Source organism: Vibrio penaeicida (assembly GCF_002933855.1).
GTDB lineage: Bacteria > Pseudomonadota > Gammaproteobacteria > Enterobacterales > Vibrionaceae > Vibrio > Vibrio penaeicida_A.
On the sequence record NZ_BFAQ01000011.1, the window covers coordinates 1 to 57,671 of the forward strand.

Sequence of the window (57,671 nt, forward strand, 5' to 3'; positions counted from 1 at the left end):
ACTTTATGGGGTCAGTTCACAATGCTGGTCTTTCCTAATTAAGTCTAAACAAACGCAGACTTTCAGCTAAACATTTAGTTGTTGCTGTGAAGCTCGCTGTTCAGTTCAACAGCGGTTTTGTTTGTTAGGCACTCAATTTGGCCTGTTACCGAGTTACGACGGAACAATAGGTCCGATTTACCTGCTAAGTCACGAGCTTTCACAACTTCGACTTCTTTTCCGTCGGAATCAAGCATACGTACTTTAGAACCAGCCGTTACATACAAGCCTGATTCAACCGTACAACGATCGCCCAGTGGGAAACCAAGACCTGCATTTGCGCCAAGCAGAGAGTTCTCACCGATAGAGACAACCACAGTGCCACCACCAGAAAGCGTACCCATAATGGATGCACCACCACCGATGTCTGAGCCATTACCGACAACTACACCAGCAGAAATACGTCCTTCAACCATGCTTACGCCAGCGGTACCAGCATTGAAGTTGATGAAACCTTCGTGCATAACAGTTGTGCCTTCACCCACGTGTGCGCCAAGACGAACACGTGAAGTATCCGCAATACGGACGCCAGTAGGTACAACGTAATCCACCATTTTCGGGAATTTATCTACACAGTCAACAGACAGGTTGCGACCTGCTAGGCGAGCTTCGATTTGACGATCAGCAAGCTCAGGAAGATCGATAGGTCCTTCGTTTGTCCATGCAATGTTGTGAAGCAAACCAAAGATACCATCAAGGACAGTTCCGTGAGGCAACACTAGGCGGTTAGAGATAAGCTGAAGCTTCAAGAAACCTTCTGCAACAGAGGCTGGCTTCTCGTCAGTCGCTAAAACAACAAGAACCAGTGGCTGTGCCGACTCAGCGGCTTTTGCTGCAAAAGAAGCGTTAGCAGCGTCGCCGTTTGCTTCAAATGCTTTAGCCAATTCTGCACTTTGAGCCACAGAGATTTCAATCGCTTGGTTGCCTTCTTGATAACCAGCCACTTCTGCTACCGCTTTCACCAAAGCATCGCTTGGGTTTAGAGCTGGGTTAGGGAAGAAAGCTTCAATGATTTTGCCATCGTGGTTCTTGGTAGCTGTACCAAATGCCAGAGAAAATGTTGCCATGAGTGAAATCTCCTTGGTTGAATTTTTTTGTTTACTTAGGAAGGGGGATGACCGCCCAAGCAAATCGTCAATCTTGAATCTTGTTGACAAGCATCCTACTCACCCCGCTTACGAGATGAAAGAGGGAAAAGCCGGATAGTCTGCCAAACGATATACGCTGTCTGATTAGAGATATAATATCTCTAAAAAGAAAATAGCCAGCAATATAGGCTGGCTATTCTGATAAGTTGTTGGGATGCTGCGCGGCTTAAGGTTAGGCTGCGTCTTCTTCTGACTCGTTAGAGTCGTCCGCTTTATCTTCAACAGCCTTAGGCTTTTTAGGTGTCGCGGCTTTGCGTTTTTTAGCGCCAAGAGCGTACAACACTTCATCTTTATTCTTCGCCAGATAGAGAGACAATTCTTCTTGCTTCCCTTCATCTTCAATGAGCTTGCTTTCTGAGATAAGGCCGAAAAGCTCATCTGCCATATTTAACATTTTGTCATAAGCGTCGGCTTCAGCCTTAGAGGTAAAAGTCATCTTTTCTTCTCCGTTGCGCTCCACCACGTACTTGACGATTACAGCCATGGTTATCCTCTTTTGAACTTAGATTTGATCTACTGGTTGTTTATACAGATTGTTTGCCTGAGTGTCCAGTCCACAAGCGTATTGTGAGAGGTCAACACGCTACACTTGCCAGCGTGAACAAAACTCCAAAAACGTTTTTAGAAGTGGGCTTTGGTACTTTTCTTTGTGTAGAAGTATCCAGAACTTACGTTGAAAATCTATTGGTAAATCTAAAACGATAACTCGTCCATCATCAATTGCATGTTGCGCTGATCGTCGTGACAAACAGGCTAACCCCAAATTGGCAGTTGTCCCGTTGATGATGGCCTCGGTTGTATTTAGCTGGAAAGATTCTTGCCAATACTCGATACGCGGTGCAATTCGTTGAGTGAAAAACTCTCGGCTACCCGATCCAGACTCCCGCAAAAGCCAATCCGTGTATTCTAGATCCCGTACCCCTAAGTTTGTCTGTTTGGCGAGCTCATGTTTTGGGCTCGCAATGACGCACATTTCATCTAAACACCAAGGCTGGGTGATGAGCTGCGGGTGTTGTGTCTTTCCCTCTATTAATCCTACGTCTAACTCGTAGTCTGCCAACTTTTCGCAAATGAGGGCGGTATTGGCAATAAAAAGCGATTGATGATGGTGCTGGGTAACAGAGCGAAAATTGCTGAGCATAAACGGGGCAACTTGATTACCAATGGTGTCACTGGCACCAATATTGAGTTCGCCATGCAAGGCTTGGTCACTTTGAAAGAGCTGATCGATGTCATTGGCTCTGTGTAATAGTTCGTCGGCGATGGGTAGTAGCCTTTTCCCTTCGCGGTTCAAAATTAAGCGATTGTTCACGCGATCAAACAGAGCATGCTTAACCTGCTTTTCTAGTTCACTCAATGACATACTGACCGCAGCCTTCGAGAGGTAAAGTTGATCCGCGGCGGCAGTGATGGTTTTTTCCTGTGTTATAGCAACAAAAACTCGGAGCTGTTTCAGCGAAATATTCATTACGTTCAGTTTTTCTTAACCTTGGTTTAAATATATTCAGATATAATTAAATGCTTGGCAAGTTTATTATGTTGCTATTGAGTTAATTGGAGATAAGCAGCCATGATCAAGAAAATGACCACCAGAAGTGCTCTGGCGCCTACTCCAATGGCAGGGTTAGCACTTGGTATTGCAAGTTTAGGGTGGAGTTGGGAAAACGCCGCCAACCTAAACGGAATGGGGCAATTGGTAGGTGCTGGTATTGCCGGTATTCTCTTGCTTATCTTAACGGTTAAGTTTATGTCTCATCGGCATTTACTTAAAGAAGACATGGCACACCCTGTCGTTGGCAGTGTATTGCCCACCTTTGCCATGGCTTTAATGGTGATTTCTCACAGTTTCGGTCAGTGGAACCAAGGGTTTGGTGATGCCGTTTGGATGGCGGCAGTCTTGATGCATGTATCATTCTTGGTCAGCTTTATCTATCACCGCAGCATTAATTTCCAACTCAGCCATATGGTACCAAGTTGGTTTGTGCCACCTGTTGGTTTGATTGTTGCCGACGTCTCTTTCTCTGGAACACCAGCGCTTGCTTATATTGCCGAAGGTGTACTTAATTTTGGTTTGGTAACTTACGCTATTTTATTGCCAACCATGATTTATCGTCTTGTTTTCTGCGAAAGTGTTCCAGATGCTGCAAAACCAACTATCGCGATTCTGGCCGCCCCTGCAAGCCTCTCTTTGGCTGGCTATTTAACAGTAACCCAAGAGCCGTCGCCCGTTTTGGTTGCATTGTTATTTGGTATCGCAATTTTGATGACTGTGGTTATTTATGCAGCTTTCTTCCATCTGCTCCGGCTACCTTTTAGCCCTGCGTATGCAGCCTTTACCTTCCCAATGGTGATTGGCGCGACTGCGTTATATAAAATGGCTAATTGGTTAGAAAGCATCGCTGTCGCACCGCAGTATGTAGAACAGGTTCGTTTTCTCGCGAATGTCGAGTTATTTATAGCCAGTGCGGTGGTCGGTTATGTGTGTTGGTGTTATGTGCGACACGTATTACCAACCGTAATCATGAGCGGAAAAGTAGCGAGCTAGTCAGTTATACCCAAGTAACCTCAAGATGCTTGGTTCAGCGACCTCTCTACCAAAGAATAGGGAACTGGCTTTCAGGCAAGGCACCGATATGAAAATCTCGTTCTTAAAGCGGGATCTTTATGATTTCTTTGGAAGGTAAAGTATCAGTGATAAGTGCAATGCCAATCTCATTCAAGTCAATAGACAGGGCGACTCTTTCGTCCTCTTCAATTTTCTGCCAAGCGTTACGCATTCCTTCAGACCAATTAATGTCATCGATAATCATCACTGTACTTTTCGCAAGGTAAGGTAAAGCTGCATTGAAATATTGGAGAACGGCATCGTGATCATGGTGCCCATCATTGAAAAGGTAGTCGATTGGGTGATGGGTACTGAGAGTGTCTTGAAGTGTCGAGTGAAAGGGACCCGTTATGATGGAGGTATTGTTCAGTTCCATGAAATCTAAGCTTTCTTGAGCCACTTTAGCCACCTCTGGAGAGCCTTCAAGCGTGAGCATCTGTCCGTTGTTGTTCATCTGAAGAGCTGAAGCTTGGTAAGATGCGGATATTCCCACGCATGATCCTAATTCTAGGCAGGTGCTAGGTTGTAAATAGCGAATGAGTTTAAAGAGAAATACCCCCCAAAACGCAGGCTTGCTAGAGCGGCACACAGCGCTGATGGTTGAATGGAATTCCACACCCTTAGCCATCTCTTCTTGAGTTCTTATTGTATTCGGGCTACCAGCGCCATAATCCATTACTGAAATTTCAGCATTCGACCCCAGTAAAGTTGCGCGGCGCTGCTCAATTTTTTCGAACATCATTCTTTCATCCAGCGAGTTAGCACTATTGAGTACATCATACAGAGCCGAACCGACCGCATTCACGGCGGATGATTGGTGTTTCATTAAGCTTTCGAGTTCGGGCTTCGCCCTAAAACCGTTTACTTTATGCACCGACGTTTTTAGCCAGCTTTTTACTGCCCTTGCAACAACATTTGGCATATATAACCTTTCTTACTACAACTCATTCAACGGTGTCATTGCTATTACCCATGCGTGGAACGTTTTTAGCGCAAGGGAAAGTTAGCGCACGAGACACAAATTGAATGAAAGAAATACAACATATCCTCTTTTAGCCCGACATTGTCTATCTAGACCGAAAGAAGCACCAACGTAAGTTCTTACCTTTACTTCAGCATGGTGGGTTCAGAAGTCAAACTGAGCTATGTTATAAAACTGCAAATTCTCAACCATCAGAATACATCGTTGTTATTGCGATAATAACTGTGTAAATGGTCGCGAAAATGAGCCACTAACAATATTCATCAAATTTAACTACAAGTATTATCATACTTCCGTATCAGCTCAAGTAAACGGAAATGTCGACGTGAATATCTGGGTAACTGACTATTTAACTAAGTGTGCTGATTATTTAACTAACGTACTGATTGATCGCTCTTTCACTCGTATTCGAATGCATATTTCAGTTCAGCGGATTCGATGCTCTATGCTAATCTAAGCAGTAACCGTCCAACCATGTAGCCGGATGCTTTGTGTTTACTGTCTATCACTCGAATCAAATAGAGTTGCTGAAATCTCTACTTGTTGAACTCATCAAACTTTCCCCATTAGAAAACCCGTTTGAAGCAGAGCAGATACTGGTTCAAAGCCCAGGTATGTCGCAGTGGCTAAAAATGGAATTGGCGAAAGAATTTGGTGTCGCCGCAAACATTGATTTTCCTCTTCCTGCGACGTTTATCTGGGATAGGTTTACGCAAGTACTCCCCGATGTACCAACTCGAAGCGCTTTCAACAAAGAAGCCATGACTTGGAAGCTCATGGACATACTGCCATCGCAATTATCTCAGCCTGAGTTTTCTCCCTTACTGCGCTACTTAGAAAACGACGAAGATCATTCCAAGCTCTTTCAATTGTCAGAGAAGATAGCGGATATCTTTGATGGATACTTAGTGTATAGACCGGAATGGATCGCCGCATGGGAAGCGGGGGAAACAGTACAGGAAATCGGTGAAGAACACCCTTGGCAGCCCATTCTTTGGCAAGCGCTTTACGATCGCACGGTAGTGCTCGATCAATCGCCTTACCATCGCGCCAATTTATACGAACACTTCATCGATGCGTTAAGCCAAGCATCTTCGGGGCTTTCTGACTTGCCCAAGCGATTGTTTGTATTTGGTATTTCTTCCTTGCCACCTCGTTACATGGATGCCTTAAAAGCATTGGGTGAGCACATTGATGTCCACCTTATGTTTACCAACCCGTGTCGTTATTATTGGGGAGAAGTTCGAGATAGAAAATACCTCGCTAAGCTAGCGGCTCGTCATCGAAAACACATTGAGTGGAAACAAGACCATTCTGAAGAGCACGGTGTGACAGAGCAGCTAAAAGGCGAACTTGAAGATAACGTGATTGATGAACTTCATACCGATGTCGTTGGAAACAGTTTGCTGGCATCCATGGGGAAATTAGGGCGCGATAATATGTATCTGCTCTCCCAGTTAGAAGCTCATGAGGTGGAAGCCTTTGTAGAGGTGGATCGCGATAGCGTATTGCACCAATTACAAGCGGATATTTTGAATTTAGAAGAGCACCAAAAAGATGAAGTGCTTGAAACCAGCCAACACAAACAGTTGGTTTCAGAAGGGGATACATCGCTTTCGATTCATGCTTGTCATAGCCCAATGCGTGAAGTTGAAGTACTGCATGATCAGCTTTTAAGTATGTTTGATAGAGACTCTGGCTTAAAACCTCGTGACGTTATCGTCATGGTAGCGGACATTAATGCTTACAGCCCCGCGATACAGTCTGTTTTTGGTAATGCACCTGGTGAGCGTTTTATCCCTTACTCCATTTCAGACAGAACGGCGCAAGAAGAGAGCCCTGTTTTGTCTGCATTTATGCAATTAATGCTGCTACCCGATAGCCGTTTCCAAGCCTCCGAGATGCTCGAACTTCTTGAAGTGCCAGCCATTATGGCTCGGTTTGGTCTGGATGAAGATCAATTTGAGCGAGCAAAGATCTGGATTGAAGAAATTGGTGTACGCTGGGGGCTAGATGAACAAACCGCTGGGCAATTTGAGCTTCCAGAGCTAACGCAAAATACATGGCTTTTTGGTATTCAAAGAATGCTATTGGGCTACGCTATGCCAGAAAGTGCTGGGTTGTTTGAGGGGCAAAGAACCATTGCTTCCTACAATGAAGTACAAGGAATGGATGCGGAATTAGCGGGTAAATTGGCGCACTACGTCGATACGCTCAACCGATTCCAAAAGCAGTTGAACGCCACCCAAAGCGCGGTAGATTGGACTCGCATCATTAATGACATGCTGGATGCCTTTTTTAGCGTAGAGCTTGAAGGTGAAATGGCGCTTAAATCCATTCGAGACACCTTATCTCAGTTGCTTGAACAGGTTCATGATGCCGGATTTGAAGAAGACATTTCGCATACGGTATTGCAGCAATATTTGCAGAACAAACTGTCTGGAACCCGTGTCAGTCAGCGCTTTTTAGCAGGGCAAGTGAACTTTTGTACGTTGATGCCCATGCGTTCCATTCCATTTAAATTGGTCTGCTTGCTTGGCATGAATGACGGGGCTTACCCACGCTCAATGCCGCCTGAAGGCTTCGATTTAATGAACAATCGCGCAAGAGCAGGGGATCGCTCACGACGAGATGACGATCGTTACTTATTTCTCGAAGCCTTGTTGTCAGCACAGCAATCCTTATACATCAGTTATGTCGGACGATCCATTCAAGACAATACAGACAAAGTACCATCGGTTTTAGTATCGGAGTTGTTGGAGTACTGCCACCAAAACTATTGTTTGGAAGGGGACGAAATGTTGGGCGTGGATGCGTCTGGCGACAAGCTTCTGGCTGCCCTTTCTCACACTCACCCCATGGTGCCATTTAGCCCTCTTGCGTTTTCTGGCATCGAAAAAAGCTACGCCAAAGAGTGGCTACCGAGCGTTAACCGTTTAGGAGCGCGCGCTGGCGCATTTGAGCAACCTTTGGATGACTACTTAGCCGAGCTAAGCGCCCCTTACCAGCTTGATTTGGTGGAACTTCAACGTTTCTGGCGGTTACCCGTTCAATATTTCTTTAACCGACGCCTCAAAGTGTTTTTTGAGCCACCTATGGCGACGCTGGAAAATGATGAACCGTTTGTTCTGGGGGGCTTACAAAGTTATAAAATGCGCGACGAATTGGTGGATACATTACTTCAATGCAGAGTGAACGGTGAGGCAGAAGAACCTGTTTTAGCCCGATACATGGAAAAGCAGCGAGCCAAAGGCTTACTGCCTATCGGTGCTTTTGGTGAACTGGAATTTGCTGCCAACCGAGAACAGACGGATTCACTCGTGAATGTGCTTCATCCTTTGGCTGGAAAACCGCTTGACGACAGTGAAGTGAAGATCAGCCTAACAATAGACGGGAAACCGTGCCAATTAACGGGTTGGTTAACACATCGATACCAATCTGGGCTGCTTCGATATCGTAGTGGAAAAATCCGCGCGCAAGATTGGTTATCTGCATGGATTGATCACCTCTGTCTCGCTGCCATGGGAGGCGTGAGCCGCACCCACATCGTTGGTTACGACAAAAAAGAGGGAGCGGTGCATTGGGTCATTTCTCCTTTAGATAACCGCGATCAAGCCATCGGCATGTTACAAGAGCTGGTTCGCTTGTTTTATCAAGGCATGAATCAGCCATTACCCTATTTCCCTAAGACAGCGCTAGCGGGCGTTCAAGCCTGTATTAACAAAGCAGGAGAGTGGGTAGATGATGAAGAAACGGCACTTAAAAAGATGGGAGATGCTTTTAACGATGGCTATATGTTCCCCGGTGAAGGCTCAGATAACTACATCGAAAGGATCTGGTCTCACTGGAATGAAGAGCTCGGTAGAGAAGTAAGATTAAACGCAAGTTTGGTTTTACAAGCCGCAGTTATGGCAACGCAAAACAGTGAAGAGATAGAGTAAGTTTCATTTGAAAGGGTGTAGGGTGGTCGCCAGCAAATCATTGTTATTTGTAGGGCGTTCGCTGTGCGACCACAGGGTCAGAGGTGACCACAATTCTGTGGCAGGGATACTAACCACAGCAGGTAGCCTGAACCGTGAAGCAAGTCTCAACCTGATCTATTTTGATCTTTAAAGTTAATTATAAATTGCAAAATAAGTGTTTGATCACAAATTATTAGGCGGAATCGACGACATATGACTAGCCAATCTGATTCAAAACCTCAACAAGCGAGTGTTTTGTCACCAATGGATTTCCCCTTGCACGGTGCCCGTTTAATAGAGGCCTCTGCGGGAACAGGGAAAACGTTCACCATTGCGGGGCTGTATCTACGTCTACTTCTTGGTCATGGTGAGAGTGGCACTTCACACCCCTACCAATTGACCGTTGATCAAATATTGGTCGTGACCTTTACAGAAGCAGCCACAGCAGAGCTGAGAGATCGTATCCGCGCAAAAATTCACAACGCGCGATTAGCGTTTTCTCGTGGTGGGGCTTCTTCAAATGACAAAAAAATAGATCCCGTTATCCAGCCCTTGTTAAACGCCATTTCGGATCACAAAGAAGCCGCAAAAATATTGCTGCAGGCTGAACGCCAGATGGACGAAGCCGCCATCTATACCATTCACGGCTTTTGCCAGCGTATGTTGACTCAAAATGCCTTTGAATCGGGCAGCCGATTTAACAACGAATTTGTTACCGACGAAACTCAGCTCAAAGCTCAAGTCGTTGCCGATTATTGGCGTAGGCAGTTTTATCCATTACCGATGAACCTTGCCGCCGAGATCGGGAAGATCTGGGGGGCACCTTCAGCTCTGCTTAAGGATGTATCCCGACACCTAACGGGGGCAGACATTGAACTGACGGTCGCGCCTCTTTCAACAAATATTGCGGATCTGCATCAACAGAATTTAAGTAAAATCGATGAACTCAAAGCGCAATGGCGAGCGGCGCAAGACGATCTACAAGACCTGATATCAAACTCAGATGTAAACAAGCGTAGCTACACCAAAAAATCGCTGCCTACTTGGTTAGAACAAGTCACTATTTGGGCAGCAAGCCCAACAGTGGATTACGTTTTTCCCGATAAGCTGGAAAAATTCAGCCAGACGACGCTGAATGAAAAGACCCCCAAAGGCGAACCACCCACTCACCCAGTTTTTGATTTGATAGACGAGTTTATCTCGCAGTCCGTTTCGTTGCGTGATCCCATTTTGGCGCACGCGATCGCTGAGTGCCGTGTTCTATTAGCGAAAGCCAAGCAAAGAAAGAACTGGTTATCGTTCGATGATTTGCTGACCCAACTTTCTGCCGCCTTAGATGCCGATGAAGATGATTTGTTGGCTGAGCGTATTCGCACTCTTTACCCGGTGGCTATGATCGATGAATTCCAAGATACGGACCCGCTTCAGTACCAGATATTCAGCCAAATTTACGTAGGTCAGCCTCAAACAGGCTTATTTATGATCGGCGATCCTAAACAGGCGATCTATGGGTTCCGTGGCGCAGATATTTTTACCTACATTAAAGCCCGTAATGAAGTGCAAGATCACTACACGCTTGGTACCAACTGGCGCTCCAGTGCCGATATGGTTATGGCAGTAAACCGAATTTTCGACTTCAGTAATGCCCCTTTTATTTATGATGAAGACATTCCGTTCAGACCCGTCAATTTCAGCCCGAAAGCCAATTCTAGCCATTGGTTTTTGGATGGCGTTAAACAGCCAGCTCTAAGATTTTGGCTGCATGAAGAAGAAGACGGTAAGCCCGTAACGAAAGGGGATTACCTTTCAGTCATGGCGTCAGCCACAGCCAGCCAAATTCAAACGGTGTTAACTGTATCAGACAAGCAACAAGCTTGGTTTGAAAATGAGGGAGAGCGCCACAACGTGCAAGCCGGTGATATAGCGGTGTTGGTTCGAACCGGTACGGAAGGGAGAAAAATTAAGGAAGCTTTGGCCGACCAAGGCATTGCGAGTGTGTATTTATCTAACCGAGACAGCGTGTTCGACAGTACAGTTGCGCACGATATGCAACGCCTGCTCCAAGCCGTCCTAACGCCGGAACAAGACAAAACGCTTCGTGCTTGTTTGGCATCGTCTTTGTTCGCTTTGAACGCTCGTGAATTGGATGCCCTAAATAACGAAGAAACACTGTGGGAAAACACGGTGAATGAGTTTCGGGAGTACCGGAAACTTTGGCAGCAACGAGGCGTAATGCCAATGATTCGTTCCGTTATGTCAAAGCGAACGATGGCAGAGCGCTTACTGGAAGAAGATAACGGAGAGCGCACCATTACCGATTTGCTGCACATTGGCGAGTTATTGCAGCAAGCCAGTTTGTCGCTGGAAAGCGATCACGGTTTGCTGCGTTGGCTATCTGAAACCATCAGCGATATTCAGTCCGGCATAACGGGTGGGAGCGATGAGCAAATCCAACGTTTGGAGTCTGAGCGTAATCTGGTTCAAATTGTCACTATCCATAAATCGAAAGGCTTGGAATACGATTTGGTCTTTCTTCCTTTTGTTAGCAGTTACCGCGAAGCCAGTGAAGGCAAGTATTACGATGCAAAGAAAGACAAAACCGTATTGGACATAACTAAGAACAGTGAAGCCCTCGAACTGGCCGATAAAGAGAGATTAGCGGAAGATTTACGTTTGACTTACGTGGCGCTTACCCGTGCGGTTTATGGCTGCTTCATTGGTATGACGCCGATACGAAAAGGGCGAGCCACGAAAGGTCCTTCAGGGCTCCATTTAAGCGCGATTGGGTATTTAGTGCAAAACGGCGAGCCAAAATCGCCAGAAGAATTAGCGGGGTGCCTCGCTCAAGTGACCACAAATCATGATTTCATGACCATTGATACACCACCTGAGCAGCAAGGACTGCCATATACACCCGTAAAAGAAGCGGCAGAAGTTCTTACGGCAAGCGAGTTACAGCAAGATATCGATCGCTCATGGAGAATCAGCAGTTATTCGGGGCTAGTCAAGCAATCAGGGCACGGTGCACATGATGCGTCTTTTGAAATCGCAGGGTTTGATATTGACTCATTTTCCGAAGAGGAAGAGCACCTGATAGAAGCGCCCGGGCGTTCTATATTTACCTTTCCAAGAGGCGCGAGACCGGGAACGTTTCTTCACACTTTATTTGAAGAGGTGATTTTCAACGAACCTGCACACAGTGAAGCCAACAGTGCAACCATTGCCCATTTGATGGAAGTAGAACAGCTCGAACCAGAATGGCAGCCCGTATTGGAATTACTGGTAGATACGGTGCTTAACACGCCTTTGGATGGGGAAGGGCTCCAACTTTCGAACAAAATGCCAAGTCAGCTATTGGTGGAGATGGAATTCTTATTGCCCATAGATGTACTTCTCGCTCCAACGTTTAATCAGTTGGCCCACCAACATGACCCGCTTTCTAAGCAGGCTGGCGATCTAGGTTTCCATCGCTTAAAAGGCATGTTGAAGGGTTTTATCGATTTAGTGTTTGAGCACAATGGAAAGTATTATGTCCTTGACTGGAAATCGAACCACTTAGGCGATTCAGTTGCCGACTACCATGGCGAGAATTTAGCACGTGCGATGGTGGATCACCGATACGATTTACAATATCAAATTTACGCGTTGGCGCTGCACCGCTTCTTAAAAAGTCGGCTGGCACGTTATGACTATGAACAGCATTTTGGTGGTGTGTATTATCTTTTTTTACGAGGTGTGGATGGGCAATCGAATAACGGGATCTTTTCAGCGAAACCTTCCCAAGCCTTTTTGGAACAGTTCGATAAGCTCATTGATGGAGAAGCATTAGATGTCTGATTCTCAGCCAGTAAACTCCGACATGCCTACAACCGATTTACTCAATGTCATGCAGCAACTTGCTGTTCAAGGAGCAGTTCGACAGCTGGATTACCAATTTGCTCGATTTATTGCCTCTCAACAGCCCGATTCGAATCTTTCCGTGCCTTTTATTGCAGGTTTAGCCAGTTCTGAATTAGGAAAAGGGCATATCTGTGTGCCCATGGACGGAGTAGATATTGCAGCTAGCCTTGGTCTTTATGGCGAGCAAGCACAATTACTACAAGAAAAACTCACGGGCATTGATTGGAAAAAAGAGTTGGAGAGCTCTCCTGTCGTCGGGCGAAACGGTGAAGCTAAACCTTTAATTCTGGATGGTGCGAAATTGTATCTGCACCGCTATTGGCATTACGAGGTGGTGCTCAGTCAGACGCTGCGCGATTTGATGTCGCCCATTGTTTTAGAGCCTGCTCAAGCGGCTCGATTAAAAACAACGCTAGATCATTTGTTTGCTCGCAGCTACCAATACTTGTTTTCAGCAATTGCGCATTCAGAACAAAGCCATCAAGTCATACGACAGCAATGGGTATGCGATCACTTAGATGTCGTAGCGCCGGAAACATTGGACTGGAACGCGATTGACAATGTTTTGGTGAGTGCGAAAAAAGTGACGGATTTAAGCAGTTTGGATGCCTTAGTACCACAGTCTGCCTGCTTAAATTGGCAAAAGGTGGCGGCTGCTGTCGCGCTTACCAGACGCTTTGCTGTGATTTCTGGTGGACCAGGAACAGGAAAAACCACAACAGTCGCTAAATTGTTGGCGGCATTGGTTCAGCAGGGGAGTGACCTAGGTGTGGTGCCTGACATTAAACTGGTTGCTCCAACGGGGAAAGCCGCAGCTCGTTTAACCGAATCCATTGGTAAAGCCGTGGATGTTTTGCCGGTAGATCCGAGTATCCGTGACCAAATCCCAACCGATTCGAGTACGATTCACCGTTTACTCGGTGCGATCCCCGGGCGAGCTGAGTTCCGACATCATAAAGACAACCCATTGCATCTCGACATTTTGGTTGTCGATGAAGCTTCAATGGTTGACCTGTCTATGATGTATAAGCTGGTGGATGCAATGCCACCGAATGCGAGACTGATTTTACTTGGCGATAAAGATCAGCTTGCTTCTGTGGAGGCAGGCGCAGTGCTAGGCGATATCTGTGATTTTAGTGATCAGTTCATGAGCCCAGCGCAAAGCCAACAAATCGCTACGTTAACTGGTTACGATGCAGTGAGCCACCAACACTCTACGTCAGCCCCACCCATCGTGGACTGTTTGTGCATGTTGCAGAAAAGCTACCGATTTGATGCTCGTTCTGGTATTGGGCAGTTGGCTAAAGCGATCAATTCAGGTCATCCCATTCGAGTCGAAAAAGTTTGGGAGCAAGGGTTCGATGATATTGCCCATCATGACTTGGACAAAGACACTTATCAGCAGATGCTAAAGATGGTTACGACAGGTTATGCCCCTTATTTGCAAGAAGCCAACCGCGCAGTTTCATTGGATGAACTGCCCAGCGCGAAAGCAAAGCAGGTGTTGAAACTGTTTTCAGAATGCCGATTATTATGTGCTATTCGTGAAGGTGATTTTGGGCTTGTCGGGTTGAATCATCGAATAGAGCAGAGCCTTAGAAAACAGAATAAGTTGCCTAGCACCGATGATGTTTGGTATCCGGGCAGACCGGTCATGGTCACGCGTAATGATCATGCATTGGGGCTTTACAATGGTGATATTGGAATTTGTATGCTGGATGAGTCTGAAGAAGTGCCAAGACTTAGGGTGTACTTTGAATTACCCGATGGCACGGTGAAAGGTGTTCTTCCAAGCCGAGTGCCCGAGCACGAAACGGCGTATGCCATGACCATTCATAAATCTCAAGGGAGTGAGTTTGAACATACGATCATGGTATTACCGCCAAGCTTTAGCCCTATTTTAACGCGAGAGTTGATCTATACCGGCATTACGCGAGCTAAGAAAAAACTGGATCTGTTTGGTGAGCGAAACGTGATGAATCGAGGGGTAAAAGTGAAAACATTACGTGCAAGTGGGTTAGCTGGGCGATTGGATTGGTAGGGGCGATAAATACAGTTTAAAAGTGCGATTGAATTTTTGGTTCCACCGTCCTTGGTGGGCCATCAAATTACTTGAGGTTTGCAAATCCTAGGCTTCGGTAAGTGCTAGGAATTTGAAAACGTCTTTGACGCTGCTGTCTTCATCTATTTTCGTACTGAATACTTCCGAAAATGAGATGTTTCTTATGTTACAGCGATTTTGATAAGACATTATGTAACGTTTCATGCTGTCGTTTACTGGAAAAACGCAGTGTACTTCTCTGCCATCCAAAAACTGATTGTCAGCCATATCCCAAAAGCTTTGGGCCGAGTTGCAAATAATGGTTCTCATTGAGTTTATGCTCGCAAGTTGTGGACTCTCGCTTCCTAGCATTTGACTCCGTACTAGAGTGAACCTCCATGTGGCAGTGAACATTCTTGACGTTGATGTTTAAACACTTTTGATATGCGATAAAGCAAAATCAGAGGTGAAACAGAATGGTTCAACTGAATTTGGCACTGGAAAGCACGGCTTTCCAGTGGCGGCGATTGTACCAGCAGAATGTGATATGAAAAGTCAATTTTTAACCGATCTGCGGTTTTTTTTAGCAATTAATTATAAATCAGTTGCTTATGAATGAAATTAATTGGAACGAGATCCCATTAAATTACTTGGAGTTGTAAAATCTTAGAACGTCTCTGGTAGTTATATAAATCTTGCTTCTCTCCAGGTAACGCCCCTATTCCGACTTCAGTGAATCCTTGTTCTCTAAACCAGTGGATGCTTCGCGTGGTGAGCACAAATAAATTCTCTAGCCCCATCGTTTTCGCTTGATTGTATATGTGTTTAAGTAAGTGAACACCGCGGTTACCATCGCGATAATCGTGGTGAATTGCTACACAGGCCATTTCACCCGTTTGGTCTTCAAGAAACGGATACAGAGCTGCACAGCCAATGATCATGCCGTCTTTTTCGATGATCGTAAATTGGTGGATTTCTTGTTCCAGTTGCTCACGTGACCGGCGAACCAATATACCTTGCTCTTCTAGAGGGCGAATTAAGTCTAGGATACCGCCAATATCATCGATATCAGCACTACGGACTTGTTCTGCGCTGGCCATGACGATCTGGGTTCCGATACCATCGAGTGAAAATAGCTCTTGCAGAATGGCACCATCAAGTTTGTAACTGACTAAGTGGCTTCTTGGAACGCCAGCTCGGCATGCGGCAATAGCAGCTTTAAGGAAGCGAATCGATCCTCTTTGCCCTTCGTCCGAATCGGAAACTCGTTGTTGAAGTATTTCTTGAGCACCCGCAGGGAAGAGTTCGGCAATGACGTTGCCTTCGTCGTCTGTAATGCCTTGCTCAGAACTAAAACCAATCAGCTTATCTGCATTGAGTTTGATGGCGACTTGTGTAGCCACTTCTTCTGAAAGTAAGTTAAAGCTTTCACCTGTAACGGACGACCCAATAGGACCCAGAAGAACAATAGAGCCCTGTTGAAGTGTTCTGTAAATGCCTTCGGTATCGATACGGCGAATACGACCACTGTGGCAATAGTCGATACCATCGTCGACACCAATAGGTTGTGCGACGATAAAGTTTCCGCTAGCAACGTTCAACTGAGTGCCAGCCATAGGGGTATTATTCAAGCTCATTGAAAGCCGAGCGGTAATGGCGAGCTGTAACTGACCGGCTGCTTGCATAACAACGCTTAAGGCGTTTTCATCGGTAACACGAATACCTTTGTGATAAGGAGTATGATGTTCTTGCTTGTCGAGCAACTGGTTAATTTGAGGACGAGCACCGTGCACTAACACGATTTTTACCCCTAAGCTGTGTAGCAGTGCGATATCGTTAATTATGTTGCCAAAATTCTGATCTTCGAATGCTTCTCCACCCAGCATTATCACCATGATTTTTCCGCGGTGTGCGTTAACATAAGGGGCGGATTGTCTAAACCCTTTTACCAGAGCTGTGCTTCTTATCTTCACTATTCAATCTATCCGTGACTATTTATGCTAATTTTGTGACTATTTATTTTCTTTATATTGACGCCAAATTTCTTTTTGTTCAATCAAAAATTTGGAACTGTGCCAAATAATGATCCATGCACTGCGAATTCATATAGACTATGGTTTAAACTGAGTGAAAAGTCAGCAGCAACTGCGCTTACTATGAAATGATCAAAAGGTTGATATAGACAAGTAAGTGCACGCCTGTAATTCTTGGCACACGTAATGAGATGTTAGATGTATGAGTGGTGAAGTGAGCAAGATTTTGCGGGGAAGTTCGCGTCGAGATGTGTCGTATTATGTACGTGCAATATTGTTGGTTGTCACAGTAGCGATTGGCGCAGGTGTAACTTTATATCATGTGCTAGGTGACTACCAAGTACAACAGAAAGACCTCAAAAAGAAAATCTATGGTCATTGGGTTGAACAGCACGTTGCCCCTTACATGTCCGATTCCTACACAATTAAACCCGAAGGCATTTACCGCGACGGGCGAATGTTAACGTCTAAATTCAGTTTTAATGGCACTGAATTGGAATTCGAAAGCGGTGGTGTTGAGCATGAGTTCATCGTGATTTCTGAAAGTTTCAACAGAATGCGCCGACTTCGCCCTGAACACTACGAATCCATATTTTTGAATACAACGCCTCCAGCTGTCTTAAATTCAAGCAACTAGGTATCTCAATAGGGTGACTTGTGTTGCTGATGGCGTCATATTTTGCCATGCTGATACAAATCATTTTGTTTGGATGTCTTTGTGTTTAAAAAATTTCTTTGCTTCGGTATCGCGTTGGTTCTTGTTGGGTGTGCAGCGCCTAAAGAACGCGGTCAGCAATACCTTGACGGTGAATTCTCATCGCCATTGAATCAAACCGCTCAAATCGAGTCGAATAAACCCCGAAACCTTCTTACATTTGATGCTCAGGCAGAGGCCGTTTTATCCAAATCTCCTTCGATGGCGCGTACCTATCAATCTTTGTATGAACAGCTTTCAGCTTGGGCGCTAAATAGCGGTGAGCCAAGTGAGCTCGCAAATTATGGTATTCAGTCTGCGCAGCTTGGTGGGGGAGACAGCCAAGGTAATGTGTTGTTTACGGGCTATTTTTCTCCTGTCATAGAACTTAGGCATCAGCCTAACGATACGTTCCGTTACCCAGTTTACAAAATGCCCGAATGTAATGACCAATGTCCAACTCGTGCAGAAATTAATGACGGAGCGTTAAACGGGTTAGGGTTAGAGCTTGGTTACGCAGCCAATATGATAGACCCGTTTATTATGGAAGTTCAGGGCAGTGGTTTTGTGCATTTTGAAGACGATGACACATTAGAATACTTCGCCTATAGAGGTAAAAATGGTCACCCCTATGTGAGTATTGGTAAGGTTTTGATTGAACGTAACCAAGTACCCCGCGAAAAAATGTCGCTGAAAGCCATTAAAGAGTGGGTATTAGCACAAGAGGAAGAGGTTGTTCGCGAGCTACTGGAACAAAACCCATCTTACGTTTTCTTTGAGCCTAGACAGGCGGCTCCGGTGACGGGAACAGCGGGTATTCCACTGTTACCCATGGCGTCTGTCGCAGGAGATAGACGTTTGTTCCCAATGGGCACCCCTATTTTGGCAGAAGTGCCGCTACTCAACGCAGATGGTACGTTCAGCGGTGCGCATGAGTTGAGGCTGCTGATTGTTTTGGATACGGGCGGTGCAGTAAAACAGAACCACCTCGATCTCTATCATGGCATGGGACCAAGAGCTGGAACGCAAGCTGGTCACTATAGGCACTTTGGTCGAGTGTGGAAGTTAGGATTAGAGGCGTCACCCACGCAATCACCATGGGCGCTGCCTCCAGAAAAGCGTGAATAGACTAAACGCATCTCGCCATACCCAAGTGACCTCAAGGTGCAGGATTCAGAGCCTCATATTCTGTTTCAATTCAAGGAAAAGAACGCAGCGGAATGACGAGTCCTTTCCAAGTTCTTAGACGATGAAGTGGGGCAGAATATGGGCTCCCAAGGGCGAGTTTAACTGGCTTTCATACTGTGTTATCGATTCTTGATTTAGAACCACTAGATCTTCAAATCGATGCCTTGCCTGAAAGCCAGTTAACTCTCGCTGAACCTAGTATCTTGAGGTTACTTGGGTATAGACTTTTCTATAAAGAGTGCGTATAAATCGCACTCTTTCTTTTTGAACTCTACTTTGCACAAGGTCATATCATGCAAGACAACCTTCCTCCAGCATCCGAGCAGTACAATCAGCGATTTGGTGGTACAAGGCGGTTATACGGGCATTCTGAAGTCGATATTCTTCGGGCATCTCATGTTTGTGTAGTGGGTATTGGTGGTGTCGGTTCTTGGGCAGTAGAAGCGCTTGCCCGAACGGGCATTGGTGAACTTACCTTGATCGATATGGATGATGTGTGTGTCACCAATATTAATCGTCAGATCCATGCGTTGAACGGCACTGTTGGTCAGAGCAAGATTGAGGTAATGGCTGAAAGGGTGAAGCTGATTAACCCAGAGTGTAAGGTGAATTTAATCGATGACTTTATTTCGCCTGACAACTTAAAAGAGTACATCACTAAAGACTTTGACTATGTACTGGATGCGATTGACAGTGTGAAAGCTAAGGCTGCATTACTGGCGTTTTGTCGGAGCAATAAGATTAAAGTAGTAACAACGGGTGGTGCGGGCGGTCAAGTGGACCCAACTCAAATTCAGGTTGCCGACTTAACCAAAACCATTCAAGACCCGTTAGCGAAGAAGATAAAAGACACACTTCGCCGCCATCATAATTTTCCTAAAAACCCGCAACGCAAGTTTGGTATTGAGTGCGTATTCTCAACAGAACAACTTAAATACCCACAAGCTGATGGCAGTGTTTGCGCCACTAAGTCGACGGCGGAAGGTCCGAAACGTATGGACTGTGCCAGCGGTTTTGGTGCGGCTACGGTTGTAACGGCAACGTTTGGGTTTGTTGCGGTATCGCGAATTGTCGAGAAGTTGATTCAGCGTGGAATGAAAACAACCTAACCGCTTTTAACACCTATATTCTGTAAGAAAGCCCAGCGTTGATGCTGGGCTTTCTTATACTGGTCGGGTTTTCTTATGCTGATCAGATTTTCTTATACTGACAGTTGAAAGGCATTTAGAACCTTCACCTGAGTGGGTTTGGGTATATAATCTCACACAGTTTAAATTGGATAATTCAACAAATATTATGAGCAACTTTCCTTTGTCCCCTTTTGGTACCGACATTTCTAGTGAGCAGATTGCAGACACCATGCAAGGTTTTAAAAGTTGGGAAGACCGTTACCGACAGGTGATTCAATGGGGTAAAAAACTGCCCGCCATGCCTGAAGCGTTGAAATCAGATACAGTTACGATTTCTGGATGTGAAAGCCAAGTATGGTTTGTTGCTGAAAAGCGCGGGGAACATTGGCATTTCTGCGCCGATTCAGACGCAAGAATCGTTCGTGGTTTGATTGCTCTTGTGCTGACGGCTTATGAGGGGAAGACGTCGGAGCAAATTCAACAGTTTAATATTGATGACTATTTTGAGCGAACCGGTCTTATTGCCCATTTAAGCCCTTCGCGTGGCAATGGATTGAAAGCCATTGTTGAGCATATTCAAACTGTGACCCGATTATAGAAACGCTGAGTAGTTCTATTATTCGGATCTCGAGTCAAAAAATAAAAAGGAATAACATGAAAAAATACTTCGTCTTGGCTACCGCACTTATTTCTACATTCAGCATGGCTGAATCACAAAAACATGGAGAGCGAGAAGGCTTTCGCCTAGCGGCTGGTTTTGCTAGTACCAGTTATTCTTCAAGCGTGAACAACACCTATTTTACCACCAATGGCGGCGGAGGATTACGGGTTGATGGAGCTTATGATTTCAATGCTATGTTTGCTGCAAAGTTAACTTTTGAAGCCAATTCTCAAGATTTACTTTCTGCTAACACGGGGAAAGTTGCGGGTGAGATTTCACATCCATTCAATGTTGATGGTGGTGGGGCAATTAAACCTTATGCGACGCTTGGGTACGGCTTACATACTGTGAAAGCAACGGCATTTACACCACAAGAGCGAGAGTCGGGGCTAGTGTACGGTGCAGGTGTACGGTTTATTGCATCTTACGGGTTCTATGCAGATCTAAACGTTGAATTGGTCGAACTAAAAGATATCCGCTTAAGCCAAGGCGCATTTCTGATTGGTTATAAATTTTAAGATTGAATGCCTCCAACCCGCGAGTTAAAGCAAGTTGGAGGTGATTTCTTTTAGGTGGTTATAGAATATCTAACGCCTTTTCTACCGCTTTCACCAATTTATCTACATCTTCTTCCGTGTTGTAAATCCCAAATGAGACTCTTACGGTTCCTGTTACTCCCAATGCATCCATGAGTGGATGAGCGCAATGGTGCCCAGCTCTTACTGCTATTCCTTGTTGATCTAGAAGGGTGGCGATGTCTTGGTGGTGAATACCATCGGCAACAAAAGTCAGCACACTCGCATTAGGCTGATAGCCTAGTAGTGAAATGTCTTCCATCTGTTCCAGTTTGTTAGCCGCCAGTCTTTGCAGATGATGAATGTGCGATTCTATGGCCTCAAGAGAGAACGAGCGATACCATCTGATGGCGACACTTAACGCAATCGCTCCGGCAACGTTTGGTGTGCCAGCTTCAAACTTTCCAGGAAGTTCGGAAAACGTGGTACCGGTAAAGCTCACACGCTCGACCATTTTCCCACCGCCATGCCAGGGCGGCGTCGATTGCAGTAAATCAAGTTTCCCGTACAACACCCCAATTCCTGCTGGTGCATATAATTTGTGACCGGAAAACACATAAAAATCGGCATCCAGCGCTTTGATGTCTACGGATTCATGAACAATACCCTGAGCGCCATCAATGACACTGACCGCGCCGACTTGCCGGCTGAGCTTGATTATTTCTTCAATAGGTTGGCGATACCCTGTTACGTTCGTAACATGAGCAACAGCCACGATCTTCACATTGTGAGATATGAGAGACTCAAATGCCGCCATATCGAGCTCACCAGATGACGTCATGGGAATTTTTACGATGCTTGCGCCCGTCTGCTCTGCCACAATTTGCCAAGGAACAATATTCGCGTGATGCTCCATTTCGCCAATCAGGATTTCGTCTCCTACCTGAAGCGTGTTACGAGCATAAGTTTGAGCGATTAAGTTCAACGCCTCCGTTGCACCTCGAGTCCAAATGATCTCTTTCGGTTGCGCGCCGATAAAGTCGGCAACAGTCTCTCTGGCTTCCTCAAAAAGAGAAGTGGCATTGGCGGTTAAGGAGTGGCTCCCGCGATGTACATTTGCATTTTGCTGGCTGTAATATTTTTGAATCGCATCTATCACAACTTGCGGTTTCTGAGTGGTCGCAGCGCTATCAAGATAAACCAAAGGGGTCTCGTTGACATCTTGTGCCAGCGCTGGAAACTGTGAACGTACGTCGGTTAAAGGCATACTTTACTTACCCATTTCATGGTAGTGAAGGTTAGGTAACGTCACCATAGGCTCTGCCACCTTCCATGCGTGTGGTTTACCCGAAAGCTGGATCACAATTTCCATCGCAAACTCCAATGCACTGCCTGGTCCTTGGCTAGTAATCAGTTTGTGATTGATATCGGTGACGACTCGTTTTACACGCCATTGTGACTCAGGGATCTTATCCTCGAAATTTGGATGACAGGTCATGATGGCTTTAGGATAAAGATCGTGCGCTTGTAAAACGAGGGCAGGGCTTGCGCATATCGCAGCCATCCAGCGAGCATCGTACATATGCTGCTTCAAAATCTCGGTAAGTAACGTGCTGTCTCTAAAAACTTCTGCGCCCGGTACACCACCTGGCAATGCAATGACATCAAATTGGTCGTCGGCAACATCCACCAACCGACAATCTGCTGTTAGTGTGACACCACGGGAGGCTTTCATGGTGAGTGCTCCTTCAGGATCGACACTTGCAACTGTCACGTCATAACCCGCACGAACCATAATATCAATGATGGTTACGGCTTCCATTTCCTCTGTACCTGAAGCGATAGGGACCAGTATTTTATGACTCATGATGAAATCCAGCTTTTTTCAATGGTTATAATGGCATCCAGTAACGCTTGATTGGCAGGAACTGGAATCTGATGACGAGCAGCGACTTGAATGACGTAGCCAGTGATAAATTCTATCTCAGTTTTCCGTTGGTGAAATACATCTTGCTGCATTGAAGAATGATTTTTAGCCGTGGCGTGAATTACGGTACTGACTTTTTCTCTCAATGCCTCAAAGTTTGCCTCTAAGCCTTCGCGGCGCATAACAGAAACAACTTCTTGCGTGACTTCATCCAGCACAGTGTTGAACTTTGGTTGAGAAAGGTCGCCATTCAAACATTGATGAATACCTGTTAATGGATTGATGGCGCAGTTGATGGCTAATTTATCCCAAAGGGCTTGATGGATATTGGGGTTCCACTTTACATCAGGAAGGGCGTGATCAAGCACTTCTTCTAAGAACTCACATTTTTCACCCTTTGAATTGAAACCACCTATCTGAGTTTGACCTACCCCTGTGTGTATCACTTGATCAACATTCGGCTTGTAAGCGGCTTGAGTCGTGGTACCGATAACAACAGGAAATGATGTTATATCGGATTTCAGCACGTCAACAGCCCCCATTCCATTATGCAGAAACAATAATATGGTGTCTGGATGTAGATGCGACAAAATGGGGAGTAAGGCCGTTTGTACTTGCCAAGCTTTCACTGTGACCAATACAACATCGCAATGTGTTAAGGCATTAAGGTTATTGGTTTCAAAGGTTACTGGTGGGGTATCGCCAAGCGACAGATCTCGTTGGGTATCTTTGTTATTGCGTGTCCACAGGGAAACGCGATGCCCCGCTGTTGTCAGCGATGCCGCCCAAAGTGATCCAATTGCACCTGGACCTAATATGACGATATTCAAACCTAGAAGCCTTGTTAGAAACGATTGGAGCAAGGATAGCGACAGGAATGAAAGATGCAATACAAAGTAGAAACAAAAATGGCGCTTCAATAGCGCCACTTTTTAATATGTCTACCAATTAGAATTTGTAGCTTAAACGATAGATCACGATGTCTTGGTAATCTTTACGTGCCAGTTTGTTGACTGTGTAACGGTAAAGAACGCCAGCAGACCAATCTTGGTGGAAATTCCACATAGCGTTTACGCTACCATTCAACCCTGTTTTACCACCGTTGATATCAGCGTACGCTTCTTGACGACCGAATTCGTATTCACCCCAAGTTGAAAACGTGAAGTTTTGACCAGCAAGATCGGTGTTGTAGAAACCAACCCAACCAACCATTCCGCCATTCGCACCGCTGATGCCGCCTTCGGTGTTAACTTGATGAGCACCAATAAATGGAGTGAACCCCCAGTTATCGCCTTTTAATGCTGTGTAGCCTAAGCCAGCAACGCGGTTTTGTTCGTGAAGCGTTGGGCTGATGTCTTTATCTGTGTTGTACACTTGAGCATAAAGACTGACACCAGTGTCTGCTAGGTTGTAATGGATTGTACCTTTAAGGGATGCACCACGATTGTCTTGACCACGGTCAACACCTTCGTAGTCGTAAAATCCGTAGATTTGCCCCCAATCAAATACCGCGCCACCTTCAATGCCTATAACGGCTTGGTTGCGTTCATGGATTTCTTGACCAAAGTTAGAGTCGTCATTGCCGATACCGTGATCCCACTTTTGGTAATCAAGGTACGCGCTACCAAAACCAAATAGATATTCGGCTTGTGCTGGAACAGCAATAGCTGCAGATGCAAGACTTAGAGCTAAAATTGACTTACGCATTAGGTTCTTCTCTCATATAAACGATTGGTGTAGGGCTCAATCCATAAACCTTAAATCCTTCGCCGCGCATTCTATATCTTTACTTCTCATTTGGAAGTGAAAAATACTGCAATTAGAAAACGATTGCGTGATTAAGATCACGTAATTGAACATAATTATGAACTCTGTCAATTAGGTGCAATAGTAATCAGGGTTTTGCTAATGACAAAATTGTTAATTTGAGAAAAACGTTTTCGTTCTTACTTTCAACAGCGTTAGGAAATTAGATATTTCTGCGCTGAAACATCCGTGTTTACTGCATTCGTGCGGTAAATGAATAATGATTGTGATCGCGATTACTGGCGCACTCGTAAATCCTGAACATAAAGACAAAGGAAAATGAGCATGTCATTAATTACCAAATTGTTTCCTCTGAGTTCGGTTGTTTTGCCCGAGGGGAAAATGAACCTGAGAATATTCGAACCCCGTTATAAGAGATTGGTGAAAGAGTGCTGCCAACAGAATGAGGGATTTGGAATTTGCCTCATGTCAGACGGTGATGAATCTTCCCCACATAATGTGTCTCAAATCGGCACGCTTGTTGAGATCGTGGACTTCGAAACCTTAGAAGATGGTTTGCTAGGGATCACCGTGTATGGAAAGCAAAGAATTCGTGTAAAAAGGGTATGGTCGGAGAAGGATGGGTTGAGAGTCGGGGAGATTGAACATCTTCCCAATTGGCAAACTGCACAGTTTGTTGAGGATACAGAGCATGTTTCGCAACAACTCAGGCATGTTTATAGCCAGTTCCCACAAGTTAAAAACTTGTACGAACAATGTTTTTTCGACGACGCGACCTGGGTAAGTCAACGCTGGCTTGAACTGTTGCCGATAAATCAAACGAAATTCGACCTTTTGGTTTCCCAAGAATCTTGCAGCGCTACGTTAGATTTTTTATCTGAGGCAATAGATAGCAAGTCACTTGCCCGAAAGTAGAGAGTTAGGCTTCGCTCTTTTTAAATTTCTACTCTTTTAACTGACCTTAAATATAAAGTGATCGATTATCCTGCGTGTTCGTATATGCTTTTCATAGGAATAATACTATTTTCCGTTGCTGGGATATGCCTCAGCTCGATGTTAAGGAACTATCATGAGCAAGACGCTAGAAGCAGGCTCTGGATGTCAGTCAAAAGCTAAAGGAATCGACCGAGCACATTGGTCGGCTTGTATGGCACGAATTCAGAATGGAGACAAAGAAGCATATGCCGAAGTGTTTCGTTTTTTTTCTCCAAGACTTAGAACATTTGTCATTAAGCACGTGAGCAACGAGCATGTGGCGGTGGAGATCATTCAAGATACAATGGCAATGGTTTGGCAAAAAAGTCATCTTTTTGATCCCGACAAAAGCTCGCTTTCAACTTGGATATATACGATTGCAAGAAACTTGAGCTTTGACTTATTGAGAAAGCAAAAGGGCAAAGAGCTTCATGTGCATTCTGAAGACATCTGGGCAAGCGATTACTGCCCGCCGGATCTTGTCGAGCATTATTCCCCGGAACAAAATATGTTAAAAGAACAGGTCGTTCGATTTTTGGACACTCTACCGCAGAGTCAAAAAGACGTTGTCAAAGCGGTTTACCTAGACGAGCTTCCACATCAACAAGTCGCCGATATGTTTGATATCCCATTAGGAACAGTTAAATCGCGATTGCGACTTGCTGTAGAGAAGTTACGGCATTCAATGAAGGGGGATGCATTATGAGTTATCACCCAGAGTTCGAACTGATTCGCGCTTACGTGGACGGTACTATTGATCCGTGCCACGGTATCATGGTGTCTGCGCATTTGGAAACATGCAGTCAATGCAGACAAACAGTGCAGAGGTTAGAAGCAGAAGCGGCTAATGAGATGTTTGAAGCACAAAGCCCTGCAGAGGATCTGAGCCTTGATAAAGATCCAACCTTCGCCAATATCGCCGAAGAAAAAAGCGCACCTAGTTTAGATTTGGATTCAATGCTTTCAACCATTGTTGATATGAAACAGCTAAAGCCAACTTCTCATACAGAAGAAACCCCTTCAGTGCATATTGAGTTAAATGGTAAGAAGTTTGTGCTACCGAAAGCACTGAGAAATCAGGTTTCTAGAATAGGAGAATGGCGTAGTTACGGTGGAAAGGTGTACAGCGCCGCAATTGAGCTTGAAGAAAACGATGCGAGAATGAACCTACTTTACATTAAGGAAGGCGTCCAAGTTCCGCAGCATACTCATAAAGGCGTCGAAACTACGTTAGTTCTTCATGGCAGTTTTAGCGATGAGGATGGGCAATACGCTGAAGGAGACATCATGTCTCGCGATGCATCAGTGAAGCACGCACCGCAAACGGCGGAAAATCAGGACTGCTTGTGTCTAACCGTTTTGACAGAGCCGATGATATTCACTCAAGGTGTGGCTAGAGTCTTCAACTTGTTTGGTAGAGGCATGTACCCTTAACGTATTCTTGTCGATGAATAAAAAAAGAAAAGAGGCTCTAATAAGAGCCTCTTTTTTACGTCTGAAATTTATTTAACCTCAGCTCGTTGGCTTTGACGGGTTATTTAACCAAAGGAGAATCTTCCATTTCTGATTCTTTTTTGGCTTTTGCCAACAAGTTTGTGAAGTGGTGTCTTAGAGAGTAAAGCATAATCAAACTTGGAATCACCATCAAAGAGGTGACAATGAAGAAGGTTGACCAATCGTCCAAGAAATCAACAAGCTCGCCACTGAAAGATGCCAAAGTCGTTCTCCCAAAATTACCCAGAGACGCAAGCAACGCGTATTGAGTCGCTGAGAATGCTTGACCTGTCATGGCAGTTAAGAAAGATACAAACGCGACAGTAGAAAATGCCGTTGTGAAGTTATCGACAACAATGGTTGCGAAGAACAGAGTCTCACTCGGTCCTACTTTGGCTATCCAAGCAAACATCAAGTTACTTGCTGCCATGGCAATACCGCCAATCATTAAGCCGCGAACAATACCAAACTTCACATTCACCATACTTCCGATGATGGTAAAGAGAATGGTAAAGCCCCAACCAATCAATTTGGAGTAGTAGCCTATTTGTTCGTTACTGAAGCCGACTTCCTTGTAAAACGTAATCGACATACGCCCCAAGAAGGCTTCACCGATTTTGAATAGGAAGACGAACAAAAGCAGAGTAACGGCAACTTGCACACCGTTGCGTTTGAAGAAGTCATAAAATGGTTCAATAACGGTTACCGTAAACCACGCAGCAATCGGAGAGCCGACGACTTCAGAGTGACGCTCCTCGGCTTGCTTCTGAAGAGCTTCACGTTGGGTTTGCGGTTCACCTACCAACAACGTAAATAAGATCAGCACACCTACAATGATAGCCATTCCATAAAAGACACCGTTCCAACCAATACTGTCAGCATTGATAAACGCTAAGTAGCCAGGAAGAGAATAACCAGTCCACCAACCCACTACGGCCATAGCCGAAGCTTGAGGGAGTTTATTGGATTGCGATTTTGGGAAAGTATCGATTCGGTAAGCATCAATGGCGATGTCTTGTGTTGCAGACGCTATAGCAATACCGAAGGCAATCATCGATGTAAACATCAAGTTGGTTGCTGGATCAACTCCCGCAATAAACAGAGTACAAATTAAGATCAGGCATTGACACAAAAGTATCCAACTGCGTCTTTGCCCTAACAAAGAGTGGAGAATGGGTAATTTTACGCGGTCGACTAAAGGTGCCCATAAAAAGTTAATAGCGTAAACCGCGAAAATAGAACCAAAGTAACCAATTGCAGCGCGTGTTAGCCCTGCATCTTTGAGCCAACCGGACATGTTAGAGCCGATGAGTACCCAAGGAAAGCCGCTGGAGCAGCCCAGCATAAAGACCCATAGCAAGCGTTTATCAAGGTAACTTCGGATAGTTTCTGTCCAAGTCATATTGCTTGACATAGAACACTCCTTGTATGAAAAGCGAAAGAAAACGCTGGCGTTTTACCAGCGTTAATTTTGTTATTTTTGTAGAGTTACTTTTTTAATAACGATAGGTTTTACTGGGATATCTTGCATTCTACCCATGGACTTGGTTGGTTTGGTTGCCATTTGCTGAACTACATCAAATCCTTTTGTCACCTTTCCAAATACGGCGTAGCCTGGGTTGGAAGATGAATAGTTCAAAAAGTCATTGTTTTGCAAGTTAATGAAGAACTGGCGCGTCGCAGAGTGAGGATTAGATGTGCGTGCCATTGCGATAGTCGCGGTGTCATTTTTCAAACCATTGCTGGCTTCATTCTTTATTGCATCATAAGTGGGTAGGCGACCCATTTTTTCATCAAACCCACCGCCTTGAGCCATAAAACCAGCAATTACACGATGAAATTGAGTACCTTCATAACTGCCATCTTCAATGTAGCGAAGGAAGTTTTTGACTGTGACAGGGGCTTTTTCTTCATTCAATTCCACTGTGAATGAGCCAAGAGTTGTTTCAAATACAACGTTTTGAGCCCAAGTTGGTAGTGAGAAAAGACATACCAAAGATAAAATCAGGCTGCGCATTAGAATCTCTCCTTCATGTAATTTAGAAGTTCTTTGTCGTTGGCGATTTCAGCAAGCACTAAATCGACCACATCATTTAGCACCAATTCAACATCGTCATTAGACGCAGACAAAGTGCCTGTTTTTGTCGCTGTACCGTTGTAAGACTTAACGAGCTTACCGCGTGGTGTTTCTGCGGTGACCTGAAGCGTTACTTTGGCATCTAACTCGTTTTCCATTAACGTGTTTGAAACATTGACCAAAGCTTCTTGAACTTCAAGGCTAAGTGTATTGTTGCTGTTTGCCACCATCTGGAAACCTTGGGAGACCAATTGCTGGTACATCGCAGTTTCAATGGCGATACGCAGGTTTTGCTTTGTGTGGATAGGTTGAGTCGTGCGACGACCGCTGTTGACTAACGCGACATACTGAGAAGTACGTATATCACGACTTTCTAGAGAGAAAGACTGCCCATTCACCAATTTCACGCTGCTCAAGGTTGGTGTCGGTGTGAGGTTTATTTGTTCTTCTTTCTGTGGAGAAGCGCAAGCTGCTAAAAGTGTCACAGATGCAGCAAGTATCAATTTTCTCATGACGAATTCCTTAATTAAACATTCTCGCAGGACGTTTTCTATTTTTTAGTGGCTTGTAATATAACAAATTTACGGTTCGATGCGACGAGCTTAACCTGCGATTTTCCAAATAAGCGTTCAAGTTTTATATCGTAGCCTAGGTGACGGTTACCAATAACAAATAAATCCCCTCCACTACTAAGAACATGCTTTGCATCACAGAACATCTGCCATGCAATGTGGTCTGTAACGGCTTGTTGTTGATGGAACGGGGGGTTACATAACACTAAGTAAGTACTCTCTTTTTCAAATCCATCAAGGCAATTATTGGCTATGCACTGGATATTGCGATCTTCACCCAGAGTTTCTGTGAGATTGCGCTTAGCTGATTCCACAGCCATGTAGCTTTCGTCAACACAGGTAATATTTGCTTTGGGGTTTAATTGTCCGGCTTTAACAGAAAGAACGCCATTGCCACAACCGAGATCAAGAATGTGCTCTAGCCGGGGGTTTTGAGGAATATGTTCAAGCATAAAACGTGCACCTAAATCGAGAGCCTCACCGGAATACACATTGGCGAGATTGGTCAGCGAGAAGCTTTCCCCATCCACTTTCCATTTTGTTTCAGGTTCTGTCTTATGGCTGAGGGTAGAGTCCGGTATCGAGAATACAAGACGGTGCTTTTTCCACGCAAGAGAGGTCGTTGTGGTGCCTAAGTGTTTTTCAAACAGCTTTAGTGTGGATGTGTGTATTTCTTTAACTTTGTTCACCGCCACTATTTGGCAGTGCGAAGGTAACACCGATCGCAATTGGTTGAGCTGATATGTTAAAAATCGATTAATTTTGGGGATCTGCATGAGCACTAAGTCGATATCGGTAGGAATGCTTTCTAAGCTGGTTAGAAAGTCGACTTTATTGCATTGATTCCGTTGCAGATTTTTTAGTGTTCCTCTATGTGATACGAATGAGTCCGTCATCATGGTGACGTGATGTTTTTCTGAAAACCAGCAAGATAAAGCCCCAAAGTTATCATTCAGAATGAGGATTTTTTTTCCGTCTGAAACTTTAAGCTCTTTCTCAACGTAATTAATAAGGTATTCGTCACCAGCACTCCATGCCTGAAGTGTTTCTTGTGCTCGTTTGGGAAAGCGTTGCAGCGTTAAAGTTCGACCGTCGATGTGTAGCTCGGTATTCATTGTGCTTGGTTTCTAATGGGCTATGAGCGCATTGTCGCAGAAAGCGGCAAATTCTAGAAATGAAAATAAAAACAAACGGCTTGAATACATCGGGAAGGGGCTCATTTTGGGCTTTTTATTCTTGAAAAGCCATTTTGATCGGTTATCTGGTCTTAGAATGTTGGGATACTGATAACAAGGACATAGCAGGCGATCGTCAGTAAGGTATAATCAAATAAAAATTGAGCAAGGAATAAACATGATTCATGAAATCATTGAAGAAAAACTGCGCAGTGCTTTTGAGCCAAAGCACTTAGAAGTACTTAATGAAAGCTACATGCATAATGTCCCTAAAGGATCTGAAAGCCACTTTAAAGTGATCATCGTCAGCCAAGCGTTTGAAAACTTGAGACTGGTTGCTCGTCACCGCAAAGTTAATGGCGTATTGATAGAAGAATTAGAAAATCACATACACGCTCTCTCTATTCATACCTATACTGAATCAGAATGGCTGCAACAAACGGATGGTGCTCCAGAGAGTCCAATGTGTTTGGGTGGAAGCAAACTGGGTTGATATTAAGGCGGCGTGGCTGCCTTTTTTGTGTGATTACTCGTTGAGTGAAAGAATATTAAAGAAGTGAATTGTTAAAAAAACATATAAATAAAAATGAATGGCTTAAGTCGAAATATTTTTATGAAATATTAACATTTGTGCGACAGTTCAAACTTATTCACTTTGATTAGCTAATCTATAACCAACATACAAAAAATTACAGATTTATCCAATGCATGGTCATGGCATCACCTTCACAAAAGATGCTAGACTATCGCACCTGATAAAACTCGCTATTTTTTGTGACGAGTTAATTAAGAGGATGTTGCGATTTTGACCAGGGTGTCAGGTCAAAACCGGACACAAAATGTCGTGTCTAACTTTTACGCAATTAAAAGAATCTTTTTCCCGATAAAGTAGTGCAAGTGCGTATGATTACAATAAATAAGGGCTTGGATATTCCAATTTCTGGAGTTCCATCCCAGGTGATAAGTGATGGCAAGTCCATCAATAAAGTCGCCTTGCTTGGCGAAGAGTACGTTGGAATGCGTCCTACGATGCATGTTCGCGTAGGCGATGAAGTGAAGAAAGGTCAGGCTCTTTTTGAAGACAAGAAGAACCCTGGCGTATTATTTACTTCTCCAGCAAGTGGTAAAGTCATTGAAGTTAACCGAGGCGCAAAGCGCGTTCTTCAATCTGTAGTGATTGAAGTTTCTGGTGATGAGAAAGTGACTTTCGACAGTTACACAGCCGATAAATTAGTGAGCCTTGAACGTGAAGCGATCAAAACTCAACTGGTTAATTCTGGTGCGTGGACTGCACTCCGTACTCGTCCGTTCAGCAAGGTTCCCGCGATCGAGTCTTCAACTCAAGCTATCTTTGTAACCGCTATGGATACCAACCCATTGTCGGCAGATGCTGGAGTGATCATTAACGAGCAGTCTGATGCTTTCACAGCCGGTTTGGACGTTCTTTCTCGTCTAACGGATGGCAAAGTATTGGTATGTAAGAACGGTGAAAGCCTTCCTCGCTCATCTCAATCGAATGTTGAAGAACATGTATTTGATGGACCACACCCTGCTGGGCTTGTTGGTACACACATGCATTTCCTTTACCCAGTTAACGAAGAATACGTTGCTTGGAGCATCAACTACCAAGATGTGATTGCAATAGGTCATCTCTTCCTTACTGGTGAAGTCTATTCAGACCGTGTTGTTTCTCTGGCAGGTCCAGTGGTAAACAATCCTCGTCTAGTACGTACAACAATGGGTGCAAACCTAGATCAGCTTACCGATGGTGAGATGATGCCTGGTGATGTACGTATTATTTCTGGTTCTGTACTAGCTGGTACTCAAGCGAAAGGTCCTCATGCTTTCCTTGGTCGTTACCACCTTCAAGTGTCTGCACTTCGTGAAGGCTATGAAAAAGAGTTATTTGGCTGGGCGATGCCTGGTAAGAACAAATACTCTATAACTCGTGCATATTTTGGTCACCTGTTCTCAGGGCGTCTGTTTAACATGACAACAACGACCAACGGTAGTGATCGTTCTATGGTGCCAATCGGTAACTATGAGAAGGTATTACCACTGGATATGGAACCAACTCTGCTGCTTCGTGACCTATGTGCCGGCGATACTGATAGTGCTCAGTCACTCGGTGCGCTTGAGCTGGACGAAGAAGATTTAGCGCTGTGTACTTTTGTGTGCCCAGGTAAATATGATTACGGCGAGTTGCTTCGTGAATGTCTAGACAAGATCGAGAAGGAAGGTTAAGTCATGGCCCTAAAGAAGTTTCTTGAAGATATAGAGCACCATTTTGAACCTGGTGGCAAACATGAAAAATGGTTTGCACTGTACGAAGCTGTAGCAACAGTATTCTATACACCTGGTTTGGTGACAAAACGTGGTTCACACGTTCGTGATAGCGTTGACTTAAAACGCATCATGATCATGGTTTGGTTTGCGACGTTCCCAGCAATTTTCTGGGGTATGTACAACGCAGGTAACCAAGCAATTATGGGTCTTAACCATCTTTACCAAGGTGCAGAACTAGCAAGTGTTGTTGCTGGTAACTGGCACTATTGGTTAACAGAGATGATTGCCGGTCCAGTTTCCGTTGAAGCCGGGTGGGGAACCAAGATGATTCTTGGTGCAACCTACTTCTTGCCGATTTACTTAACAGTATTTGCGGTAGGTGGCTTCTGGGAAGTTCTATTCTGTATGGTTCGTAAGCACGAAGTAAACGAAGGCTTCTTTGTTACTTCAATCTTGTTTGCGTTAATCGTTCCGCCAACACTTCCTCTTTGGCAAGCAGCGCTAGGTATTACCTTCGGTGTTGTAGTCGCGAAAGAAATCTTTGGTGGTACAGGTCGTAACTTCCTTAACCCAGCACTTGCTGGTCGCGCATTCCTATTCTTTGCATACCCAGCTCAAATCTCTGGTGATGTAGTTTGGACTGCAGCGGATGGTTTCTCTGGTGCAACTGCTCTTAGCCAATGGGCTCAAGGCGGTAACGGTGCGCTAGTGAACACTATCACAGGTGATGCGATCACTTGGATGGATGCTTTCCTAGGTAATATCCCAGGTTCTATCGGTGAAGTGTCGACTCTGGCGCTTATGATCGGTGCTGCGTTTATTGTTTATATCGGTGTTGCCTCGTGGCGAATCATCATTGGTGTGCTTTTAGGTATGGTGGCGACGTCATTCCTGTTCAACGTCATTGGTTCGGACACTAACCCATTGTTCAGCATGCCGTGGCACTGGCACCTAGTTTTGGGTGGTTTTGCATTTGGTATGTTCTTCATGGCAACCGACCCAGTATCTGCTTCCTTTACCAACAAAGGTAAATGGGCGTACGGTGCACTGATTGGCGCAATGTGTGTGATGATTCGTGTGGTTAACCCAGCTTACCCAGAAGGTATGATGCTGGCGATTCTATTTGCGAACCTATTCGCACCTCTGTTCGACCACGTCGTGATCGAGAAGAACATCAAGCGGAGAAAAGCACGTTATGGCAAGTAGTAACGATAGCATTAAAAAGACGCTGGGTGTTGTTGTCGGATTGAGCTTGGTTTGTTCAATCGTCGTATCAACAGCAGCCGTAGGTCTACGTGGTCAACAGAAGGCAAATGCTGTTCTGGATAAGCAAAGCAAGATTGTTGAAGTTGCGGGCTACCAAGCAAGCAGCCCTGCAGAAGTTCGTGAACTGTTTGGTGAAAAAATCGAACCTCGCTTGGTTGATTTCAACACAGGTGAATACGTTCAGGAAACTGAAGACGGTTTAACTGCTTCAAATTACGATCAGCGTAAAGCCTCTAAAGATCTTTCTCAGTCGATTAAACTGACGTCTGAAGACGACAAAGCAAAGATCCTTCGTCGTGCAAACTTAGGAACGGTTTACCTAGTTAAAGATGGCAGTGACTTTTCTAAAGTTATTATCCCTGTTCATGGAACTGGTCTATGGTCAATGATGTACGCATTTGTTGCTGTTGAAACAGACGGTAACACAGTGTCGGGTATTACTTACTACGAGCAAGGTGAAACTCCTGGTCTTGGTGGTGAGGTTGAAAACCCAACTTGGCGTGCACAGTGGGTAGGTAAGAAACTATTCGACGAAAACCACCAGCCAGCAATCAAGGTTGTTAAAGGTGGCGCACCAGCCGGTTCTGAGCACGGTGTTGATGGTCTATCTGGCGCAACACTAACTGGTAACGGTGTTCAGGGTACATTCGACTTCTGGCTGGGTGAGAAGGGCTTTGGTCCATTCCTAGCTAAAGTTCGTGACGGAGGTCTGAACTAATGTCTAGTGCAAAAGATATTAAAAAGAGTGTCTTAGCGCCAGTATTGGATAACAACCCAATCGCGCTTCAGGTACTTGGTGTGTGTTCTGCACTAGCAGTAACCACCAAACTAGAAACAGCGTTTGTAATGACTCTTGCGGTTATTTTCGTAACAGCACTGTCAAACTTCTTTGTTTCTTTGATCCGTAACCACATTCCAAACAGTGTTCGTATTATCGTACAGATGGCGATCATTGCTTCTTTGGTAATCGTGGTAGACCAAATCCTAAAAGCTTACTTATACGATATCTCTAAGCAGCTATCTGTATTCGTTGGTCTGATCATTACAAACTGTATCGTAATGGGTCGTGCAGAAGCATTTGCTATGAAATCTGCACCTCTACCGTCTTTAATTGATGGTATTGGTAACGGTCTTGGTTACGGTTTTGTACTGATTACAGTTGGCTTCTTCCGCGAACTATTCGGTAGCGGCAAACTATTTGGTATGGAAGTACTTCCGCTGGTAAGTAATGGCGGTTGGTATCAACCAAACGGTCTAATGCTTCTGGCACCATCTGCATTCTTCTTGATCGGTTTCCTAATCTGGGCGATCCGTGTGTTCAAGCCAGAACAAGTAGAAGCGAAGGAGTAAGGTCGTCATGGAACATTATATTAGTCTGCTAGTTAAATCGATTTTCATCGAAAACATGGCACTGTCTTTCTTCTTGGGTATGTGTACATTCCTTGCGGTATCCAAGAAAGTTAAGACTTCTTTTGGCTTAGGTGTCGCTGTTGTCGTAGTACTTACTATTGCAGTACCGGTAAACAACTTAGTTTACAACCTTGTGCTTAAAGAGAACGCTCTGGTTGAAGGTGTTGACCTGAGCTTCCTGAACTTCATTACCTTCATTGGTGTAATTGCAGCATTGGTACAGATTCTAGAGATGGTTTTAGACCGTTTCTTCCCGCCTCTGTACAACGCACTGGGTATTTTCCTTCCGCTGATCACAGTTAACTGTGCAATCTTCGGTGGTGTATCTTTCATGGTGCAGCGTGATTACAACTTTGCTGAGTCCGTAGTTTACGGTTTCGGTTCTGGTGTAGGTTGGATGCTTGCTATCGTTGCGTTAGCAGGTATTCGTGAGAAGATGAAGTACTCAGACGTTCCTCCAGGTTTACGTGGTCTTGGTATCACATTTATCTCTGTAGGTCTGATGGCACTGGGCTTCATGTCATTCTCTGGTGTTCAACTGTAAGGCATAAGGAATAGTCAATGGACATTATTCTTGGTGTAGTGATGTTTACACTGATTGTTCTAGCCCTAGTTTTGGTTATTTTATTTGCCAAATCTAAGCTAGTACCAACAGGTGACATTACCATTTCCGTAAACGGCGATCCTGAAAAAGCGATCGTTTCTCAACCAGGTAGCAAGCTGCTAAGTTCTCTTGCTGGCGCTGGTGTATTCGTTTCATCTGCTTGTGGTGGCGGTGGCTCTTGTGGTCAGTGTCGTGTGAAAGTGAAATCTGGTGGTGGCGACATTCTACCAACAGAACTGGATCACATTACTAAAGGTGAAGCCCGTGAAGGTGAGCGTCTGGCTTGTCAGGTGGCAGTGAAAACTGACATGGACATCGAGCTTCCAGAAGAAATCTTCGGCGTTAAAAAGTGGGAATGTACGGTTATCTCTAACGATAACAAAGCGACATTCATCAAAGAACTTAAGATTCAGATTCCTGATGGCGAGTCAGTACCTTTCCGTGCGGGTGGTTACATTCAAATCGAAGCGCCAGTTCACCACGTGAAATACGCTGATTACGATATTCCTGACGAATACCGTGAAGACTGGGACAAGTTCAACCTGTTCCGCTATGAGTCTAAAGTTAACGAAGAAACCATTCGTGCTTACTCAATGGCTAACTACCCTGAAGAAGAAGGTATTATTATGCTGAACGTGCGTATCGCTACGCCGCCGCCTAATAATCCTGATGTACCACCTGGTATCATGTCTTCGTACATCTGGTCTCTTAAAGAAGGTGACAAGTGTACGATCTCTGGTCCATTTGGTGAATTCTTCGCGAAAGATACAGATGCTGAAATGGTATTCGTTGGTGGTGGTGCCGGTATGGCGCCAATGCGTTCGCATATCTTCGATCAGCTTAAGCGTCTGAACTCTAGCCGTAAGATGTCATTCTGGTACGGTGCACGTTCTAAGCGTGAGATGTTCTACGTAGAAGACTTTGACGGTCTGCAATCTGAAAACGATAACTTCGTTTGGCACTGTGCTCTATCAGATCCAATGCCAGAAGATAACTGGGAAGGTTACACAGGCTTCATCCACAACGTATTGTACGAAAACTACCTGAAGGACCATGATGCTCCTGAAGATTGTGAGTACTACATGTGTGGTCCACCGATGATGAATGCGGCTGTTATCGGCATGCTGAAAGATCTTGGTGTAGAAGACGAAAACATCCTATTGGATGACTTCGGTGGCTAAACCCATCTAAGTAATTGATTTGTGGCTGACTCGTATGAGTCAGCCATTTATTTTTGTAAATCAAGTTGCTATAGAACAGTATCCAGAACAACAAACGCTAAAGTATTGGGTATTTTTCTCTATCAACTTAAATAATTATAAGCAGGAGTGAGCAAGTGAAATACTGGCTTGTTGTCTTAACTTCCTTATTGTTTCTAGCTGGTTGCAGTCAGCCGAAAGAACAAATCCACTTATCCGGTCCTACTATGGGAACGACTTACAATATTAAATATATTGAGGTCGATGGTGCGCCAGCATCTGCCGATATTCAGAAAGAAGTCGATAAGTTACTGGAATTAGTGAATGACCAGATGTCGACGTATCGCAAGGATTCAGAGCTTAGTCGTTTTAACCAATACAAAGGTAACGAAGCATTTAAGGTGTCCGCTGAAACCGCAATCGTAGTGAAAGAAGCGATTCGCCTGAATGAGCTTACTCGTGGTGCATTGGATGTGACTGTTGGTCCTCTCGTTAATTTATGGGGCTTTGGACCAGAAGCTCGACCGGAAGTGGTGCCAAGTGATGAAGAACTAAGTGCTCGAAAAGCCATGACGGGAATATCATATTTAAGCGCGACTTCTACTACTCTGACAAAGACGCTGCCAGAGCTGTATGTTGACCTTTCTACCATTGCAAAAGGTTGGGGGGTAGATGTCGTTGCCAATTATGTTGAGTCGCTAGGCATTCACAATTACATGGTTGAAATTGGTGGTGAGATTCGCGTAAAAGGTGTTAATCAAAGCGAAGAAGCGTGGAGAATCGCCATTGAGAAACCTTCAACCACAGAGCGTGCGATTCAAGAAATTATTGAACCTGGTGACATGGCGATTGCTACTTCAGGGGATTACCGAAATTATTTTGAAAAGGATGGTATTCGATACTCGCATATTATCAATCCACAATCAGGAAAGCCGATCGATCATAAAGTGGTATCGGTTACGGTTCTTCACCCTTCTAGTATGACGGCCGATGGCTTATCTACTGGTATTATGGTGTTAGGTGAAGACGCTGGTCTGGAAATCGCGAACGAAAATGACCTTGCCGTTATGATCATTGTAAAAACAGAGCAAGGGTTCGAAGAAATCTATTCAGACGCATTTAAGAAGTATTTAAATAAATAATAGGAGTCGTGAGCAATGGCTACGTTTATCGTTACATTTGGATTTTTCTTGGCAATTGTCACCGCCATGTCTGTCGGTTACATCTTCCAAAAGAAAGTTGTGAGAGGAAGTTGTGGCGGATTGGATGCCGTTGGCATTGATAAAGTGTGTAACTGTCCAGAACCATGTGATGCGCGTAAAAAGCGTGAAGCACGTGAGGCAATCCGTGCTGAAAAAATCGCTGCTTGGGAAAAAGATAAAATTCTCTAAGCTTTTAGCTTAAGAAGCAGATAAAATCGAAGATGTTAAAAGTTCAGCCGTTGCTGAGCTTTTTTATTTTTTGGGGATACTGGGGGTATTTCGTAGTTAGCCAAAGAGGCTAGACAGACAGCATTTAAATCGATGGGCTGGTTAGCGTAACGGAGTAGCGCCATGGTTTCCCGTTTTCAGTATTGATTTCCATGCTGGCATTTTTACCATCGTTTGTACTCAGTGTCAGCGACGGCAGTTCTAATGAAGTTGGTCCACCTCTCTCATTACAAGTAACGTTGCCGGTGAGCTCTACATTACCTAATGAATCTGGCGTTATCTTCGCGAGGAATTTGCATTCCCCCGATACCGCTGCTCCCCATTCATTCGCTTCTAGGAAAGCTTCAAAATATTGGCGCTGACCTTGTCGTTCTAGCGTAATACATGCCTTGTAGTCAAAATTAGCAGCTGCTGGAAAGCTGGTAGTGACCAACAATAAACACGTCATCCGAATGTTCATTCTTCACCTTTACTTCTTTATAGGGGTTCCGCGCGAAATCATTTCACACAGGTAGCTTCCATCGCTATCAAGCGGTTTTTCAACTAGCCAGCGAATCGGTGAAATAACTGGGCTGGTAGTGAATCGCACGGACGTTTCTAAGATCGCAGAAAACGGCACACTTAAGTCAAAGTCTTCAAAATTACCGGAAACTTCAATCGGTGTTTGAAGGCTAAATATCTGGGCTGATTTGGGTCTTGGCGCGAGATAAAGATCGAACGTTCTATCCGAGTAAGAAGCTGAAAAGTTACCATTTACTTGAATACGCGTTGTGTCCAGTAACAAGTCCCGCTGCTGCAAATCACCATTTGTGATATCAAAGCCGCCTGCCACGCAATTTAGAACCGATTCCTGTTCCTTGGTAAAGCTAGGCAATATTGCATCGGTTAAATTGACGGCCCAAAGGTCGATTAAGTCCGCTTCAAACTCCTGTGGCCAAATAGAAAAACCAATAAACCCGTTAGCGTTATTCATGAGATTATCAGGAGTGTTGGCCAAACTGGTTAAATTAAAGTAAGTACTGAGATTTCCACCCATATCTGTCTTAGTATCGATACGTCTAGCGATAATACCGTAGTCAAAATGATGTACTTGCCCTTGAATAGCGATATCGAATTGGTCTTGTCGAGCTTCAATTTGCCCAGCCAAAGAAAAGGAGCCGCCAGGAATACTGATTTTTAATGGAGAGACACGTAATTTTCCATCCAATAGTGATAGCTTCGCGGATGTTGCGCCTAACCAATCATCACCTGAACGAACATTACTTACCTCTATATCCATTTCTACGTTTGCCCATGATAAGCCTTCAGGGCTAACGACAAGTGGTTGTGTTGTGCTTTCTTCTACAGTTGGCTTGCGACTAGAGGTTTCTCGGTTAGCAGAATTCGGTATCCAAGCTTTCCAGTTGCCCACTTTAAAGTCGTCCATTTGAATCTGCGATGATGACAGGCTTAATACAATGTCAGGACGCGAATATTTCCCGAGTGGGCGGAATTGCCCAGTACCAATAAGCTCACTCTTACCGATATTGAGGACAAGTTGCTGTAATTGATATTGAACGTCATCTAGCGATAACTTGGCCGATAAATCAATTGGACCATAAGGCGGAAGCTTGACCCCTGTGAACTCGTTAAGCCTATTTAAATTAGGAATAGCCGCGTTTAATTGGAGTTCCAATTGAGTGAAGTCCAGTGGTAGGGCAATGTCCGTTGAGGCTTCAATTTTTATATCACCAAGGGTAAAAAAGACATTAGCAGGTAAGCTTTCTGAAAGCCTATTGGCTTCTTTCAGAGAAACCGATTGGATGCTCAGTGTTGTTTTTTTATCCTGTACGGAGCCCGTCAGTAGCAGCTCGGTGTTGAGCTCCGGTCCGGTATGAAAATGCCCTTCCGAGATGTGAATGTCCATCGATTTTCCGGTATAGATATCCGGAACCTTGAGATACCCACCTTCAAGTAAAGCTTGTACTTGAGTCATCTCCATGAATTCAAGTAACGTTTTTCCTGAAAGTGATAAGCTTACTCGGGCACTATCTAATGCCATTTCCATGTCATCGGCGATGCCAAAGCTTTTAGCGATAGCAGCAATATTCGGTGAGTCAGCTTTAAGGTTAAGCGTTGAGGATATTTGAGCAGCGTTGATGCTAACAGCAAGATCGCCTGTCATTAGGTTGTCGGCGAGGCGCATTGAAAACGGCGCAGGTTTCATTATGCCGTTTCGAAGCTTACCCGAGAAGGTGATGTGTTTGAGGCTTTGATTTGACCATCGCATATCACCGACATTTAGGTTGATATCCGCATCCACAATAGTAATGTCGTTACTCAAGATAGGAACGGAAAGGTTGACCCCTTGAGTTGGTATGGCTTGTTCTACTTCTGGTAACGTTTCTTCTTGTGCTAACAAGGCGAGTTGATTGAAATCCAATATAGAAAAATCAGCATCGATATCCACAAATGAGCGTTTAGGATCGTTTAACCATTTGAGTGCTAATGTCCCTTTGCTGTCCATAACACGAAGGTTTTGAGTGGAAAGTGTCAGCCACTCATTTTGATGTTCTAAGGTCGCATTGAGCTTTAGAGGTCCGCTAGCCCCTGACTGCGTACCTAACCAAGGTGAAAGTTTTGCGATATTCGGGCTCGATATGTCCAGCTTAAATTGGCTGCCAACTTGCCAGCGTGTTTCAGGGAGAGAGCCAAACGCGTGAATATTCAGTATTGGGCTGTCTAGTGTGATGGTCGTTTCCCAATCTCGCTTGTTGATGATGTCTGACAGTGCCCCCGCTTTAGCTGTGATGGTAGCAGGCACACCTTGGAGGTTACCGCGAATATCGACATCGACTGGCTGGTTCATTCCTGCTTTAAATCGCGCTTTCTCAATGGCATAGTTTGCACCTTCTGTCCAAGATATAGCGGCATTATCCAATGCAAAAGCGAGGCGACTGTTGTCTATCCATTCCTTAAGTTTGGTGCCTTCAGTTTGGACACTCAGTAACGCACTTTCAAGGTGACCATCTGCTTCTTCGATACCCGCCAGCCAATGAGCGAGTTCACCGAGTGGAGAGTCTTGGGCACCAAGCTCTATATTTAAAGTTGAAGACCATTCGGTTGCGTCAATTGATGCCTTCCCTCGGAAAGGAACTTGAGCGATATCGGCAGAAATGGGCGCGTTCAATGTTCCTTTCTCGCTTACGACGGCAAGAGATAGGTTTTTTATTTCTGTTCCAAGCCCTAATATTTCTCCTATAGAGACAGAAAGGTTGGTTTGGGTAGAGACCAGCCATTGATCAAGAGCTTGCTGCAGCGGGGACTTTTGCGGTGGTGCAGACGCATACCCCATCATTTGCTGTTCTGGCTCTGGTTGTAGCCAAGGCTTAAGATCGATCACAGGAATCGTGAGTTTGCCATCAATGGTGTTGACGTCACCAAGTGCAATGTCCAGATACCCTTCTGCTTGTGTGATAGGGCTATCCACGTTAAGCGACTTAATGTGCAGTGCGCCCTGTTTTGCCGATATGTCAGCGGAGATACTAAGTGGAGCTATATGATAGACATCGAGCCCCAGTAAGGCTTCAATAGGCTGTGTGTCGAGCCAGTCTAATTGGATGTTTGCCGTTGAAAGCGCTTTCCCGTTTGGTTGAATATTGGAATTGAATTCCAGAGAAGCGCCTGCGAAATGACCTTTGACGTCAAGAGAGCCTGTTTGGGCATTGAGGAGCTTTTCTATTTCTCCCGTGACACTCAGGTTGTATTCTTGACCTAATGCTGCCCCTTTGGTGTTGAGATGCCAAATTTTATCATCTTTGGTTAAATCAAATTCATCCAGAAACCAATCCACATAAGTTTGGGTATTCTGATCTTCGTAAATCACACTTAAGCTTTTGGCTACGGCTTTCTCACCGAGTTTGACCGTCCAATGCGCTAGCTTGCTGTCTGAATTTAAGGGGCTATCTGAATTTAAACTGCTCTCTGAATTGTCGCTGCTTTCTGGTGCCACTCTGGTTACTTGGGGAGCAACAGATTCCGCCTGCTTTCCAATTGCCCAGTTTTCATTGCCATCCATATCTTTTGCTAGATAGAGATGGATCCCTTCCAAATCAATGTAATCAATGAATAGTGTGTTTTCGAATAAGGGGAATATCGCCACTTTTGCCGAAGCGTGCCCCACACGCAGCAGCGGTTGCCACTCTATTGAAGGAATATTCGCGACTTCAATATTATTAATTTCCAACTCAGGCCTAAACGATACATGAAATCGGATATCGCCATCAATTTTGACAGGTCGATTGATCTGGTTTTCGAGAATGCTGGATATTTTTGGCTTATGCGCCGTTAGGTTTATGTTGAACCCTACGGTAAGCGCGATAGCCAGTATTGCAATGAATGAAAGAAGGGTTATACCCAAATATTTCAAGGTTTGAAGCAGAACAAATGGCATTTTAGTTTTGGTGGCTGTTGGCGTATTCATAGCACGTTATACGGTGTGTCTGATGTCATATTAGGCGCAAAGGACAATAGCACAGACCCAAGCAAAAATATAAAGTTATGATCGCGATAATGAGAGTACCGCACCTAGTGCCGAGTACTTCGTTTTATGTAGATGCTTACGCGACGATTGGCTTTTCTTTGAGCTGCGAGTTCCACTGTATCTGATATTGTTGGGTAGGTATCTGCGTACGCGACAGCACTCAGTTTTGTCTTGTCGATAGACAAGGAAATCAGCTGTTTTGTTACGCCTATTGCTCTTGCACCGGAAAGCTCCCAGTTGCTATCGAAATGGTCGTTATGAATAGGTAAGTCATCTGTATGACCTTCGACGACAATTTCCTTTCCCTCCAAACTTGTACGTTCTATAGACGACGCAAAAATTGTCAACAGCCGAACGCCTTCATTGCTTAACTTTGCGGAACCTTCTTCGTAAAGTGCTTCTGTGTCGAAATCCACTTTAATTCCATCAGGCATTTTCGTTAAGGAGATAGGCTCATGCTCAGTCGATTGCTTTAGGGCTTGAATGAGCAGGGTCATTGGCATCTCGGCTTTTCGATCCGATAGCGCGTTCCAACTGGCTTTCAGCTCTTCAAACTTTCCTTGGTCGATTTGAGAAGTGGCGAGAATAACGATGAAGAAAGTCATCAAAAGTGTAATGAAATCACTGTACGTTACTAGCCAGTCATTTTCTTCTCGGACATCGGCACCACTCTGTCTTCTGCGCGGCATAATTAGGACTCCAGCCTTTTCTTGGGAGAGAGATAGCTGTTCATCGAGTCTTTGATGTGCATATCAGGTTGCTTTTCCGTCATCATCACAAAGGCTTGGATCTGCATATCTCGATGGCGAAAATTGTCGTCAGATTTACGCCTAACATTGATCGCAGAAGGCTTGAACAAAGCCTGAGCAAGTAGAGTGCCGTATAACGTTGTAAGTAGGGCAATCGCCAGCCCTTTCCCCATGGTAGCCATGTCACCATCTAAGCTATCCAGCATAACAATCAACCCAACCAGTGTGCCTATCATGCCAAATGCAGGAGAGAAATTTGCCATAGTACTCAACACATTGGCGGGTTGTGCTTCTTGCACTCGCTGGCTTTCGTTACTTTCATCAAGCAAATTACGAAGTGCCTTCCCTTTGTAGCCTGTGCCCAGTAACTCTATGGCCATTGCAATGAAAGGGTCTTTTAACTCTTTATTTGTTAAGGTTTTTTCCAAGCCAGTAATTCCTTCGGTGCGATACACCTTGTTCCATTCTAATGAGCGAATGATAGAAGAGTGCTTCAGTTTGGTTTCATTCCTACCATCAAATAAGCTTGCAATAACCGCTTGAATGGCTTTAAAGAAAAGAGGGTAAGAGTAGCTAATTAGGGCTGCAGTTGACGTTCCTCCTGCAACAATCAGAAAGCTGGATAAGCTAACAAATAGCCAATAATTATCGGTGCTTGAAACCACAGCGGTAGTCAAGACAGCGGCAGAAAACAGCCATCCCGTAATGGTACTCAAAGACATTAGGCTAGTTCCTCCAGCTCACTCATTTTAAACTTATTTTCTTCTAACGCTTGACGCATGACCCTAACAATATCTTGCTTGGCAGCGTTTCTATCGTTTTCGTTGACGTCCGTTGCCATCTCTAATTCACTGATTACCATATTGACGTAGCGGTTTGGACAGCCTGAAATCAGCGCTTTTACGCGTTCCACTGGCATATCTGAAAAGGCGTTAGCAAGTGTTTGAGCATCAAGATTTCGGATATGATTGCTAATGATTTGTGTCGGTGTTCGCCAAATGTCATCAAAGCTATAAAAACGTTGTTTTAGCTGCACATAAGCACCCGGAGACGTTTCTTTTAACTGGGTTAATAGGTCGTTTTGTTTGGTGATACTTAACCCATCGAGGATTTGAGTCAAAACGAAAGGACCATCAGTAGGTAGCGTTCTAAAGTCTGGAACGGTTTGAGCTTTCGTCGCCAACGAAGAAGCAACATCATTAAAGGTTGCCATAGGAAGAGTGTCTAACCGAGCAATTTCCATCGCCAATTCAGCCTGACGTTCCATTGGGTATAGAGAAAGCAGCGCTGCAGAATTCTCTGAAGAAAGTTGGCTAATCACCATAGCCTGTATACGCTCAGGCTCGTGCTCCAACAGCCAGCGGATTTGGTTGATGGACAGGGTCTCAAGAAAATCAAATGGTTGTGACTTTCGGGTTGAGTGTGCGTGAGGGTTTGAGTCGACAAGGAGCTGCTTGAATGCAGAAACGTGCTTTACGACTTGCTCGCGATCATTTGGGTTTTGCTCCAAATAGCTTACATAGCTAGGTATCTGAGAAGTCAGGCTAGGGTACATAGTGGTGAACATCGCTCTCCCAAGCTCTTGATATACGCAAGCAAACATAGGCAGATTTTGTTCGTTTAGGCTGAGTTTTCTGATGGTCTGATCGACTTGATGAGGCTCGCCTAAGCTGAATTTGACTAATTCTTGGCGACACGCCTCGTGTTCATAATACTGATGGGAAACTAAGGGCTCGGCTTGCAATGAGGAAGCAGGCTGAACATCGTTTACAGTATCGTTGTTTGGTCCTGCAGAGCGTGCGCGAAGCAGCATGACGATAAGAGTAATTATCACCAAGCCAAGCGCAATGAGCGTTAGCCAAAAGTAATCTAGCCAAAATACTTTCTCCTGAATTTGAGTGCTGTCTTTGTTGGGAACCTCAAATACGGTGCGGATGATGTCCAGCGAATCGCCTCTAAGTGGGTTGTAATCCACTTTTTGAATCAGAAGTTTTTTTAGGAGCTGTACGTTTTCGCTGCTCACCTTTTCGTCCAGCAATAGTGTTACGGACAACTTGTTGATTTCAGTAGAGAGAGGTTTGGCTTCCCTTTGGTTTTTGCTGATGTTAGCCGTTGGGTTGGGTGCCGGCGTATTTTGCTGGGGGGGAGGCGCTGGCTGAGCCATGGTCTGAACTGGAATCTCAATGTTCTCTTTGGCGGGCATGCCGCTTAATCCAGGCAGTTTAGGGACGAATTCAGCTACTCTTCGAACAGGTGCTGCAATGGTTGTCGTTCTTTGAGGGGCTCCAGTTTGATCGGCTTTAGTTTCGGGTGTTTTGGCTGCAGATGCATTAGCTACAGGTACGTTGATTCCCGAATTCTCCTTTTGTACGAACTCCGATTGAATGGTCAAGACATGCTTGTTGGGTCCTATGATACGTTCAATATCGTCATTTATGCGCGCTTCTAATCTCGCAGAGAATTCAAGCGCTTGGATCTCACTGGATGATTGCGCAAGGCTAAAGCTAGATATACAAAAAGGCAGAATAAAGGCAAGTTTAACTAATGGGTTCATCATTATTTTTCCAGCCATTTCATCATTCGTTTTACTTCAGGGAGCTCAGGGTTGTGCTTCAACGCTTGTTGCCAAGCAATGATGGCATCTTCTACTTTGCCCAGTTTGTAAAGAACACTCCCCTTTGTCGCAAGAATGTTTTCTGGCGTTTCTGTTAGTGGTTGAGCTTGTTCAAGTAGAGTCAGTGCGGCATTAAAATCGCCTTTCACTGCATTTTCTTGAGCTTCTAATTTGAGTGCGAGTGACCTCGCTTCATTGAATGGAGATACAGGTTCCTCCCCATTTTCTTCTTGAGAAGGTGCGGCATCTTCAGTTTGTGGGGCAGTTTCCTCAGGAAGAGGAAATGCTGACTCTTCCTGAGACACGGTTGTGTAAGTGGGCTCAGCACTGTCTGTCTCGATGGTTAACACCATATCCGGATCAGACAAATCAAATTGCACACCTGATTCATACTGGTTGCCCTGCATGTGTATGGTTATTTTTCCATCTTTCATTGCAACTCGTTGTCGAGTTTCTGATTGAGATGCTGATTCAGCCCAAGCTGGATTTGTCAGCAAAAATAGACAAGCACAAAGGATCGTATTCTTCATGGATTAAAACCTCACGCCTAACGTTAGATCGAACGCAGGGTTGCCGCCCCATGTGCCGTTTTCAAAGGTGTCTTTGCTGATGTACATCAAACCGAGATCGACAAAAATATCCCCTTGAGTAAAGAAGGCATTTCGTGGTGGTGACAATTCTAGCCCTGCACGTACGGCGATTTTTTGTTTGTTCTCAACAAACTGAAAGCCCGAACCCGCGTAAACAGATAACCAGTCATCGGTAATCGCATACAGTGCTCTAGCTTCTGCTCCAAAGCCTTGAATCGAAAAATTTGTACTGCCGTCAAAGTTGCGAAAATAGTTGCCGATAAAGGCAAAGTGAGCGCGTTCTGATGGGGTGTGCCCGCTGTAGTAGCGTATAGAAAGGTCCGTTACATTTTGTATGTCTTCGCCATCAGTTGAGGTACCATTGATACCAATGTAACCAAGAGCGACTCCGACTCCGCTCTCCTTTACATTCTTCTTTGCGAGCACATCCGGATCCTCCTTTATGTCGAAGTTTCCCGTCCATACCACTTCGTTATTTTGAGTGCTAACTAGTGACATAGTGATGTTGTGAGTATTGTCGCTAAGAGGCGAACGCCAGGTTAGGAAGGCGTCGACACGTATTTTCTTTCCGAGCTTACGCAGTTCATCATTACTTGAAAGCCCATGCTTAAACTTTACGTTGGAGGCAGAGAGGTTGACTTGTGTTTTTCCACATTCGATACAGCTGCGTACTTTGATCCCATTGTTTTTCATTTTGGCAGTTAGGATCGATGTCAGCTTGAGCAGCTCGGTTTTTTCTTCATCCGTTACGGCTTTACCCTCGAAATACAAGGCGACACTTTGGATCTTAGCTAAAGACTTGTTGTCTAAAATGTCGAACCAAAGATCATCGTGTTCTAAGAATTCTTCAACTGTTTGTGCTTCATTATCTTTTGCGGAGAAAAGTGCATTTAAAGGTTTGGAAAAAACAATCGAAGAGTAAGAAATTAAAAGGGTGCTAATGGTTAGAGTCGTGACTTTTTTCCACATAATGAAACTCCATTCAGATCGAGGCTAGGGAAAAGACCTCGAACTGATAGGCTAGGGGACTCACTCTATTTGAATCGCCTTGCACACATGATCCCGAGGGCTGGGTATGAAGAGTATTTTGTTAACCCTTTGGATTTCTTGCAATAAACCATTGATCTGATGATTAAACGCATGGCGTGCTTTGTTTAGATAGGGGTATGTAGCTTGAAGTGATTTTCCGCCGTTTTGAGTGATCTTTGTATATGTAGAAATGGTAGGTGTAGATTAGCGAGCAACGAGGCGGTTTCGACCTTCTTCTTTTGCTTGATACAACAGATCGTCAGCATCCCGAATAATTTCTTCTAGGTTTTGCTCTTCATTGCCAGAGCTAACACCAATACTCACTGTGAGATGAATTTGTAAATCTTCGTATTGAACAGCCGTTTTCTCTATTCGTTGGCGCATCTTGTCTAGGCGACTTTGGAATTCTTGATAATCCCCACAGTGTTGAATACAGAACTCTTCACCACCAAATCTCACCGCAATTTCATTTTTGAAGTAGATGGATATAATTTGCGCCACAGTAACCAGTGCTCTGTCGCCGCCATCATGACCATAGGTATCATTCACTTTCTTAAAGAAGTCGATATCAATCATGGCGATATTGCGATTGTCACAACATTTATTGTTGTTCTCACCGAACAAGTAGCGACGATTCCAAAGACCAGTTAACGCATCTTGGTTAGCGATGCGATAAAGCTCGTCGGTGGCGTCTTTCATATCCAGAATGTGTTGAACTCGACAATAGAATTCTTCTTGGTTGAAAGGCTTATAAAGGAAATCGTTAGCACCAGCTTTTAGAAATCGCGCCGTCATCGTGCGGTCGTTATTGCCAGACAGGCCCAGAATAGCCAAATGATTTCGATCATACTGATTTCTAATTTCTCTGGTCATAGTAATGCCGTCTTTATTCGGCATGTCATGATCGGTAATTATCATAGTGATGTCTGGGTTTTCCGCTAAAATATCAATAGCTTGCTGCCCATCATTTGCTTGCAAGGTATCAATGTACTGATGCTCAAGGAGATACACTACATGGTTTCTAACGGTAATTGAGTCATCGACAACCAATGCTTTGTGTGTATGGTTCGCCATCAATCGCTTTAGAAGTGGGATCAAATAGGATACAGAAGCGCTACTGTCTTTGGTGATGTAATCGAGTACACCTTTAGCAATAACATGTTCACGGACGTTTTCATTAAACTGAGCGGTGAGAACAATCGCACGAACTTTATGCGATAAAACGAGATCGATAATTTCCCCGTCTGGACCGTCGGGTAAGCAATAATCCAATACAGCGCATAGAAAGTTAGTATCTTGTCTTATTATGTTATTTGCCGCTTCTAACGACTCCGCTAAGACAACTTCAAAACCAATTTGCTTAAGCTGCGAGTTAAGGTAATTACGAAAGGCTCGACTATCCTCGACAACCAAAATCCGATTTAGCACCAGAGCTCCAAATTCTTCTTATTCTTTAATTGACCTGTTTGTTAAGTCTAATCACAAAAGTGAGTACTGCCACAAAAAAACAGGTTTTTTCCATGGTCGTAAAAAGGATGAGACAGAATACGCAGTTGTTGAGCTTTTTGAACTGCCAAAATTTGTCAGGAGAGTTTGGTAAATGCTGTGCAATGCTTCAGACTTTTATTATACTGATTTTTTATACAGTATCTGTGTGAGAGCATTTAGGTAATGGCAAATGATGCGATGAAGAAAATAATTCATGTGGATATGGATTGTTTTTATGCCGCAGTGGAAATGCGCGATAACCCCGCCTATAGAGGGCGACCTCTTGCCGTTGGAGGAAGTGAAAAGCAACGCGGTGTTCTGAGTACGTGTAATTATGAAGCGCGTCGATTTGGTATTCGATCAGCAATGCCAACAGGGCAAGCTTTGAAACTCTGTCCCAATTTGCTGGTGGTGCCGGGGCGGATGCAAGTTTACGTTGATACCTCACGAAAAATACGCGAAATTTTTGAACGGTATACTTCGGTCATTGAACCTCTGTCCCTTGATGAAGCCTATCTGGATGTTACTGAAACTCAAGTTCTTCATGGCAGTGCCACTTTGATAGCGGAGGCGATCCGTTATGACATTTGGAATGAATTAAAATTGACAGCTTCGGCGGGCGTTGCTCCTATCAAATTCCTAGCGAAAGTCGCATCCGACATTAATAAACCGAATGGCTTGTGCGTGATCCCACCAGACAAGGTTCAGGAAACGATTGATTCGCTTACACTTGATAAAATCCCTGGTGTGGGAAAAGTGTCCTTAGAAAAGCTGAATACTGCGGGTTTTTTTACTTGTCGAGATATTCGCAAATCGGATTATCGTTCACTGCTGACCCAATTTGGTCGCCAAGGTGAGTCGTTATGGAAGCGCAGCCAAGGTATTGATAATCGAGAAGTTGTTACTGAGCGCGAGCGAAAATCGGTTGGTGTAGAACGCACTTTTTCCCAAAATATTCGCACGTTTGATGAATGTTGGAAGGTGATTGCAGACAAGCTCTTCCCTGAGTTAGAACATCGTTTAGTGAAAGCATCACCAGAAAAGGCGATCATTAAACAGGGTATAAAAATGAAATTTGCGGATTTTCAGCAAACCACGATAGAGCATATTCATGGTGAATTAGAGCTAGAAGATTTTCGAGGTTTATTAGAAAAGGTACTGCAACGTCAGAAAGGAAGAGAGATTCGTTTGCTCGGGCTGAACGTGATGCTCAAACCCGAACAAGAAGCGAGACAGCTCAGTTTTTTCTGAAAACTTAAATGGCTGCCACTAACTCAAGAACTTCACTAAACGGAGTGCTTTCCAGCCGACCAAACCCTTCCATTTGCCTAGCTTTAAGTCGAGTCGATTCTGGTGTGGTGATCCCGCATAAGAAGCGCGCCAGAGCTTTTGGTGTTGCCTTATCTTTCAATGCATTTTGGTAAGGTGCAATCCAATGCGGGATATTATCTCGTTCATATTCAGCCGAATTTGAAGATGGCAATGTGGCAACATGCCCGTCGCAAACCGAGCAATGTTGGCAGTTTGAAGGGGCATTTTCATCTGCAAAGTAACGAGCTAGTTGATGGCTTAAGCATCTATCATCCTCAAAGAATGCCACCATCTCCCTAATTCTATTGATTTCGCTGGCTTCTTTTTGTTCGAACAATAGATGCATTTGCTCAGCTAATTCGTGGGGCGATTTCTGAGTGTCCAGTATACGGTAAACGTCGGTGGCTTGTTTGCTTTCTAACTCTATCCAGCCGTTTTCATGAAAGTAGTCCAATGCAGAAACCACTCGGCTTCGCTCTGCTGAGTAGCCTTGCCATAAAGCATCAAAATCCAAGGTGTGCCAAGTCTTGGCTTTGGGAGAGCATTGGAAAATCGCTTCCACAAACTGTTTTCTTTCCCCTTGAAATCGCTGGAAAATCGCGTGTAGATCGACATTTAACTTAAATCGGTAATCAGCGAAATAGGTAAACCTTGGTTCAATGACGTTTTGCAGTTCAAGATAAACCAGTAAGGTCTTCAAAGGAAGTTGACGAATGTTGACCTCTTTTGAAAGCCTATTAAGCATAATGCTCCACTCGTCTGAGTGTTCGTATATCTGCTCAATGACCATTTGAATGGAATGAGCGTCGGGTGTGTCGCCGTATACAAAGTTCTCTAATACTGTTAACCCCGACTTGTCGCCAAGCAAAATACACTGGGAGCTTTGCCCGTCTCGACCCGCTCGACCAATTTCTTGGGAGTAGTTTTCGATAGACTTTGGCAAATCAAAATGAATAACGCGGCGAATGTCGGCTTTATCCACTCCCATTCCAAAGGCTATGGTGGCGACTATGCAAGGAACATGACCTTGCATAAATGCATGTTGTATGCGCTCGCGATCTTCGCTTTTTAAACCCGCATGGTAAGCCTGAACTTGTACCCCGTGATTACGAAGGAACCCGGCAACTTGTTCAGCCGTTTGCTGCAAAGTGACATAAACAATGGTGGGCTCTGAAGGGGACTCATTGATAATTTTTGCCAACTTTTCCAACCGATCTTCGGCAAGACAAGTTTGAATATTTAAATGCAAGTTAGAACGATAAAATCCCGTAACGGTGATGTGTTCCGGCTGAATGGCAAATTTACTCTGCATGTCTGAGATGACTTGCGGTGTGGCCGTAGCGGTTAACAGTAGCACTTGTGGAATATTCAAAGCTTGTTGGTATTGAGGCAGCTTTAGGTAGTCAGGGCGAAAGTTGTGTCCCCATTCAGAGATACAGTGCGCTTCATCCACGACCATCATAGAGATTGGAACTTGTGAAATGAATTGGCGAAAGCGCTCGTTTTTCAACCTTTCAACTGAAATCATCAGTATTTTTGTTGTCCCATTTCGAACAGACTGCATGATGCGTTGAGTGGTTTCTCTGTCTTGGGTTGAATCGATGGACTCGGCTTCAATGCCTTTACTTTTTAAAAATTGAAGTTGATCCTTTATTAATGCCAATAGCGGTGAGATCACCAAAGTTAAGTGGGGAAGGTGTAAGGCGGGCAGCTGGTAGCAAAGGGATTTACCTGAACCAGTCGGAAAAATTGCCGCACTAGAATGACCTTGCAGCACGTGATTCACTACGTCATTCTGACCTTTTCTTAGCTCGTTAAAGCCGAATACGTGCTGCAAACTTTGGCGAATAGCCTGATTGACCATGTAAAACCTTCCCCTTTCCATATCAATCCGGCTATTCTAACAGGTCCTAAAGTTCTAACAGACTTTAAAGTTCTAACAGCCTCTAGTTTCTAAAAGATCTAAGTTGCTGACAGGCCTAAGCTTGTAGCAGGTCTAGGTTTCTAACAGATCCATGATTCTAATGGTTTTAAGTTTGGTGCATAAAAATATGAATAAGTCTGAGGTTCGGCAGGTATTTCTTGATGAATTACACCGCATACATAAAACAGCGTTAAATGCCGCTCAAACAGCTATTGAATCCGCGACAGATGAAGAGACAGTACCAGAACATAAATACGATACGTTGGCATTAGAAGCGGCGTATCTTGCTCATGGCCAAGCACAGCGAGTCGCTGAGTGTGAAGAGAACATTCGGCTTTATTCTGAGTTAGTGCTTCGAGAATTTAATGAAGACACACCGATTGCTGTATCTGCTTTGGTAAAGCTTGACGATCTTAATGGAAATGAGAGCTGGTATTTCATCGCCCCCACGGCTGGTGGAACGACTGTCGAATTTAATGGTGAGCCGATAGCAAGTGTGACATTAAAGGCACCTTTAGGGCAGCAGCTGAAAGGAAAGTATCTGGGCGACGAAATACAATTGTTGGCTGGAAATCTACAGACCAACTTTGAAGTCGTTGAGCTGTTATAACAAATTACTGACAATTCACCCATTAACTTTGTTAGCTTGATTATTCTGTTAGCGAAAATTGAACATGGGTCTATTTTGAGGTGACTATGTATATCAAATGGATAGGGTTAGCACTGCTAACAATAAGTACTTACTCTCATGCTTCGCAATGTAAGGTCGATGTCGAAAATGAAGTCCATTTAGATGGAAATCGAGTAGAGGTTTACCAGAAAGGGGAAGCAAAGGTTCTAATAGATAAAGACAATAATGTCTTTATTAATGGTGAGAAGTTAGCGCTCGATGAATGGCAGCATCAGGCTGTAGACTCGTACCGTGAAAAAATGAACGAATATGTGCCAAGAGCCAAAGACATTGCTAATAACGGCGCTGATCTCGCAAAGGACATTGTTGATGATGTCAGCGCCAGTTTTAACGACAGTCAAGCGTTCAATAATGTGAAATCTGCCATCGATGATTTTTACACTGATCTCGAATCTCGCTACTACCAAGACGGGGAATTTGTTCTTAAGGAAAATGCGTTTGGTGATGCCTTCAGTAATTGGAAGAATGACTTTGATGGTGCGATGGAAAAGTTTAATGGGGAGTTTTTCTCCAGCGCGTTTTCTGCTTTGTCTGAAAAAATGAAGACGGAAGGCGGTATTAATTTTACTGAATTGCAAAAGCAGTTGGGTTCACTAAAAGATACGCTGAAAGAAAAGATTGAAGGGCAGTCGGAGGAGATTCGCAAAGAAGCTCAGCAATACTGTGAACAGCTAAAAGATGTGGCGGGTGAAGAACAAAAACTGCATGAGAAAATACCAGCTCTAAAAGACTACCCAGTATTCTTAATCTAATACTTTCAATACTACAAAACAGACAACAAAGGGGAGCGAATAGCTCCCCTTTCTCTATTTAGTTACCTGTGTTGATTCAGTAAATCGTTATTGCCCCGCATTCAGTTGGTCTAATTTATTACCTACAGGTACTGAGAAGTTGAAGCCATCGTGTTGGTCCCAGTTAATAGACCATGTCATCACGCCACCAAAACTTGGATACAGCTTAGCAGGCACAACCGTGCTGCATTTCGTGCCTTTAATTAAGCAGTCGAGCGCATCATAGATGTTTTGGACTGGAGCTTGACCAGAGTTAGCACTGCTAGGACCAGATGGTAAACCAATGGCTACCTGATCGTCACGTAACGGAGCGAACTGAGTACCATCAGCCAGTTTAAACCCTTCAACGAGCATTTTTGCTGACGCTACCATCATATCAACGGAACCTTCAGGGGCAGCACCTGGCATGTATGGGTTAGGCAAACCACCATTGTTGTATAGCTGAACATGAAGCAAGTCTAGTGTGTCACGAACTTGGTCAATCACTGGAATGTAAGCACCCCAAATACCAGTGTACGCGATCATTCCTCCTTGAACATATGGGTGCTCAGGTGCCATTGTTAGGTACATATCACCACCAGTATTCGCTTCTATCGCTTTAAGAGCACGACCTAAACGAGCCTGTATTTGAGAGCCATGTAATAGGTTTGAACCACTTTCTAAGTCAACGTCCAACCCGTCGAAGCCCCACTCTTTGATGATGCTTGTTAAGCTGTTCACAAAGTTGGTTTCATCTTGGTCAGTGTTTAAGGTAATTGTCCCTTCAGCACCGCCTAAAGACAGAACAAAGATTTTCCCTTTGGCTTGCAGCGCTGCCATATCTTGCTTGAACTGAGCTGGATCGAGTGCAGGGCAAGAACTGTGGATATCACCTGAATACAAGTTGAAGTGAACAGTACCGTCGCTGTTACGATCGTTATCTGCAAACGCAATGTCAATAATATCCCAACGCTCAGACATATCAGCCAAACGAAGTGGACAGCCTGAACCGTTCACAAAATTATGCCAGTAACCAATAAGGTTATGTTTCTTGGCGACTTGCTCAACCGCATTAACAGTAACACCGGATGAAACCGCGCTGTTTCCAGAGGAATCTTTGGCAATAACAGTTAGGGTGTAGTTACCGATTGCAGCAGGTGTCCAATTTACGCTGTAAGGTGCAGTAGTGTCCGATGAAATAACAGAGCCATTAACCAAGAAATCAACGCTTTGAACTGTACCTGTTAAGCTGGTTGCGTCCGCGCTGATTGCCGTTGATTTACCGACGCCAACGGTACTTCCGTTTGCGGGAGAAGTGAGTCGGGTAACAACGGGTTGGTCACTCACGGTAACCAAAGCACTTGCTTCGCCTGTTGAGCCACCGTTATCAGTGGCGATGGCTTTCACCGTGGTTTCACCTACGGCCGTTGCTTGCCAATTAACGGTGTATGGTGCTTGAGTATCAATACCTAAACTGGTGTTGTTTGCAAAGAATTCAACTTGCGTTACGTTTCCGTCTGCATCACTCGCTTGCGCATTTACCGTTACGGTTGAGCCAGCGAGAATAACATCACCAGTAGAAGGTGCTGTTAAGGTGACTTCTGGGGCTGCACTGCATGCACCTAACCCAGTCCATGCTTCTTTCCAGTATTCACCCACTCCCGGTTCGTATGCCCACGCTGAGTTGGATGAACACCAACCAGCAACGTCACAACGGTATTTCTGGTTAGCATTTTCGACCAACGCACCTGCGCTGTATGCAGTGCCTGCAACATAAGGCGTAGCATCAGCACAACCACCAGAGGACGCCGACTTCACATTCACAGATACCTCTTGGCTAGCTGTTGAAAGGTTGTCGTTATCTGTTGCCTTAGCAGAAACAGTATGAGCACCAGCTTGAGCTGTCCAGTTATGTTCAAATGGCGCTGCTGTGTCTGTCGCAACAAGGTTGCTGTCCACATAGAATTCGACTTGTGTAACTGTGCCATCGGTATCTGCTGCATTAGCGGATAGAGTCAGTACGTCACCTTGAGTGACAGATTCAGAACCTGTTGGGGATGTTAGGTCGATACTTGGTGCCACCAATCCACCTGCCGGCGCTACCTGTATTAGAACTGTTGATTCGTTCGTTGCGCCTAAGTTGTCGGTCGCAATAGCAGAAATGGTATGGTTGCCTGTTTCCGTCGTCCAATCTAGCGTGTAAGGCGCGGCTGTTGTTACGCCCAAACTTACACCAGACAAGAAAAACTCGACTTGCGCGATGCTGCCATCAATGTCGGAGGCGTTCACTTGTAAACCAATGACTTGGCCCGTTGTTAGCTGAGCATTGTTGAGTGGCGATGTAATGCTCACTTCAGGAGATGCGTTGAAACCACCACACGCACCTAGCCATTTCCATTCTTGCCAATCACCAGAGTGAGTTGCTGGCGAGTTCCCCTGCGACCACCATCTTGCCTGATACGCGTTGTTATCTTGTTGAACCTTTCCGTCCGTAGAGTAGGCGCCATCTGGCTGCCAAACTGGCAGTGTTCTACAATCGACCGTTGCCGCTTGAACAGCACTGGTCAAGCTTAAAGCGGACAGTATTGCACCGCTGATAATTGTCCTTTTCATTTCTTCTCCCGTCTTAAAAAGTATGGGGATATACGACTGCCCCCAGAACTTGCTCAAGCAGCCTAATATGACGGCTTACGTCATTTCTGAAAGGTTGCTTGGGTATAAAGTGCTTAATTTATAAACGCACAAAGTCTCTATTTATTAGACGGAGAGTTAAACAATGTCATTGTTAGGATATTGAATTAATTGCAAAACTAGATTGAATATCACAGAGAAATATTCTGAGGTTCTTGAGTTTCAGTATGTTTTCGAGGCACTTCACCTTAATTTGTTCGGAAAATTTCATG

The 57,671-nt window shown here is 44.5% G+C and carries 48 protein-coding genes; 24 read left to right on the forward strand and 24 right to left on the reverse strand.

From position 1 onward, the window contains the following. Positions 1-74 precede the first annotated feature (74 nt). The 3 genes from dapD to VPNCDNU1_RS03525 form a co-directional block, all read right to left on the reverse strand. Positions 75-1,106, reverse strand: a complete 1,032-nt coding sequence (dapD, locus tag VPNCDNU1_RS03515) for a 2,3,4,5-tetrahydropyridine-2,6-dicarboxylate N-succinyltransferase (RefSeq protein WP_104399089.1) — start codon at positions 1,104-1,106, stop codon at positions 75-77. 253 nt (positions 1,107-1,359) lie between these two features. Continuing rightward, positions 1,360-1,671 (reverse strand): YebG family protein, encoded by a 312-nt coding sequence (locus VPNCDNU1_RS03520; protein ID WP_104399090.1) that lies wholly within the window; start codon positions 1,669-1,671, stop codon positions 1,360-1,362. 99 nt (positions 1,672-1,770) lie between these two features. After that, complete coding sequence (locus VPNCDNU1_RS03525; RefSeq protein ID WP_104399091.1) at positions 1,771-2,655, reverse strand: LysR substrate-binding domain-containing protein; 885 nt, start codon at positions 2,653-2,655, stop codon at positions 1,771-1,773. A 102-nt stretch (positions 2,656-2,757) separates the two neighbouring features. On the opposite strand from VPNCDNU1_RS03525, the gene VPNCDNU1_RS03530 reads away from it, so the two are divergent. Next, positions 2,758-3,732 (forward strand): TDT family transporter, encoded by a 975-nt coding sequence (locus VPNCDNU1_RS03530; protein WP_104399092.1) that lies wholly within the window; start codon positions 2,758-2,760, stop codon positions 3,730-3,732. A 103-nt stretch (positions 3,733-3,835) separates the two neighbouring features. On the opposite strand, the gene VPNCDNU1_RS03535 is transcribed toward VPNCDNU1_RS03530, so the two are convergent. Next, a complete protein-coding gene (locus VPNCDNU1_RS03535; RefSeq protein WP_104399093.1) occupies positions 3,836-4,714 on the reverse strand; it encodes an O-methyltransferase in 879 nt (292 codons plus the stop codon). A 551-nt stretch (positions 4,715-5,265) separates the two neighbouring features. Between VPNCDNU1_RS03535 and recC the strand changes: the two genes are divergently transcribed. From recC to recD, 3 genes are all read left to right on the forward strand, one after another. Further along, entirely contained in the window at positions 5,266-8,715 is a 3,450-nt protein-coding gene (gene recC, locus VPNCDNU1_RS03540; protein ID WP_104399094.1) for an exodeoxyribonuclease V subunit gamma, read from the forward strand. Between the two features lie 234 nt (positions 8,716-8,949). After that, positions 8,950-12,573: an exodeoxyribonuclease V subunit beta gene (gene recB, locus VPNCDNU1_RS03545; RefSeq protein ID WP_104399095.1), complete on the forward strand. Its 3,624-nt coding sequence runs from the start codon at positions 8,950-8,952 to the stop codon at positions 12,571-12,573. Beyond that, a complete protein-coding gene (gene recD / locus VPNCDNU1_RS03550) occupies positions 12,566-14,677 on the forward strand; it encodes an exodeoxyribonuclease V subunit alpha (protein ID WP_104399096.1) in 2,112 nt (703 codons plus the stop codon). Before recB ends, recD begins: the two co-directional genes overlap by 8 nt. An 87-nt stretch (positions 14,678-14,764) precedes the next feature. On the opposite strand, the gene VPNCDNU1_RS03555 is transcribed toward recD, so the two are convergent. Together VPNCDNU1_RS03555 and argA are read right to left on the reverse strand one after the other, a co-directional pair. Beyond that, complete coding sequence (locus VPNCDNU1_RS03555) at positions 14,765-15,049, reverse strand: hypothetical protein (protein WP_237324091.1); 285 nt, start codon at positions 15,047-15,049, stop codon at positions 14,765-14,767. A 269-nt stretch (positions 15,050-15,318) separates the two neighbouring features. After that, entirely contained in the window at positions 15,319-16,650 is a 1,332-nt protein-coding gene (argA, locus tag VPNCDNU1_RS03560; RefSeq protein ID WP_104399097.1) for an amino-acid N-acetyltransferase, read from the reverse strand. Positions 16,651-16,924: 274 nt separating this feature from the next. On the opposite strand from argA, the gene VPNCDNU1_RS03565 reads away from it, so the two are divergent. From VPNCDNU1_RS03565 to VPNCDNU1_RS03585, 5 genes are all read left to right on the forward strand, one after another. Next, positions 16,925-17,347: a DUF2850 domain-containing protein gene (locus VPNCDNU1_RS03565; RefSeq protein ID WP_167404713.1), complete on the forward strand. Its 423-nt coding sequence runs from the start codon at positions 16,925-16,927 to the stop codon at positions 17,345-17,347. Between the two features lie 81 nt (positions 17,348-17,428). Further along, entirely contained in the window at positions 17,429-18,532 is a 1,104-nt protein-coding gene (gene mltA / locus VPNCDNU1_RS03570) for a murein transglycosylase A (protein ID WP_104399099.1), read from the forward strand. 353 nt (positions 18,533-18,885) lie between these two features. Further along, positions 18,886-19,701 (forward strand): tRNA cyclic N6-threonylcarbamoyladenosine(37) synthase TcdA, encoded by an 816-nt coding sequence (gene tcdA, locus VPNCDNU1_RS03575; RefSeq protein ID WP_104399100.1) that lies wholly within the window; start codon positions 18,886-18,888, stop codon positions 19,699-19,701. A 187-nt stretch (positions 19,702-19,888) separates the two neighbouring features. Further along, positions 19,889-20,320 carry a cysteine desulfurase sulfur acceptor subunit CsdE gene (gene csdE, locus VPNCDNU1_RS03580; RefSeq protein ID WP_104399101.1) on the forward strand — a complete coding sequence of 144 codons (432 nt, stop codon included), beginning with the start codon at positions 19,889-19,891 and terminating at the stop codon, positions 20,318-20,320. A gap of 56 nt (positions 20,321-20,376) precedes the next feature. After that, the gene (locus tag VPNCDNU1_RS03585) at positions 20,377-20,901 is read left to right on the forward strand and encodes an outer membrane beta-barrel protein (protein WP_104399102.1); all 525 of its coding nucleotides are present in this window, start codon (positions 20,377-20,379) and stop codon (positions 20,899-20,901) included. 58 nt (positions 20,902-20,959) lie between these two features. On the opposite strand, the gene VPNCDNU1_RS03590 is transcribed toward VPNCDNU1_RS03585, so the two are convergent. From VPNCDNU1_RS03590 to VPNCDNU1_RS03605, 4 genes are all read right to left on the reverse strand, one after another. Then, a complete protein-coding gene (locus VPNCDNU1_RS03590; RefSeq protein ID WP_104399103.1) occupies positions 20,960-22,165 on the reverse strand; it encodes an aminotransferase class V-fold PLP-dependent enzyme in 1,206 nt (401 codons plus the stop codon). A gap of 3 nt (positions 22,166-22,168) precedes the next feature. Further along, positions 22,169-22,765, reverse strand: coding sequence for a DJ-1 family glyoxalase III (locus VPNCDNU1_RS03595; protein WP_104399104.1), 597 nt, complete (start codon positions 22,763-22,765; stop codon positions 22,169-22,171). After that, on the reverse strand, positions 22,762-23,655 hold the full coding sequence (panE, locus tag VPNCDNU1_RS03600; protein WP_104399105.1) for a 2-dehydropantoate 2-reductase: 894 nt from the start codon (positions 23,653-23,655) through the stop codon (positions 22,762-22,764). Before panE ends, VPNCDNU1_RS03595 begins: the two co-directional genes overlap by 4 nt. Positions 23,656-23,773: 118 nt before the next feature. Beyond that, positions 23,774-24,532, reverse strand: a complete 759-nt coding sequence (locus VPNCDNU1_RS03605; RefSeq protein ID WP_104399106.1) for an outer membrane protein OmpK — start codon at positions 24,530-24,532, stop codon at positions 23,774-23,776. Between the two features lie 384 nt (positions 24,533-24,916). Here VPNCDNU1_RS03605 and VPNCDNU1_RS03610 point away from each other — a divergent pair, with 384 nt between their 5' ends. The 3 genes from VPNCDNU1_RS03610 (at position 24,917) to VPNCDNU1_RS03620 (ending at position 27,001) form a co-directional block, all read left to right on the forward strand. Beyond that, complete coding sequence (locus VPNCDNU1_RS03610; RefSeq protein ID WP_104399107.1) at positions 24,917-25,507, forward strand: LON peptidase substrate-binding domain-containing protein; 591 nt, start codon at positions 24,917-24,919, stop codon at positions 25,505-25,507. A gap of 232 nt (positions 25,508-25,739) precedes the next feature. Continuing rightward, entirely contained in the window at positions 25,740-26,273 is a 534-nt protein-coding gene (locus tag VPNCDNU1_RS03615) for a sigma-70 family RNA polymerase sigma factor (RefSeq protein WP_167404723.1), read from the forward strand. Continuing rightward, positions 26,270-27,001, forward strand: a complete 732-nt coding sequence (locus tag VPNCDNU1_RS03620; protein ID WP_104399109.1) for a ChrR family anti-sigma-E factor — start codon at positions 26,270-26,272, stop codon at positions 26,999-27,001. Before VPNCDNU1_RS03615 ends, VPNCDNU1_RS03620 begins: the two co-directional genes overlap by 4 nt. Before the next feature lie 100 nt (positions 27,002-27,101). Here VPNCDNU1_RS03620 and VPNCDNU1_RS03625 read toward each other — a convergent pair whose 3' ends face one another. Genes VPNCDNU1_RS03625 through VPNCDNU1_RS03640 form a run of 4 tightly spaced genes read right to left on the reverse strand, consistent with a single transcriptional unit; the run spans position 27,102 to position 30,825 of the window. Next, positions 27,102-28,475 (reverse strand): AmpG family muropeptide MFS transporter, encoded by a 1,374-nt coding sequence (locus tag VPNCDNU1_RS03625; protein ID WP_104399110.1) that lies wholly within the window; start codon positions 28,473-28,475, stop codon positions 27,102-27,104. 60 nt (positions 28,476-28,535) lie between these two features. Beyond that, positions 28,536-29,078 carry a peptidylprolyl isomerase gene (locus VPNCDNU1_RS03630; protein ID WP_101113145.1) on the reverse strand — a complete coding sequence of 181 codons (543 nt, stop codon included), beginning with the start codon at positions 29,076-29,078 and terminating at the stop codon, positions 28,536-28,538. After that, a complete protein-coding gene (locus VPNCDNU1_RS03635) occupies positions 29,078-29,650 on the reverse strand; it encodes a YajG family lipoprotein (protein ID WP_101113144.1) in 573 nt (190 codons plus the stop codon). Before VPNCDNU1_RS03635 ends, VPNCDNU1_RS03630 begins: the two co-directional genes overlap by 1 nt. A gap of 38 nt (positions 29,651-29,688) precedes the next feature. Further along, positions 29,689-30,825, reverse strand: a complete 1,137-nt coding sequence (locus VPNCDNU1_RS03640; protein WP_104399111.1) for a methyltransferase — start codon at positions 30,823-30,825, stop codon at positions 29,689-29,691. A gap of 238 nt (positions 30,826-31,063) precedes the next feature. Here VPNCDNU1_RS03640 and VPNCDNU1_RS03645 point away from each other — a divergent pair, with 238 nt between their 5' ends. The 9 genes from VPNCDNU1_RS03645 to nqrM all read left to right on the forward strand — a co-directional run bounded on the left by VPNCDNU1_RS03645 (position 31,064) and on the right by nqrM (position 39,041). Then, complete coding sequence (locus VPNCDNU1_RS03645; RefSeq protein WP_101113142.1) at positions 31,064-31,378, forward strand: BolA/IbaG family iron-sulfur metabolism protein; 315 nt, start codon at positions 31,064-31,066, stop codon at positions 31,376-31,378. A 410-nt stretch (positions 31,379-31,788) separates the two neighbouring features. After that, a complete protein-coding gene (locus VPNCDNU1_RS03650) occupies positions 31,789-33,129 on the forward strand; it encodes a Na(+)-translocating NADH-quinone reductase subunit A (RefSeq protein ID WP_104399112.1) in 1,341 nt (446 codons plus the stop codon). A 3-nt stretch (positions 33,130-33,132) separates the two neighbouring features. Then, positions 33,133-34,377: an NADH:ubiquinone reductase (Na(+)-transporting) subunit B gene (locus VPNCDNU1_RS03655; protein WP_104399113.1), complete on the forward strand. Its 1,245-nt coding sequence runs from the start codon at positions 33,133-33,135 to the stop codon at positions 34,375-34,377. After that, positions 34,367-35,155, forward strand: coding sequence for a Na(+)-translocating NADH-quinone reductase subunit C (locus VPNCDNU1_RS03660; RefSeq protein ID WP_104399114.1), 789 nt, complete (start codon positions 34,367-34,369; stop codon positions 35,153-35,155). The genes VPNCDNU1_RS03655 and VPNCDNU1_RS03660 overlap by 11 nt, the downstream gene beginning before the upstream one ends. Then, a complete protein-coding gene (locus VPNCDNU1_RS03665) occupies positions 35,155-35,787 on the forward strand; it encodes an NADH:ubiquinone reductase (Na(+)-transporting) subunit D (protein ID WP_101113138.1) in 633 nt (210 codons plus the stop codon). The genes VPNCDNU1_RS03660 and VPNCDNU1_RS03665 overlap by 1 nt, the downstream gene beginning before the upstream one ends. A 7-nt stretch (positions 35,788-35,794) precedes the next feature. Continuing rightward, positions 35,795-36,391, forward strand: a complete 597-nt coding sequence (nqrE, locus tag VPNCDNU1_RS03670) for an NADH:ubiquinone reductase (Na(+)-transporting) subunit E (RefSeq protein ID WP_006957944.1) — start codon at positions 35,795-35,797, stop codon at positions 36,389-36,391. A gap of 17 nt (positions 36,392-36,408) precedes the next feature. Beyond that, a complete protein-coding gene (gene nqrF / locus VPNCDNU1_RS03675; RefSeq protein ID WP_101113137.1) occupies positions 36,409-37,632 on the forward strand; it encodes an NADH:ubiquinone reductase (Na(+)-transporting) subunit F in 1,224 nt (407 codons plus the stop codon). 155 nt (positions 37,633-37,787) lie between these two features. Then, positions 37,788-38,792, forward strand: a complete 1,005-nt coding sequence (locus tag VPNCDNU1_RS03680; protein ID WP_104399115.1) for an FAD:protein FMN transferase — start codon at positions 37,788-37,790, stop codon at positions 38,790-38,792. A gap of 15 nt (positions 38,793-38,807) precedes the next feature. Then, entirely contained in the window at positions 38,808-39,041 is a 234-nt protein-coding gene (gene nqrM, locus VPNCDNU1_RS03685) for a (Na+)-NQR maturation NqrM (protein WP_104399116.1), read from the forward strand. Positions 39,042-39,165: 124 nt separating this feature from the next. Here the strand turns inward: nqrM and VPNCDNU1_RS03690 are convergent, their stop codons facing one another. The 8 genes from VPNCDNU1_RS03690 to VPNCDNU1_RS03725 form a co-directional block, all read right to left on the reverse strand. Then, a complete protein-coding gene (locus VPNCDNU1_RS03690) occupies positions 39,166-39,540 on the reverse strand; it encodes a hypothetical protein (protein WP_145959435.1) in 375 nt (124 codons plus the stop codon). 9 nt (positions 39,541-39,549) lie between these two features. Further along, positions 39,550-43,542: an AsmA family protein gene (locus VPNCDNU1_RS03695; RefSeq protein ID WP_104399118.1), complete on the reverse strand. Its 3,993-nt coding sequence runs from the start codon at positions 43,540-43,542 to the stop codon at positions 39,550-39,552. Positions 43,543-43,646: 104 nt separating this feature from the next. Next, positions 43,647-44,291: an OmpA/MotB family protein gene (locus VPNCDNU1_RS03700; protein WP_104399119.1), complete on the reverse strand. Its 645-nt coding sequence runs from the start codon at positions 44,289-44,291 to the stop codon at positions 43,647-43,649. A 2-nt stretch (positions 44,292-44,293) separates the two neighbouring features. After that, a complete protein-coding gene (locus tag VPNCDNU1_RS03705) occupies positions 44,294-45,073 on the reverse strand; it encodes a motility protein A (RefSeq protein ID WP_104399120.1) in 780 nt (259 codons plus the stop codon). Beyond that, positions 45,073-46,908 carry a FliG C-terminal domain-containing protein gene (locus VPNCDNU1_RS03710; RefSeq protein ID WP_167404714.1) on the reverse strand — a complete coding sequence of 612 codons (1,836 nt, stop codon included), beginning with the start codon at positions 46,906-46,908 and terminating at the stop codon, positions 45,073-45,075. Before VPNCDNU1_RS03710 ends, VPNCDNU1_RS03705 begins: the two co-directional genes overlap by 1 nt. Further along, the gene (locus tag VPNCDNU1_RS03715; protein ID WP_104399122.1) at positions 46,908-47,495 is read right to left on the reverse strand and encodes a tetratricopeptide repeat protein; all 588 of its coding nucleotides are present in this window, start codon (positions 47,493-47,495) and stop codon (positions 46,908-46,910) included. The genes VPNCDNU1_RS03710 and VPNCDNU1_RS03715 overlap by 1 nt, the downstream gene beginning before the upstream one ends. Before the next feature lie 3 nt (positions 47,496-47,498). Next, positions 47,499-48,524 (reverse strand): hypothetical protein, encoded by a 1,026-nt coding sequence (locus VPNCDNU1_RS03720; protein WP_104399123.1) that lies wholly within the window; start codon positions 48,522-48,524, stop codon positions 47,499-47,501. 264 nt (positions 48,525-48,788) lie between these two features. Continuing rightward, on the reverse strand, positions 48,789-50,012 hold the full coding sequence (locus VPNCDNU1_RS03725) for a diguanylate cyclase (protein ID WP_104399124.1): 1,224 nt from the start codon (positions 50,010-50,012) through the stop codon (positions 48,789-48,791). 243 nt (positions 50,013-50,255) lie between these two features. On the opposite strand from VPNCDNU1_RS03725, the gene dinB reads away from it, so the two are divergent. Further along, positions 50,256-51,323: a DNA polymerase IV gene (dinB, locus tag VPNCDNU1_RS03730; protein ID WP_104399125.1), complete on the forward strand. Its 1,068-nt coding sequence runs from the start codon at positions 50,256-50,258 to the stop codon at positions 51,321-51,323. 4 nt (positions 51,324-51,327) lie between these two features. Here the strand turns inward: dinB and VPNCDNU1_RS03735 are convergent, their stop codons facing one another. After that, complete coding sequence (locus tag VPNCDNU1_RS03735; RefSeq protein ID WP_104399126.1) at positions 51,328-53,247, reverse strand: RecQ family ATP-dependent DNA helicase; 1,920 nt, start codon at positions 53,245-53,247, stop codon at positions 51,328-51,330. A gap of 187 nt (positions 53,248-53,434) precedes the next feature. Between VPNCDNU1_RS03735 and VPNCDNU1_RS03740 the strand changes: the two genes are divergently transcribed. Both VPNCDNU1_RS03740 and VPNCDNU1_RS03745 read left to right on the forward strand, forming a co-directional pair. Further along, positions 53,435-53,917, forward strand: coding sequence for a transcription elongation factor (locus VPNCDNU1_RS03740; protein ID WP_104399427.1), 483 nt, complete (start codon positions 53,435-53,437; stop codon positions 53,915-53,917). An 86-nt stretch (positions 53,918-54,003) separates the two neighbouring features. Beyond that, positions 54,004-54,750: a YggN family protein gene (locus VPNCDNU1_RS03745; RefSeq protein WP_104399127.1), complete on the forward strand. Its 747-nt coding sequence runs from the start codon at positions 54,004-54,006 to the stop codon at positions 54,748-54,750. A gap of 87 nt (positions 54,751-54,837) precedes the next feature. Here VPNCDNU1_RS03745 and VPNCDNU1_RS03750 read toward each other — a convergent pair whose 3' ends face one another. After that, on the reverse strand, positions 54,838-57,381 hold the full coding sequence (locus VPNCDNU1_RS03750) for an Ig-like domain-containing protein (protein WP_104399128.1): 2,544 nt from the start codon (positions 57,379-57,381) through the stop codon (positions 54,838-54,840). Positions 57,382-57,671: the final 290 nt, after the last annotated feature.

Excerpts from the sequence above, each read along its gene's own strand:
- dapD (WP_104399089.1), bottom strand. The coding sequence starts at position 1,106 with ATGGCAACATTTTCTCTGGCATTTGGTACAGCTACCAAGAACCACGAT.
- VPNCDNU1_RS03520 (WP_104399090.1), bottom strand. The coding sequence starts at position 1,671 with ATGGCTGTAATCGTCAAGTACGTGGTGGAGCGCAACGGAGAAGAAAAG.
- VPNCDNU1_RS03525 (WP_104399091.1), bottom strand. The coding sequence starts at position 2,655 with ATGAATATTTCGCTGAAACAGCTCCGAGTTTTTGTTGCTATAACACAG.
- VPNCDNU1_RS03530 (WP_104399092.1), top strand. The coding sequence starts at position 2,758 with ATGATCAAGAAAATGACCACCAGAAGTGCTCTGGCGCCTACTCCAATG.
- VPNCDNU1_RS03535 (WP_104399093.1), bottom strand. The coding sequence starts at position 4,714 with ATGCCAAATGTTGTTGCAAGGGCAGTAAAAAGCTGGCTAAAAACGTCG.
- recB (WP_104399095.1), top strand. The coding sequence starts at position 8,950 with ATGACTAGCCAATCTGATTCAAAACCTCAACAAGCGAGTGTTTTGTCA.
- recD (WP_104399096.1), top strand. The coding sequence starts at position 12,566 with ATGTCTGATTCTCAGCCAGTAAACTCCGACATGCCTACAACCGATTTA.
- VPNCDNU1_RS03555 (WP_237324091.1), bottom strand. The coding sequence starts at position 15,049 with ATGCTAGGAAGCGAGAGTCCACAACTTGCGAGCATAAACTCAATGAGA.
- tcdA (WP_104399100.1), top strand. The coding sequence starts at position 18,886 with ATGCAAGACAACCTTCCTCCAGCATCCGAGCAGTACAATCAGCGATTT.
- csdE (WP_104399101.1), top strand. The coding sequence starts at position 19,889 with ATGAGCAACTTTCCTTTGTCCCCTTTTGGTACCGACATTTCTAGTGAG.
- VPNCDNU1_RS03585 (WP_104399102.1), top strand. The coding sequence starts at position 20,377 with ATGAAAAAATACTTCGTCTTGGCTACCGCACTTATTTCTACATTCAGC.
- VPNCDNU1_RS03590 (WP_104399103.1), bottom strand. The coding sequence starts at position 22,165 with ATGCCTTTAACCGACGTACGTTCACAGTTTCCAGCGCTGGCACAAGAT.
- VPNCDNU1_RS03595 (WP_104399104.1), bottom strand. The coding sequence starts at position 22,765 with ATGAGTCATAAAATACTGGTCCCTATCGCTTCAGGTACAGAGGAAATG.
- VPNCDNU1_RS03605 (WP_104399106.1), bottom strand. The coding sequence starts at position 24,532 with ATGCGTAAGTCAATTTTAGCTCTAAGTCTTGCATCTGCAGCTATTGCT.
- VPNCDNU1_RS03610 (WP_104399107.1), top strand. The coding sequence starts at position 24,917 with ATGTCATTAATTACCAAATTGTTTCCTCTGAGTTCGGTTGTTTTGCCC.
- VPNCDNU1_RS03615 (WP_167404723.1), top strand. The coding sequence starts at position 25,740 with ATGGCACGAATTCAGAATGGAGACAAAGAAGCATATGCCGAAGTGTTT.
- VPNCDNU1_RS03620 (WP_104399109.1), top strand. The coding sequence starts at position 26,270 with ATGAGTTATCACCCAGAGTTCGAACTGATTCGCGCTTACGTGGACGGT.
- VPNCDNU1_RS03625 (WP_104399110.1), bottom strand. The coding sequence starts at position 28,475 with ATGTCAAGCAATATGACTTGGACAGAAACTATCCGAAGTTACCTTGAT.
- VPNCDNU1_RS03630 (WP_101113145.1), bottom strand. The coding sequence starts at position 29,078 with ATGCGCAGCCTGATTTTATCTTTGGTATGTCTTTTCTCACTACCAACT.
- VPNCDNU1_RS03635 (WP_101113144.1), bottom strand. The coding sequence starts at position 29,650 with ATGAGAAAATTGATACTTGCTGCATCTGTGACACTTTTAGCAGCTTGC.
- VPNCDNU1_RS03640 (WP_104399111.1), bottom strand. The coding sequence starts at position 30,825 with ATGAATACCGAGCTACACATCGACGGTCGAACTTTAACGCTGCAACGC.
- VPNCDNU1_RS03645 (WP_101113142.1), top strand. The coding sequence starts at position 31,064 with ATGATTCATGAAATCATTGAAGAAAAACTGCGCAGTGCTTTTGAGCCA.
- VPNCDNU1_RS03650 (WP_104399112.1), top strand. The coding sequence starts at position 31,789 with ATGATTACAATAAATAAGGGCTTGGATATTCCAATTTCTGGAGTTCCA.
- VPNCDNU1_RS03655 (WP_104399113.1), top strand. The coding sequence starts at position 33,133 with ATGGCCCTAAAGAAGTTTCTTGAAGATATAGAGCACCATTTTGAACCT.
- VPNCDNU1_RS03660 (WP_104399114.1), top strand. The coding sequence starts at position 34,367 with ATGGCAAGTAGTAACGATAGCATTAAAAAGACGCTGGGTGTTGTTGTC.
- VPNCDNU1_RS03665 (WP_101113138.1), top strand. The coding sequence starts at position 35,155 with ATGTCTAGTGCAAAAGATATTAAAAAGAGTGTCTTAGCGCCAGTATTG.
- nqrE (WP_006957944.1), top strand. The coding sequence starts at position 35,795 with ATGGAACATTATATTAGTCTGCTAGTTAAATCGATTTTCATCGAAAAC.
- nqrF (WP_101113137.1), top strand. The coding sequence starts at position 36,409 with ATGGACATTATTCTTGGTGTAGTGATGTTTACACTGATTGTTCTAGCC.
- nqrM (WP_104399116.1), top strand. The coding sequence starts at position 38,808 with ATGGCTACGTTTATCGTTACATTTGGATTTTTCTTGGCAATTGTCACC.
- VPNCDNU1_RS03690 (WP_145959435.1), bottom strand. The coding sequence starts at position 39,540 with ATGAACATTCGGATGACGTGTTTATTGTTGGTCACTACCAGCTTTCCA.
- VPNCDNU1_RS03695 (WP_104399118.1), bottom strand. The coding sequence starts at position 43,542 with ATGAATACGCCAACAGCCACCAAAACTAAAATGCCATTTGTTCTGCTT.
- VPNCDNU1_RS03700 (WP_104399119.1), bottom strand. The coding sequence starts at position 44,291 with ATGCCGCGCAGAAGACAGAGTGGTGCCGATGTCCGAGAAGAAAATGAC.
- VPNCDNU1_RS03705 (WP_104399120.1), bottom strand. The coding sequence starts at position 45,073 with ATGTCTTTGAGTACCATTACGGGATGGCTGTTTTCTGCCGCTGTCTTG.
- VPNCDNU1_RS03710 (WP_167404714.1), bottom strand. The coding sequence starts at position 46,908 with ATGATGAACCCATTAGTTAAACTTGCCTTTATTCTGCCTTTTTGTATA.
- VPNCDNU1_RS03715 (WP_104399122.1), bottom strand. The coding sequence starts at position 47,495 with ATGAAGAATACGATCCTTTGTGCTTGTCTATTTTTGCTGACAAATCCA.
- VPNCDNU1_RS03720 (WP_104399123.1), bottom strand. The coding sequence starts at position 48,524 with ATGTGGAAAAAAGTCACGACTCTAACCATTAGCACCCTTTTAATTTCT.
- dinB (WP_104399125.1), top strand. The coding sequence starts at position 50,256 with ATGGCAAATGATGCGATGAAGAAAATAATTCATGTGGATATGGATTGT.
- VPNCDNU1_RS03735 (WP_104399126.1), bottom strand. The coding sequence starts at position 53,247 with ATGGTCAATCAGGCTATTCGCCAAAGTTTGCAGCACGTATTCGGCTTT.
- VPNCDNU1_RS03740 (WP_104399427.1), top strand. The coding sequence starts at position 53,435 with ATGAATAAGTCTGAGGTTCGGCAGGTATTTCTTGATGAATTACACCGC.
- VPNCDNU1_RS03745 (WP_104399127.1), top strand. The coding sequence starts at position 54,004 with ATGTATATCAAATGGATAGGGTTAGCACTGCTAACAATAAGTACTTAC.
- VPNCDNU1_RS03750 (WP_104399128.1), bottom strand. The coding sequence starts at position 57,381 with ATGAAAAGGACAATTATCAGCGGTGCAATACTGTCCGCTTTAAGCTTG.